Source organism: Streptomyces sp. NPDC058525 (assembly GCF_042719495.1).
Taxonomy (GTDB): Bacteria; Actinomycetota; Actinomycetes; order Streptomycetales; family Streptomycetaceae; genus Streptomyces.
In genome coordinates this window covers 1-41,004 of sequence record NZ_JBHXNP010000085.1, presented here as the reverse complement: position 1 = coordinate 41,004, position 41,004 = coordinate 1, and the positions used below count along the sequence as shown (strand labels likewise).

The following is a 41,004-nucleotide window of genomic DNA, read 5'->3' as shown; positions in this document are numbered from 1 at the left end:
GTGCCGGACGGGGTCGAGCCGCGTGTGTTTGCGTGCGTTCGCGTGCGTTTGGCGGCCGCGATCCGGGGCATGCTCCGGGGTGCGGTCAGGTCACCGCTTGAAGATGTCCTTCATCTTCTCCTTGGCCTGGCGCGCATCGCCCTTCGCGCCTTCGGCCCGGCCTTCGGCGGTCAGCCGCTCGTTGCCCACCAGACGGCCGGCCGCTTCCTTGAGCTTGCCCTTCGCCTGCTCGGCCTTGGCCTTGCCCTTCTCGTCCTGCGACACAGCTGATCACTCCCTCGGGTACGGGGAACTGCCTTGCGCTCCGCTTCTGACCCGGATCGCGGCCGCCAAACGCACGCGAACGCACGCAAACACACGCGGCTCGACCCCGTCCGGCACCGGCATCGGCATCGGCTCAGGCGGGCGGGATGCCGAACGGCATCGTGGCCAGGTAGTGACTCCCCAGGGCCTCGCGGTGGTCCGGGTTCCCGAGGTGCTCCTCCCGGTGGAACTCGGGAGCGGCCTTGATCTGGTCCTTCGTACGGTCTACGTAGACCTTCTCGGCCACGTGGTCGACCCGGGACACCAGGCCGGCCGGCACCAGGACCTCCTTGCCGAGGATCCACACTCCGGTGTCGACGACCAGATAGGCGTCGGTGACCTCGTCGGAGTGCTTGTCGACCTTGCCGATGCCGCCGTCGAGCGCTTCCACGCCGTAGCCGGTCAGGTCGGCCGCCAGGTAGTCGACGCCGACACGGTAGGCCCACACGTTCTCCGCCATGCGAAACAACTCCTTCGATCGGAACCATGGCCCCTCCGCCCCTGATCGCGGGCGCGGAGGGATCTCCGTCGAGGGCGCGCCTGCCCGGACATCCGCCGTTCCACTCCCCGGCCGGCGGGCCGTCGGACCGCTCCGAGAAAGTTTTCGCTCCGACCGTTTGAACCGGCGGAGAGCGGTCATACGCGGGTCACGGGAGCCCGCGGCGGTGAGCGGCGCGGGCTCCCGAACGGGCCCGAGCCGCGTGGTGGCACCCCCCCGCCACCACGCGGCCGGCGCTCCTGCCCGCAGGGACGTCCCGGTGATCGGACGCCCGCGTACGGGGGACGGCCGTGGGCGAGCAGACGGTGTCTGTCAATGCCGGACATCCACAAAGGAGCGGCCGCGTTCTGCGTGACGGCCTGTCACGAGCCGTCGGCGCGCCCGTGGATACGATCTTGGACGACGGACGGCTGGAGCACGACTTCCGCGTCGGCAGCCAGGCCCCGGCCGCGTTGGTGACGGACATCGGGAGCGGCGGCGGCCGTCCGACGTCATCCCGGACGAGGAAGCCGGTGCGCCGCGCTCGCGCGCGCGCTGACCCGCGCACGCTCGCTGACCCGCGCACGCTCGCTGACCCGCGCACGCGCGCACGCTCCTCGTCCGACTCGCCCGAGCGGAACGGACGTATCGTGACCCTTCGTCAGATCGGGCCCAAGCAGCGCGGATTCCTCATCGTCAACTCCCACCCGGACGGAGCCGCGCACACCGTCCACCGCATGTGGGAGGGCATCGAGGCCCGCACCGACGGCCGCCGGCCGACCGCGCTCATCCTCGGCCACTCCGCCGGCTACGGACTCGCCACCCTCGTGGCCGGCCTGCGCCGGCACGGCATCCGCGGCATCGGCGTCGCCTTCGAGGCCGCCGACAACGGTCGCCGCACCGCGACGGCGGGCTGGTACCGCACCGCGGCCACCGCCCGGCTCGCCGCCGACCACGGCCACGACTTCCGGTTCGTGAACACCGACGCCTTCTCCGCGGACGCCAAGACGCACGTCCTCGACCTGCTGGAAGAGCACTACGGACCGGTCGACCACCTCATCTACAGCCTGGCCGCCCCGCGCCGCACCGACCCGGCGACCGGCACCGTCCACCACTCGGTGATCAAACCCCTCGGCGCCGCCTACGAGGCGCCCGCGCTCGACTTCTCCGCCGACGACCCCAAGGTCACCCGGTTCCGGATCGAACCCGGCACCGAGGAGGAGACGCGGGCGACCGTCGCGGTGATGGGCGGCGACGACTGGGACCTCTGGGTCCGCGCCCTCGCCGCCCGCCGGCTCCTCGCCGACGGGTTCACCACCGCGGCCCTCACCTATGTCGGCTCCGAGGTCACCGCCCCCGTCTACCGGCACGGCACCATCGGCGCGGCCAAGGAACACCTGGAGCGGACCGCCCATGACCTGAACGCCTCGCCCCTGCTCAAGGAGAAGGACGGCCGCGCGTTCACGGTCGTGGCCGGCGCGGCCGTCACCCAGGCGTCCAGCGCGATCCCCTCGATCGCCCTCTACACCGCCTTCCTCCGCACCGTGCTCGGAGCGGACGGATTCCGGTCCACCGCGGAGCAGGCCGTCGACCTGTGGGACCAGCTGGAAGGCCGCAGCCCGCTGGTCCTCGACGAGGCCGGGCGCATCCGCCTGGACGGCTGGGAACTCGACGGAGCCGTCCAGGACCGCGTCCGCGACCTGTGGTCGGACCCCGAGCGGGGCCTCGAAACCGCCCGCGCCGGCGCGGACTGGTTCATGACCCAGGTCCGCGAGCTCTACGGCTGGGGCATCGACGCCGTGCCCTACGACCGCCCCACCGAGCCCGACATCACCTGGCCCGCCCCGCACTAGCCCCCCACCGGCCGAGGAGCGCACCGCACCGCGCCGGGCATCGTCGACGAGATGATCGAGGCGTGGCTCTCCTTTGACGAGGGGCTCGGCGCGGGCCGGACCGGGTCGGCCGCCGGGAGTTCGCCGAGCGGTTCGCCGCCCGCTTCGACGCGTACGTCATGTACGGCGACAGACACCGAACCGCCGGGGCTGTGGACGGTCATCTTGGCGGACGGCGAGCGCCTGCGTGCGGCCATGGACGAGGCGGACGACGACCGGTACGTGCTCTACGCGGCGACCGCGCCCGTTCCGGGTCTGCCCGGGATCCGCGTGGGCGGCGCAGCGTGTGCGCGTAATTGGTGCGACAGTGCGCGGAATTGGTGCAAGCATGGTGCACGTCTTCGTCGCCAGGAAGGACGTCACCATGGAACAGCTTCCCCCGCACCCGGACTCCGAGCGGTACTCCGTGACCCTGTGCCCCCCGGCCGTCACCGTCGTCTCCGAGCTGACCGCCGCGACCGGCGTCAGCAAGTCCGACGTGATCAACCGGGCCGTGCTCCTGCTCGGGTTCATCGAGCGCGAACGCGCCAAGGGCAATGACCTGATGATCCGCGACACCGCCGGTGAACTGGAGCGCATCCACATCATCTGACGGCTGCGGAAGAGGGCGCGGGCCTGCTATCCGTCTTCGTCGTCGGCGGGTGGCAGCTCGTCGACGATGTGGATCGCGGCCTCCTCCGCCGAGGCCGCGCCTCCGTCGATCCCGACGTCACGGGCCAGTACGGAGAAATGGCTCTGCGGAGCCGATCCGTCCACCGCCGTCAGGCGGCCCGCCCGGTCCGGCCCCGCCAGCAGGGCGTCGCCGACCTCATCGGAGTCCTCGTCCAGCGCGGACAGCGCGGACACCTCCGGCCGCTCCCGCGCGAGCCGCTCGTCCAGGCTCTCCCCGGTGCGCGCCTCCGCGGCCGTCGTACCCCTGTCCTCGACCGCGAGGGGGCGGTCGAGCGGCACGTAGGCGGTGTCGAGGGTGTCGTCGAGGCCCGGCTCGTCGAGGGTGTTCTCCATGTCGGGCTGTGCCTCGGCGGACTCGTCCGTCTCCTGCGGCTGGTACACGTCATCGCCGTAGGCTTCGTCGGCGCTGCTCATCGGGTACTCCGATCAGTCGGGCACGGAAGCGTCCAGAGCGGTACCTCCTCGTACACGGGGCACCTGCCCGTCGCGGGACCTCCCAACCGTCCCGTCGGGGTTGTTACGCGGAGCCCTGCCGCTCGCCCTCGCTGCCGTGCTCGCCGAAGGCGACCGGCACGGCTACGCGCTGGTGCAGGAACTGGCCGCCCGCGGGTTCGGCGCCGTCCGCGGCGGCGCGCTGTACCCCGTGCTCGGCCGGATGGAGGCCGACGGGGCGGTGGAGGCCCGGTGGGAACCAGGCGAAGGCGGGCCGGGCCGCAAGGTCTACCGGCTCACCGGCGAGGGCCGGGCCCGGCTGCGGCAGGAAGCCGCCAGCTGGGGGCAGTTCTCCCAGGCCATGGCCCAACTCCTGGCACACAGCGGGGAGGCACCTGGCGGGGAGGGACCTGGCGTGGAGGAGACCCCATGAGCGGCGACGCCGTCACCAGGTGGAACGCACGGGCCCGACTGGCCCTGGCCGCGCACTCCGTGGGCGGCGCCACCGCGGACACCGTGCTCGACGAGGTCGCGCAGCACTGCGCGGACAGCGGCGAGAGTCCCCATGACGCCTTCGGCTCACCGGAGGAGTTCGCCGCCACCGTGGTCACCGAGCGCGTCCCGCCCGAGGAACGCCTGCGGCGCATGGGAGACGGCCCGACCTTCGGCCAGGCGCTCCGCACCGCCGCCGCCCCCGTCGGCTTGGCCGCCCTGGCCGCAGGCGCCTGCATATGGATCGCGGACGGACCCGTGTTCCCCGTGACCCCGGCCGGTCTGGCCGGAACCTCGCTCATCGCGATGGCCCTGGCCGGAGGCGGTCTCGTGGCCACGGCCCGGAACCGTCGACGGCGCGCACTGGGGTGGGGAGCCGTCGCGGCGGCGACGGTGGCCGCCGCGACGGCCCTCACCGCCCTCCCCGGACAGCCGCTCGGCCATCTCCCCGCCCCCCTGCTGTGCGTACTGGGCCTCGCGCTGCTCTGGGCGGCGATACGGACCACACCGACCGCAGAACCCGAAGGAGCGATCATGGATTCCGGAACCGCCCCCCTGAGCACCGGCGAGCGCGAGCCCTGGCTGGACCGGCTGCCCCGGCTGCTCGAAGAACGCCACGCGATACCCCGCGCACGCGCCGCGGAACTGGCAGAGGAGGCCGCCGGCCACCTCGAAGCCACCGGAAGCACCCCCGAAGACGAATTCGGCCCCGTCGAGCTTTACGCGCTGCGCCTGGCCGAACAGGAGGCCCCCCGCGCGCCGTGGTGGAAGCGCGGCGCCGTCCAGGAGTCCCTGTTCGCGGTGCTGCTCACCGCCTACCTCGTGGTCACCCTCGTCTCCGGCGGCCCGTCCTGGCAGATCGCGCTGGCAGGCGGCGCCCTCGCCGTGAACCTGGCCCTCCTCGCCACCCGCCTGCCGCGCGGGCGCCGCGGCGTTCCGCCCGGGCGGTAGCCGGCTCCGCACCGGGCGCGGCGGGCAGCACGGATGGCCCCGTACGCTGTTTCCATGAGGTCACACCCTCGCCGGCCCCTTCGGCCGGGAGCGTCCTCTCGGCCAGGAGCGGGCGGTCACGGCGAGGTCCTGTTCAGGCTGGCCCAGTGTGCGCCCTTCGCGATAGCGCTCGGCGTACTGGCCATCGAGCTCTCACCCGCGCACGACCTGGTCACCGGGCCCGTCATCTCCACCACGCCGGCGCTGGCCGCGCTCACGATGGGCCCGGTGGGCACGCTGTCCGCCGCCGCCCTCGCCGTGGCCGTGAACATCACCTCCGCGACCTACAACCAGTCGTGGGGAACCCAGACCCAGCTGATCATCGGCAACTTCCTCGGGCTGCTCGTGGTGTCCGTGGCCAGCGTCATCCTGAGCAACGCGGTGCGCACGCGCAGGCAGATCGAGCTCGACCAGGTCCGCCGGATCGCGGTGGCGGCGCAGGAGGTCGTCCTGCGGCCCGTCCCCGAGCTCCTGGGCCCCGTACGGGCGGCCAGCCTGTGCCTCGCGGCCGAGACCGGGGCGCAGATAGGCGGCGACCTGTACGAGGCCGTGCAGACCCGCTACGGCGTCCGCCTGATCGTGGGCGACGTCCGGGGCAAGGGGCTGTCCGCGATCCGCGCGGTCGCGGTGGCACTGGGAGCGTTCCGGGAGGCCGTCCACTACGAGGAGGACGTCCAGGAGGTCATGAACCACTGCGCGGCCGCGCTGCGCCGAGAGGCCGGCGTACCGGGCACCTACACCCAGGCGGAACTGCCCGAAGTCCTGATCGAGGGATTCACCACCGCGCTCATCGCCCAGGTGCCGGACGAACCGGTGGTACACCTCGTCAACCGCGGCCATCCGCCTCCCCTGGTGCTGCGCCAGGGCAAGGTCCAGACCCTGATGCCCTCCTCGCCGATGCCGCCGCTCGGCCTCGAAGACCTCGCCGACGGCCTTCTCCCCGAGCCCGAGAGCCACCCGCTCCTGCCCGGTGACCGGCTGCTGCTCTACACCGACGGCGTGATCGAAGCCCGCAACGGTGACAACGATTTCCTCCCGTTGCCGGAGACCATGGAGCAGATAGCCGCCGACACCACCCCGCAGGAGTTCCTGGAGGAACTGCACAAGGCACTGATCCGCCACACCGGGGGCCGCCTCACGGACGACGTGGCGATGATCCTCATCGACCGGCTCGTATGAGGACGCGGACGACGAGACCCGACGAGGCCCGACGGGAGCAGCACGTGAACGACACGTACTGGCACGAGCCCGGCCGCACCGTCGGGCGTCCCGCTGGACGAGCCGCCGCGCGTGGCCGGGCTCGGCGTCGGCGTCCACGGCACGACACGTGCCTGCCGCAAGGAGCTGGGCGCGTCCCCGCGCAGCCTTCGCGACTCCGGACCCTGACGTCAGTCGCGCCCGGCGCCCCGGTACAGGTCCAGCTCGCCGTCGAGCTCCACGGCGAGTACGGTCGCCTGCTCGTCCACGTCGGACGGCGCGGGCGCGTCGATCCACAGGACGCCCGGCACCTCGTGGAGGCCGCCGGTCACCCGGTGCCCGAGCACGCTGCCGCTCCCGACCACCGTGACCCGCCGTACCCCGGTGCGCAGCCCCCGCAGCGACACGGCCTCCCGCGGCGGGTCGAAGCAGAACAGGTACAGGGTGCGGCCGTCGGCCGAGAGCGTGCTCGGCCCGTAGTGGTGTCCGGCCGGGAGACCCGCCACGGTGGTGTGAACGGCCGCGGAGTGCTTGGCGATCCAGTCGCCCAGGCCCTCCAGCCGCCGCACCTGCTCGGCCGGGATCGTGCCGTCCTCGCGCGGCCCGACCGCGAGCAGCAGGTTGCCGCCCATCGCGATCGTCTCCGAGAAGTAACGCACCAGCCGGTGGACCGACTTCTGGTCCCGGTCCTGCGGCTGGAACCCCCAGGACTCGGCGACGGTCAGGCACAGCTCCCACGGCCCGGCCGGCCGGGTCACCGGTACTCCCTGCTCGGGGGTCGCGTAGTCGCAGTAACTCGGCATCCGCGCGTTGAGGACGGTGTCGGGGTTGCCGGCCAGGATCAGCTCGGACAGCGCGCGCAGGCTCCACTGCTCCTCCTGCTTCATGTACCGCTCGTGGGAGCCGGTCACCAAAACTGGTCTGCTCTCACCACGGCGGACGGCGAACGGCGGGCGGCGGACGGGGCCGCGGGCGGCGGGGCGCGATGGCCGAGCGGGATCTTGTCGGCCGTGTCGGCGCGAGGGGTGGCTCGTTGCCAGGGCATGAAGAAGATCATCACTGCCGCCGCGCTGGTCCTCGCCTCCGTGGGCCTCGCCGCGCCGGCGCACGCCGACAACGACTCCAACTTCGACGGCGGCGTCAACGCCGCCAACAACTGGAACTTCACCGCCGCCGCCGTATGCCTCCAGGAGGTCGCCGTCGTACCCGTCCTCGGCGACTGGACGGGCGACCACGTCAACAACTGCTCCAACGGCAACGTCATCGACCACTCGGGTAAGTAGCCCGTCCGGCGCACCCCGTCCGCGGGGTGCGCCGTCCCTGCCGTCGCGCGGTGCCCGACGGCCGCCGTACGCCCTGCGCACTCGCCGCCCCACGCCTCGGGCACGCCCTGCGCGAAGCCCACGCGAAGCGGACGCCGCGGATCACCGCCATCCCGTTCTTCGCGCTCGACGCCTGCGTCGCCGTTGCGTCGCCGTCGGCTCCCTCCGCGCCCTGACCAGCAGCGCCCGCTCCAGCGGCTGAATGGGGGTGTCGAAACGATACAGCTGCGGGCATTGGAGTGAACCGCCGTTCCCAGTGGTGCCCCTGGGGGGTTGGACCGGCCGACGCGCACATCGAGCTGCGCTTCGTTTCAGAGAGATCCTTAGGGGAGTCATGCGTATTCGTTCTGCTGTCACCGCGTCCGTCCTGGCCGCCGGCATCCTGCTGGGTGGGGCCGGTGCCGCCCTGGCCAACGACGGGGTCGACATCGACTACTTCTCCGGTGGTCGCGCGGGCTTCTCGGCGGACTGTTCCTCGTTCGCCGCGGTGCCCGCCAGCCGCCCGGCCTTCACCGGCCCGGTCTACTCCTCGACCTGCGACACGGACGGCGAGCTGGAGTGGGCGAAGGGGCACCACCTGGGCGCCTGACCCGGGCGGCTCACACCGCAGGGGCGGACCGACAGCGACGTCGGCCGCCCCTGCGGCGTTTCCATATCTGTGCCGGCGGTCTGAGAGTTTAATGGGTTCCGTGGGGAGATTTTCTGCCGCGACGCGCACGGGAGAAATACTCTGACGTACGCGATCCACCGCACCGTGCTACTGTCGATCTCGGTTGCAGTTTTGGTACCCAAGAAGTCAAGCGCTTCCCGGCCCCCGGGCCGGACGGACGCGCTTCATATTTCCGGTCATTTTCCGGCGGGGCATCATCGCGGCGACACGGTGTCCGCGCAGTGCGGATGCTGCTGTACTGCCCCAAGGAGACATGGCATGGCAACAGGTACTGTGAAGTGGTTCAACGCGGCCAAGGGATTCGGCTTCATCGAGCAGGACGGTGGCGGCGCTGACGTGTTCGCCCACTTCTCGAACATCGCCTCCCAGGGATTCCGCGAGCTGCAAGAAGGCCAGAAGGTCACCTTCGACATCGCGCAGGGTCAGAAGGGCCCGACGGCCGAGAACATCGTTCTCGCCTGACGCTGACGCGTAATTCGTAGCTGGGGCCCGCATCCCTTGGGGTGCGGGCCCCAGCTGCACGCATTTCCCGCAGTGGGTTTCACCTGCGGGGATGAGATTTTCAGGGATACCGCCTCTTCGTAGCCGTTCCCATCGAAGCGTTTGCGCCGACACGGAATTCCCGTGGGCCATATTCGCTGTCGCATTCAATTCGGTTCGTTCTTGTGATTGCCCGCGCTGTTCTTCCGCTGCGGGAATTCCTTGATACGTGCCGTATCAAGGAAGGTTCTGAATGAACCCCGCACGTACGAACGACCGCTCCTCCCGCACCCGGGGCCGCACGGGCGGCCCCGCATACGCCTCGGGCTCGGGCTACGGCTCCGGCTCGGGCTCCGGTTCGGGCCGAGGCAGCCGCTTCGGTTCATCCGCCCCCAGCCGCTCGGGCGGCTACGGCCGCCGGCCCGCCGCCGTGCAGGGCGAGTTCGCCCTGCCGAAGACCATCACCCCCGGGCTGCCCGCCGTCGAGGCCTTCGCCGATCTCGACATGCCCGCGGAGCTGCTGGCCGCGCTCGGGAGCCAGGGGCTGTCCGTGCCGTTCCCGATCCAGGGCGCGACCCTCCCGAACTCCCTCGTCGGCCGCGACGTCCTCGGCCGCGGCCGGACCGGCTCCGGCAAGACCCTCGCCTTCGGCCTGGCGCTCCTGGCCCGTACCGCCGGACGGCGCGCCGAACCGCGCCAGCCCCTGGCACTGATCCTGGTCCCCACCCGGGAACTCGCCCAGCAGGTCAACGACGCCCTCGCCCCCTACGCCCGCGCCGTAAAACTGCGCCTGACCACCGTCGTCGGCGGGATGTCGATCGGCAAGCAGGCGGGTGCGCTGCGCGGTGGCTCCGAAGTCGTCGTCGCCACCCCCGGACGCCTCAAGGACCTCATCGACCGCGGCGACTGCCGGCTCGACCAGGTGGCCATCACCGTCCTCGACGAGGCCGACCAGATGGCCGACATGGGCTTCATGCCGCAGGTCACGGCGCTCCTGGACCAGGTACGCCCCGAAGGCCAGCGGATGCTGTTCTCCGCGACCCTGGACCGCAACGTCGACCTCCTGGTCCGCCGCTACCTGACCGACCCCGTCGTCCACTCCGTCGACCCCTCCCAGGGCGCGGTCACCACGATGGAACACCACGTTCTGCACGTCCAGGGCACGGACAAGCAGGCGACCACCATCGAGATCGCCGCCCGCGAGGGCCGGGTGATCATGTTCCTCGACACCAAGCACGCCGTGGACCGCCTCACCCAGGACCTCCTCGACAGCGGGGTCCGCGCCGCCGCCCTGCACGGCGGCAAGTCCCAGCCCCAGCGCACCCGCACCCTGGCCCGGTTCAAGACCGGACACGTCACCGTGCTCGTCGCCACGAACGTCGCCGCCCGCGGCATCCACGTAGACAACCTCGACCTCGTCGTCAACGTCGACCCGCCCACCGACCACAAGGACTACCTCCACCGCGGCGGCCGCACCGCCCGCGCCGGCGAGTCCGGCAGCGTCGTCACCCTGGTCGTCCCCAAGCAGCGCCGCGACATGACCCGCCTCATGGCCGCCGCCGGCATCGTCCCCCAGACCACCCAGGTCCGCTCCGGCGACGAAGCGCTCCACCGCATCACCGGCGCACGCACCCCCTCGGGCATCCCCGTCACCATCACCGCGCCGGTGTCCGAGCGGCCCAAGCGCAGCGCCTCCTCCCGCGGCCGGCGCAGCCCCGCCTCGGCGGCCAGGCGCGGGGGCGCACGGCACACCTCCGTCGACGCGGCGGCCTGAGCACACCGGCCGGCCCTTGCACGCTGAACCGCCCCACCGCGGGCGGACCATTCACCTCTTCTCCCTGTGAGGCACCATGCGCTGCGTCATCGCCCGCTTCCCGTTCGACCTGACCAAGAGCGGCGTCCTGGAAGCGATGAAGGGCGTCAAGCCCGAGGAGGTCGTCGGTGAGTCCGTGATCATCGGCCGCCGCGTCTACCCCGTCAAGCAGGTCGGCCAGGTCATCACCCGCCAGGACCGCCGCGATTTCAGCGCCGGCGAAGTGGTCCGAGCCATGACCCAGCTGGGCTTCACCTGCCGCGGCCTGCCGCAGGCCGCAGCGCCCGCACGCGTCCTCAGCCCCGTCCAGCACGCCTCCGCGATGCTCGGCACCCCCGCGTCCGTCTGACCGTACGACCACGGGACGCGCGGGCCGATGCCCGGACACCGAGGAAGGCCCGACCGGCGCGCGCCGGTCGGGCCGACGCGGTTTCGGAGCCGGCGGATGGTGTAGTAGTTCCCAGGAAACGGGCCTGCCGCGTCGAGGTTGCCGTGCAGATCCGCCTTCAGGTGCCGGGCGGTGCGCTTCATCCAGAACACCATCCACGTCACCAGGCCGACGGCCAGGATCGACAGGCTGCCGCCGATGAGCGAGCCGGATTTGCCCGCACCATTACCTGATCGGGCCGCACTCTTGGTACGAAGGGTGACGGGTGCGGTCAGGATGTCGGCCGCGTCCCGGTCCGGAGCCGTTCGGCGAAGGTGCGTGCTGCGGTCAGGTCCGCGGGGTTCGGGCGTTGTTTGTTGATGCCGCCGATGAGTTTGAACGGGGCCCAAGTGTCGTACGCCCGGCACAGGAAGCTTCCCTCCACCTCGAAGCCCTTGCCTTCGAGGAGCCGGACCAGGGGGCGGGTGAACGGGCGCGGCGGCAGTTCGGGGAGCCCGCTGGTGGCGAAGACGAACGTCCGGCCCCGTCCGGCGGGCAGTGCCGCGACGCAGTCGGTCAGGCGGGGGTGGAGCCTGCCGTAGAACACGCCCGAGCCGAATCCCACGAGGTCCGCGCCGGCCAGTTCCGCCGGATCGGCCTCCTCGGGGGAGACGACCTTCGCGCCGAGTACCTGGGCCATGGCGTCGGCGACGCGACGGGTATTGCCGTGCGACACGGAGGCGCACACGATGACGGCCTTCATCTTGGTGGTCCCTTCTCTCGCTGCGCAGTGAGGACAGCGCGGCGGTGCGGGATGTGACACCACGTGGGAGTGACAGCGGTCACACGGCGTACGGGGCGTGCTCGGTCCCTTCTCCGGGCCGCGCCTACTTGGGGGTTCCCTCCGCGGAGAGCACCGGCGGGTTCAGGCAGTTGCATCCCACGACGTCGGCGGGGCCCTGTTCCGGTACCTCGAACGTCGCGGTCACGATGCGCCGCACATCGGTGCTCAGCCACCACTTGCGGCCGCCGCCCAGCAGCTGGTCGGTGTCGCGGCTCGCGGCGTCCTCGCTGCCGTACTTGAACGAGGTGGTCGGGCCCGACTTGCCCTCGCGGTGGTCGGTGCGGACGAACGAGCACGTGACGAGCGCCTTCCCGTCCGACAGTCGCAGCACCGGCAGCTCGGGCCCCGTCACCTCGAAGGCGTACCGCTGGCGGAGGTCGCCCTTCCACACCTTCTTCCCGTCCTCGGCGTTGTAGGAGTCCACGACCTCGCTCGTCAGCTCGCCCGGTACGAAGGCCTCGCTCTCAGGCTCCCCGTAGGGTGCCGTGAAACTGAGGTACTCCGCGTACTGGCCGCACACGCGCCGGTCGGATGCGGCGGTGGGGGAGAGCGTCGCGGCGCCGGCGGGCTCCCGGGCCGGCGCGGCGATCGGCCGGTCGCGGACCTCGAAGCCGTACGTGCCGTACCCGCGGTCCTCGAACTGCTCCGGCGGAAGCTGCGGAGCGGGCCGGTCGGTCGCCCACGTCCGGGCCGCGGCCTTCCAGGCGGCGCCGGGCTCCGCCTGGACGAAGTAGTACATCCCGGCCGCCCGGTCCTTCTCCGCCTTGTCCGTCATACGGAAGAGCACGGCGAACGAACGGGGGTATCCGGGCTGGTCGCGCTCGGCGGGGATCAGGTACTCGCGCCGGTACATGGCCGTTTCCGCGGTGCGCACGAGGGTGTCCGGCCACCGCTTCAGCTTGACCTGCGCCACGCTCTCCTGGAGCAGGGCCCCGGTCAGCACGGCCGACAGGGCGTTCTCGTTCCGTGCGGACGCGGCCTGCCGGAACCCTCGCGTGACGACCTCCTCGGCCTGGTCCCAACCGATCACGGTCGGGACCGGCGGGGCGAGAGAAGCAGCCCCGGCCTTCTCCTCGCCCTTCCTCTCGACCTTCGCCGGGGAACACGCCGCCAGCACCACGCACCCGGCGACCGCCGCGACCACCGCCGTCCGTACGCGCCACCGATCAGACAGGCTCCCGATCACCACTGCACATCCCCCACGAAAAAACCGCACCAAGAACAGACGCCGATCACATCACGCCATCGAATGTCCGGATACGGCGCCCCCGGCCCTTCGGATCCGGCCCGCGCGTATCCCGTAGGGCGAGCACCAGCGCGAGCAGCCCGGTGCCGCCCACCGCGGCGCCGAAGAGCAGCGCGCTCGCCGTCAGGGTGAAGTAGACGAGGCCGCCGACGGCCCGGGGCGTGTCGGGGGACATCAGGCGGGCGAGCCCGGGGCCCAGCGAGGAGGTGAATCCGCCGATCCGAGCACGCCCGCGGCCATGCCGGCCATGGGCGCCACGCTGTTGGTGAGCGCGGCCCGGCCCGCACGACACGGATGCTCCAGCTCCATGACGGCCGTACCCGCGGCGCTGGTCGCCTCACCGGTTGCCAGGCCTTGCAGCACCCGGGCGACGAGCAGGTCGCCCACTCCGTCGGCCGTGGCGATGAGGGCCATGGCCGAGGCCTCGACGGCGAGGGAGCCGATGAGGACCGGCGCGGCGCGGTTCATGAGTTCCTTCCGCACGTCGACTTCGCCGATCTCGCCGACGTGGGCTCAGGCGAGGTGGGCGGGCACGGGGTGGAGGCGGTAGGAGGCGCCGTCGGTGCGGACGATGCCTGCCGTGGGCGGGGGGAAGTGACTGCCGAGCAGGAGGGTGTCGGTCCCGCTGAGTGCGGCGAGGAGCTCGCGGCGCGTGGCGTTCGCCTGGGCGGGGTCGATGTCGACGCAGCTGTGGATGTCCGGTCGGGCGAGCTGCACGGGGTGGTGGATGCAGTCGCCCGTGATCAGGGCCGTGCTGCCCTTGCTGCTCAGCCGGACGGCGACCTGGCCGGGGGTGTGGCCGGGGGTCGGGACGAGGGTGATGCCGGCGGCGATCTCCAGCCCGTCGGCGGGGACGTCCACCAGGTCGAGGAGGCCGTGGTCGTCGATGGGGTGGATGGAATCGCGGAACATCTGCGTGCGGGGCCCGTCCAGGTCCGCGGATGCCCAGTGGTCCCACTCGGTGCGGTGGGCGAGGTACCGGGCGTTGGGGAAGGTGGGGACCCAGGAGCCCTCGTGGGAGCGGGTGTTCCAGCCGACGTGATCGGTGTGCAGGTGCGTGAGGATCACGAGGTCGATCGACTCGGGGGAGAAGCCCGCCGCTTCCAGGCGCGCGAGGTAGTCCGTACGGAGGTGGTGCCAGGCGGGGTTGGCGCGCTCCTTCCCGTTGCCGATGCCCGTGTCGACGAGGACGCGCAGTCCGCCCGCCTCGATCGCGAAGGTGTGGCTCGCCAGGCGGATGACCTGGTCCGCTCCGGCGAAGTCGGGCTGGAGCCAGGCGGATTCGGCCACGACCTCGGGTGTTGCCCGGGGCAGCAGCCAGGGGCCGGTCTGCGCGGGAAGGGCCGTCTCGTCGATGCGGCGGACGGTGATGTCGCCCAGGGTCCACGTGGGGGTGAGGCCGGGTGCTGCGGGAGTGAGGGCGTGCGAGGTCATGGGTGGCTCTCCGGTGGGGAGGGGGCGGGGGAGCGCGTGCCAGGGCGGCCGACGAGTCGGCTCTTCCTTAACGCTGAGATGTTGCGTTAAAGCTAACCGGATCTCTCGGCTAACGCAACGATTGTGCGTTAAGGCTCCGACTTCGCCACCCTCGGAGCTTTAAGGCTCAATGTTTGCGTTAGTGGCGGAGCTGGCCTACGGTGGCGCTTAACGCAAATATTCAGCCTTTGGGTGGTGTCCTCCTCGGAGGGCCGAAGCGGCGCGAAGGCGCTGCCGCCCGGAAAGGACCGTCCCGTGTCTGTTCCCGCGTTCTCGCCCGAAGGGGCCGCGGAGTCGGCGCTTCGTGCCGGCCTCTCCCTCGACAGTGATCGCCACGCAGTGGTGGCCGAGACGGCGCACCACATCATCACCGTCATCAGCCGGCTGCGCGCGCTCGACCTGGCGGAGGTCCCGCCGGCCTTCGCCTACCGCGCCGACTCGCAGGCACGGTGAAGGAGATGAAGCCCTACGAGCTGTCCCTGGCCGAGGCGTCCGCCGCCCTCGCGGACGGAAGCCTCTCGCCGGTGGAGCTGACCGATTCGGTCCTGGACCGGATCGACGCCGTCGATGCGCGGGTCAACGCCTATGTCACCGTGGCCGCCGACGCGGCGCGGGCCCAGGCCGCCCAGGCGGAGCGGGACATCGCCGCAGGCCGTCGCCGTGGCCCGCTCCACGGAGTGCCGATGGCTTTGAAGGACCTCATCGACACCGCGGGCGTGAAGACCACGTCCAGCTCCGCGGTCCGTGCCGCCCGCGTGCCCGGCGAGGACAGCATCGTGGCCGCGCGGCTCAAGGCGGCCGGCGCCGTCCTGCTCGGCAAGGTCCACACCCACGAGTTCGCCTACGGTCTGACGACCCCGCAGACCCGCAACCCCTGGAACCTGGACCACGTGCCCGGCGGCTCCAGCGGCGGTTCGGCGGCGGCGGTTGCCGCCGGAATGGCGACCTTCTCCGTCGGTACGGACACCGGCGGCTCCATCCGGGTGCCCTCCGCGCTGAGCGGCGTGGTCGGCCTCAAGCCCACCTACGGCCTCGTACCCCGGCACGGTGTCGCCTCGCTGTCCTGGTCGCTGGACCACATCGGCCCCCTCACCCGGACCGTGCACGACGCCCGTCTCGTCCTGGACGCCCTCGTCGGGCACCACCCCGGCGACCCCGCCGGCCTCGACCTCCCCTACGAGGCGCGGCTCTCCCGCCCTGGGCCCGGCCTCGAAGGGGTGCGCGTCGGTGTTCCCGTCAACCACTACTTCGACCGCGTCGACCCTCAGGTGGAAGCGGTGGTGCGCAAGGCCATCGACGACATGGCGGCCCTCGGGGCGCGGCTGGTGGACGTGGAGATCCCGATGGCCGAGTACGTCCAGGCCGTCCAGTGGGGCCTGATGGTTCCGGAGGCGACCGCCTACCACGAGCAGCACCTGCACACCACGGCCGACCTGTACGGGCCGGACGTCCGGGTGCTGCTCGAAGCGGGCGCCCTGGTCCCCGCGACCGACTACCTGCGTGCCCAGCGGGCCCGCACCCTCATGCGCGACGAGTGGAGCCGCCTCCTTCGCGACGTGGACGTCATCGCCGCTCCGGCGGTCCCGGCCACCGCGGCCAGGTCGGACCAGGAAGCCTTCCACTGGCCCGACGGGGCCACCGAGAGCGTCCCGGACGCCTACGTGCGCCTCGCGGCCCCCGCCAACATCACCGGGCTGCCCGCCCTGTCCGTGCCGGCCGGCGTCGACGCGCGCGGTCTGCCGATCGGCCTGCAGCTGATCGGCCGCCCGCTGGGCGAGGCCGCCGTCCTGCACGTCGCCGAGGCGTACGAGCAGTTGAGGGGCCCGGCTCCGATGACTGAGCAGCAGGTCGCCTGACGCGTCCAGCCTGAAGCGAATTCTTAGCGTTAGGGTGGCGGTATGAGCTCACAGCCCCGCCCCCGTCCAGGAGGGCGAAGCGCCCGCGTCCAGCAATCGGTCCACGACGCCGTGCGCGACCTGGAAGCCGAACGCGGCCGTGCGGCCCTGACCGTTCCGCTCGTCGCCAAGCGTGCGGGGGTGACGCCCTCGACGATCTACCGGCGCTGGGGCGACATCAAGGAACTGCTCTCCGACGTGGCGGTGGAGCGGCTCCGTCCGGAGGCGCCCCCGGACGACCTGGGAAGCCTGCGTGCCGACCTCGAAGCGTGGGCGGTGCAGTTCCTGGAGGAGATGTCCTCGACGGCGGGCCGGGACTACGTCCGCGACGCCCTCGGCGGGGACCCGGACGGCAGCAACGCCGGCCAGTGTTCCGCCTACGCGGTCGAGCAGGTCGAGATCATCTTGGCCCACGCGGTGGGGCGTGGGGAGCCGGTGCCGGCCGTTGACGTGGTCGTCGACCACGTCGTGGCGCCGATGATGTACCGCATCCTCTTCCGGCCCGGCCTGCTGGACGCCGACAGCGCCCGTGCCCTCGTCGACACGGCCCTGACCCGGCTGATGCCCCGGGGATGAGGCACGTGCCGCTCAGTCCATGTCGAGGTAGTACACACCTGCCTTGGCATCGGCGAAGAGGGTGAACTGGACCTGCGGGGGCGCGGTGCTGCTGTCCGCCTCCATCTCCACCGGCTCGGCGCCGACGAGCACGAACTCGCCGTAGCCGTCCAGATTCCCCGGCTCGTCGGCCACTCCGATGTGGATGGGGGTGTCGTCGGGAACCCCGGCGAGGGCGGAGCGCAGCCGTCCCGCTGTCCAGACCTGCGGCGCGTGCTCGAACGTATCAGCCATGCGCTGAGGCTAGTGGTGCAGAACGGACAGAACGGGGTACGCCACGCCGACGGCCGCGGCCGGCCTGCGGCCGTCGCCGTCTCTGTCCGGGATTGGCCGTTGAAGTTCTCGGGACGCCGCCTCTAGCCTTATTGCGACCTACTCGCAACTGCGCAGGGCACGCGTTCGAGTTGGCGGTCCTGTGCCGACCGAAGGAGGACACCGAGATGGCGCACACCGGTTGGGCCGAGCCCGAGGAACCGCAGGGCCTGAAGTCCCACACCCCGGCCGTGGACGCTCCGTTCGAGTGGCGCGAGGACCACGAGGACGAGCCCACCGAGAGCTGACCGAGAGCTGACCGCGTGGCGGGGGGCGACGGAGCGACATCGTCCCCCGCCATGCGCGGCCCGGGGGCACGGCCTCCGGACGCCTGCCACCCGATCGACGAAGAGGAGTGTGGGCTCCGTGGCAGCACCCGGCCGAGCAGCGCAACCGATCGACGTCGAGACGGCCGAGACGGACGAGACGGACGAGACGGACGAGACGGCCGAGACGGACGACGTCCAGGCGGTCGACATCGAGACGCTCGCCGGGCCCGCGCCCGGTTCCCGGCTCGACCTCGTCGACCGGGTCACGCGAGACCGGCCGCGCGTCGAGACCGTTCCCACCTGCGTCTCCTACAGCGCCCGGCTGTCCCCGCGCCCGGAGTTCGCCCGCTGGTCGGTCGAAGCGGTCACCGGAGGCGCCGCCCTCGCGGACCACGAACAGGCGCGGAAAGCCGCCATCGGCGAGGCCGTCGAACGATTCTGCGGCAACGTCGTCCCCGACACCCTGCCGGTCGCCTCGTACGCGCAGCTCGTACGAGCCGGCCGCCCGGCCGTCGACCCGCGGGAGTTCGCCCTGTACTCCCGGTCCCAGTACGCCCACCGGGGCTTTCCCTTCGTACCGATGACGCGCGAGCTGCCGATCGCATGGGTGACCGGGCACGACCCGGACGACGAGGGCGACGAGGTCCTGGTCCCGGCGTCCCTCGCCTACGTGAACTACTTCCGCGGCGCCCGCGCCGCCGAGCCCCCGACCAACTACCCGGTGCTCGCGGGCACGGCCGCCGGTACGAGCCGCGAGCAGGCGCAGCGTTCCGCCCTGGAAGAGGTACTGGAACGCGATGCCGTGACGCTGTGGTGGACCAGCGGTGCACCCGCCGCGCGGCTCGACCCCGACCCCGCCCCCCACGGCCCGCTGGCCGCCGCGCTCGGCGAGGCCGACGCCGCCGGCCTGACGGTCACCTTCCTGCGCATCCCGTCCACGGTCGGCGCCCTGGTCGCGGGGGTGTTCATCGAGGACCGTGCACGGGGTCTCGTCGCTTTCGGCAGCGCCTGCCGCGCGGCCGCCCCAACGGCGGCGGCCAAGGCGTTCACCGAGGCCCTCGGCATGCACGAGAGCGGCCTGGAACTGCTGGAGCACGACAGCGGCTTCTGGCGGGCCGTCCGCGCAGGCCGGGCGGACCATCGGCCGTACCGGCCGCTGCGCCGCGACCGTGCGTACCTGAAGGACTTCCGGCCCGACTGGCACGACGTCAACGACGTACGCCTCCACCTCCAGGTCCACCTCGACCCGGCCATGCAGGACGCCGGACTCGACCGGCTGCGCGCACCCGGAACGCCCCGCCCGGAAGCCGCGCCCGACGCCCCCGGGCCGGCCGACGCCCCCGGGCCGGCCGACGCCCCCGGGCCGGCCGACGACCTGGCACCGGCCGCCCTGCGCCGGCGTCTCGCGGAAGCGGGGATGCGCACCATCGCCGTGGACCTGACCACACCGCACGTCCGCGCCGCCGGCCTGCACGTCGCCCGCGTCATCGTGCCCGGCCTCTACTGCAACGCACCCGCCGCCTTCCCCTTCCTCGGCGGCCGCCGGCTCTACGAGGAGCCGGCCGCCCGCGGCTGGCTGCCGGGGCCGCTCACCGAGGAGGACCTGGTCCGCCGTCCGCTGCCGTTCTCATGACGGCTGACGACGGCTGGTGACGGCGGACGACGGTTTCGAGCCAACTGAACGACACCCCTTACGGCACAAGAGAGCGGAGTGAGCGCATGCGTCTCGGGCTGGCCCTGGGCTACGGCGGAGAACCCATCGAGCAGGTGCTCCCGATCGTCGAACGGGCCGAACGGATCGGCGTCGACTCGGTGTGGAGCGTAGAGGAGTACGGGCCGGACGCCGTGAGCGTGCTCGGCTACCTCGCGGCCAAGACCGAACGGATCAAACTCGGCACGGCCATCATGCAGATCCCGGCCCGCACCCCGGCCGCCACCGCCATGACCGCCATGACCCTCGACGTGCTGTCCGCGGGCCGCTTCCACCTCGGGCTCGGCCTGTCCGTGCCGTGGATCGTCGAGGGCTGGCACGGCCAGCCGTACGACAAGCCGCTGCGCCGCACCCGCGAGTACGTGGACATCGTCCGCCAGGCCGTCGCCCACGGCGGGCGCGTCGAGCACGACGGCGCCCTCTACCAGGTGCCCTACCGGGGCCCCGGCTCCAGCGGACAGGCCCGCCCAGTGAAGGCGGACATGACACCGCTGCGCCCCCACATCCCGCTGTACCTGGGCGCGATCGGACCCCAGAACGTGGCGCTGGCCGGAGAGATCGCGGACGGCTGGCTGGCCGGCCTCTACGCGCCCGAGCACGAGGCCGTTCTGACCCGTCCCCTCGACGAAGGCATCGCCCGGTCCGGCCGCACGCCCGAGGACGTCAGGATCTGCCCGATCCTGTACGTCGCCCGCGCCGACACCGTCGCAGAGGGCCGCGACCAACTGCGGCCGCTCTTCGCCCACTTGATCGGAGCCGTCGGGGCGGGAGCCCGCAACACGTACTTCGACGTGGCCTGCCACATGGGGTACGAAGGCGCCGCGCGCACCATCCGCGAACGGTTCGCCGCCGGCCACAAGGCCGAGGCGGTGACGGCGGTCCCCGACACGCTGCTCGACGAAGTGGCGCTGACGGGGCCCCTCCCGGCCATCATCGACAGGATCCTGGCCTGGAAGGACTCGCGCGTGGACACCCTCATCCTGCTCGACCGCGACATCGAGCTGCTGGAAGCCGCCCAGGCCGCTCTGTGACCGAACCCGCCCGCCCGACCGTGCGCCGGGCCTGGGCCCTGACCTACCCGTTGCTGATCGCCGGACTGACGCAGATCGTCGTCAACGTCGTCGACACGGCCATGCTCGCCCGCCTGTCCACCGAGGCCCTGAGCGCCTTCGCGCTCGCCGCCCCCGTCTACCTGGTCGCCCTGATCGTCGTACGCGGCTGGGCGACCGCCGTCCAGGTCCAGGTCGCCCAGCGGCACGGCGCGGGGCGGCCGGACGAGGTGGCCGCGGCCGTACGGGTCGGGCTGGCCGTCTCGGCCGGCGCCGGCGTGGCCGTCGGGGTGCTGCTGTACGCCACGGCCGCGCCGGTCCTGGTGCTGCTGGGCGCCCCGGACGAACTGGTCGGGCCCGGAGCGGCGTACCTGCGCGTGATGGGCTTCGCGGTGCCGTTCGCCGCCGTCTCGTTCACCCTCCAGGGGGCCTGCGCGGGCATCGGGGCCACCCGGGTCTCGATGTACACCGCCCTGCTCGTCAACCTGGTCAACCTGCCGCTCGGCCTGCTGCTGATCTTCCGGACGGGCCTCGGTGTCACCGGTGCGGCCCTGGCCACCGTGGCCGCCACGGCCGCCGGGACCGGCTACGCGGCCTGCTACAGCCGAACCCGTCTGCCGCGGTCCGGGAAGAGCGCGGACACGGCGGCCGTCACCGGGCAGCTGTGGCGCATCGGGTGGCCGGAGATGAGCACCTCGGGCATCGGCTACCTCAACGAGGCGCTGCTGGCCGGGTTCGCCGCGCGCATGGGCACGCACGACCTGGCGGCCTACCGCATCGTCGACAACCTGATCCTCGTCGTCTTCACCTTCCTCGGCTCGGCCGCCGCGGCCGTCATGATCCTGGCCGGACAGGAACTGGGCCGCGGGAACGCGGCGGGCGCGGCGGGCTGGCACCGTACCGGGCTCAGACTGATGCTGATCATGGTCGCCGTGCCCTCCGCGGTCGCGCTGGCCTTCGGCCGCCCGCTGATCGCCCTGGTCACGGACGACCCCCAGGTCGTCGACCGGGCCTGGGCCGCGACCCCGCTGGCGCTGCTCAGCCTGGCCCCCTTCGTCGTGGCCATGTCCCACGCCGCCCTGCTGCGCGCCGCGGGCGACACCCGGGCGGTCATGTTCGCCTCGGTGACCAGCGACTACCTGCTGCTCATCCCGTTGGGATGGCTCCTCGGCGTCCACCTCGGACTCGGACTGCCGGGGATCTACCTCGCCTGGATCTGCTTCGGCCTGCTGTACGCGGCCCTGCTCCAGCTGCGCTACCGGCGCCGCTTCACGCGTGCCGAAGGTCCGTTCCCCGCCCCGGCGGCGGCGCCGGCGGAGGGGTGAGCGGTACCGCGGAGCACTCGCCTGCGCGGCCTGATGCACGGCCGCGTACCTTATTGCACAGGACTTGCAATTGCGGTCTCGGTGCGAAAGGGGCTGTCGGTGGCGTGGAGCACGGGCGGGCACGCGCGGATCGGCGGCGCCGTCCGCAGGGTGTCCGGTGCGGAACTGCTGCGCCATGCCGACGGCGTGGCCCGGGTGTACGCGGACGCGTTCGGCACGGGGCCCTGGTCGCAGGACCGGGCCGCCGCGGCCCGCTACGCGGAGCGCCTCGCCGCCGACGTCGCACGTCCGGGGTTCGTGGCCGCCCTGGCCCTGGACGGGGACGCCGTACGGGGCTTCGCGACCGGCCGGCGAACCCCCGGAGTCTTCCCCTCAGGCGGGTGCCACCCCCAGGTGTCGGCAGGCCTCGGCGCCGAGCGCACGAAGCTGTGGCTGTGCGGCGCCCGGGAGGTCGACGAGCTCGCCGTCCACGGCCCGGCCCGCGGCAGGGGCCTGGGCGCGGCCCTGCTCGACGCGGTGAGCGCCGACGCGCCCGACGGCCGCTGCTGGCTGCTGACCTCCGTACGGGCCGAGGCGGCCATGTCCTTCTACCGCCGCCTCGGTTGGGCCCAGGCCACCCACCCCGCACCCGGCGGAGCCGGCTACGCGGCCTTCCTCGGCCCCCGGCACCCGGCCCGTACGGCCGTGCCCCTGCCCCTCTGATCCCCGGCCGCCCGACCCGGCCGCCTGACCCGGCCGCCTGACCCGGCCACCTGACCCGGCCGCCTGACCCGGCCGCCTGACCCGACCACCCGATCCGACCGCCCGAATCCGACGGACCGCCCTGACCGACCGGAGCACCGAGCCTTGCGTACCGCCGACATCCGCAGCAGATTCCTCGACCACTTCGCCGCGCGCGGCCACACCGTCGTCCCCAGCGCACCCCTGCCCACCCCGGACCCGACCCTGCTCTTCGCTGAACGCGGCCGCGCTGGTCAAGCAGCTCCTCGGCGGGCGCGGCGGCGGCTCCCCGGAGCCGGCCCAGGGCGGCGGCCTGCCCGCCGACCGTGTCGCCGGCGCCCTGGCGGAACTGCCCCGGCTCATCGGCAGCCGCTGACCTGCGACCGGAGGGCGTGGCCGGACACCACGCCCTCCGGAGCGGCCGCGCAGGGCGCCCGGCTTCAGACCGCCCGCGGCAGCGGCCGCTGGGGCGGACCGGTGTACGCACCGAGCGGCCTGATCAGGGCGTTGTGCCCGAGCTGCTCGGTGATGTGCGCCGTCCAGCCGGTGATCCTGCTCATGACGAACAGCGGTGTGAACATGGGGACGTCGAAGCCCATCAGGTGATAGGCCAGCGCGGCCGGGTAGTCGAGGTTCGGGTGGATGCCCTTGCGGTCGGTCATCGCGTCCCGCAGGGCCGTGTGCAGTGCCGCCAGGGTGGTGGCCTCCGGATCTCCCGCGCGGGCGACGAGCCGGTCGGTGGCCTCCTGCATGATCGGGACCCTGGAGTCGCCGCGCTTGTAGACGCGGTGCCCGAAGCCCATGATCTTGCGCTTCTCCGCCAGGGCCCGGTCCAGCCACTCGTCGGCCCGGCCGGGCTCGCCGATCTCTCGCAGCATGTGCATCACCGCCTCGTTGGCCCCGCCGTGCAGCGGCCCCTTCAGCGCGCCGATCGCCGCCGTCACGGCGCTGTAGAGGTCGGAGAGGGTGGACGTGACCACGCGGGCGGTGAACGTCGAGGCGTTGAAGCTGTGCTCGGCGTAGAGGATCATCGAGATCTCGAAGCAGCGCACCACCTCCGGAGCGGGCACCTCCCCGAAGCACATGTGGAAGAAGTTCTCCACGTACCCCAGCTCCGGATCCGGCCGTACGGGATCCCGCCCGAGCCGGCGCCGGTGATCGGCCGCGACGACCACCGGCAGCCTGGCCAGCAGCCCGAGCGACTTCGTCAGGTGCCCGGCCGTGCCCTGCTCGTCCTCGGTGGGGTCCTCGGCCCCGAAGAAGCTGACGGCGGTGCGCAGGACGTCCATGGGATGGCAGGTCCGGGGGAGTCCGGCGAGGAGTTCGGCGGTGGTGCGGTCGAGCGGGCGCAGGGCGCGTTCGCGGGCCCGGAAGCGTTCCAGCTGTCCGGGGTCGGGGAGTTCCCCGTACCAGAGGAGGTGGGCGACCTCCTCGAAGGAGCAGCGTGCGGCGAGGTCCTGGACCGGATAGCCGCGGTAGGTCAGGGAGTTGGTCTCCTCGATCACCGTGGAGATCGCCGTGGTGTCGACGACGACACCGGCGAGGCCGCGGTGGATCTCAGGGGTGGTGGCGGTCATGGCGCACTCCGGTGGGGTCAGCTGCCGGGAGGCAGGGTGAAGTCGAAGACGCTCCCGTCGAAGGCCGAGTACGCGTCGTACCCGAGGAGTTCGTAGAGCCGGGAGCGGGTCTGCATGCGGGGGAGGAGCGCTTCTTGGGTGCCCTCGGCCGCGAGCGTGCGCAGGCCGTCCTCGACCGCGCCCATGGCGAGGCGGAAGAGGGTCACGGGGTAGATCACGATGTTGTAGCCGAGGTCCTCGAGCGTGCGGGCCGACAGCAGCGGGCCCTTCCCGAACTCGGTCATGTTCGCGAGCAGCGGCACGTCGACCGCCTTGCGGAAGGCGTCGAACTCGGCTTCGCCGGCCAGGGCCTCGGGAAAGACCGCGTCCGCGCCCGCGTCGACGTACGCCTTGGCCCGGTCGATCGCCGCTCCGAGCCCTTCCACGGCGCGGGCGTCGGTACGGGCCATCAGCAGGAAGCCGTCGTCCGTGCGGGCCTCGACCGCCGCCCGTACGCGTCGGACCATCGCCTCCCGCGGGACGAGGGTCTTGCCGTCGAGGTGGCCGCAGCGCTTGGGGTTGACCTGGTCTTCCAGGTGGAGGCCGGCGAGACCGGCGTCCTCCATCAGCTGGACCGTGCGGGCCGCGTTCAGCGGCTCGCCGAAGCCCGTGTCGGCGTCGACCAGGGCGGGCAGGTCCGTGTTCCGGGTGATCTGCCGGGCGCGGGACGCGACCTCGGTCGAGGTGGTCAGGCCGATGTCGGGCAGTCCGAGGTCCGCCGCGAGCACCGCCCCCGACAGGTACACCCCGTCGAAGCCCGCGTCCTGGATCATCCGTGCCGAGTACGGGTTGACGGCGCCGGGCATCCGCAGGAGCCGTCCGGACGCCAGCTGCTCCCGGAACGCCCGGCGCCGTCCCGTCGCCGTGGTGCGGGTGTGCAGCATCAGAACAGTCCCTTCGGCAGGGTCGCGTCGTACGCGGCCGTGCGGTCCGTGTCGACCACCGGGAACAGCCCGTCGAGTCCGGCGGTGGCGAGGCCGGCGAGCCGGTGGGCGGTGTCGAGGAACCGCTCCTGGGCCTCGGCCGTGACGAGGTCCTCGGCCAGCGTGCGGAACTTGCCGACGTAGGCGGCCCGGTCGAAGGGCCGGGCACCGGCGGGGTGCGCGTCCGCGACGCCGAGCTCGTCCTCGATGACCCCGCCGTCGTCCAGGGTGATCACCAGACGGCCGCCGAAGGCCCGGCGCTCCGGGTCGGGGTCGTGGTAGCGGCGCGTCCACGCGGGGTCCTCGACGGTCGAGATCTTCCGCCACAGGGCGACGGTCTGCGGCCGCTGAGCGCGCTCGGGGGCGTAGGAGCGCTCGTGGTGCCACGTGCCGTCCTCCAGCGCGACGGCGAGGATGTAGGGGATCGAGTGGTCGAGGGTCTCCCGGCTGGCCGTCGGGTCGTACTTCTGCGGGTCGCCGGAGCCGGAGCCGATCACGTGGTGGGTGTGGTGGCTGGTGTGCAGGACGACCTCACGGATCCCGGCCGTCGGCCCGGTCTTCTCCCGCATCCTGCGGGCCAGGTCGATGATCGCCTGGGCCTGGTACTCGGCCGAGTACTCCTTCGTGTAGGTGTCGAGGATCGCGCGGGGCGGCTCTCCGGGGGCGGGCAGCGAGACCGAGTACACGGCCTGCGGGCCGTTCAGCATCCACGCCAGGAAGCCGTCCTCGCCCTCGTAGACCGGGGAGGGGGAGCCCTCGCCGCGCATGGCCCGGTCCACGGCCTCGACGGCCGCCTTGCCCGCGAACGCCGGGGCGTACGCCTTCCAGCTGGAGATCTCGCCCTTGCGGGACTGCCGGGTCGAGGTGGTCGTATGCACGGCCTGCTGCACGGCCTGGTACACGGTCGCGGTGTCCAGTCCGAGCATCGCGCCCAGCCCGCACGCGGTGGCGGCGCCGAGGTGGGCGACGTGGTCGATGCGGTGCTCGTGCAGGCAGATCCCGCGGACCAGGGCGACGTGGACCTCGTAGGCGGCGATGATGCCGCGGATCAGGTCGGCGCCCGAGCGGCCCGCGTGCTGGGCGACGGCCAGCAGCGGCGGGATGTTGTCCCCCGGATGCGCGTAGTCGGCCGCGAGGAACGTGTCGTGGAAGTCCAGCTCGCGCACCGCCGTCCCGTTGGCCCAGGCCGCCCACTCGGGCGATACGCGTGCCCCGGCGGGCAGACCGAACACCGAGGCGCCGGGAGCGCGGTGGTGCGGCGCGGCCTGGGCCCGGGCCACGGCCACCGGGCGGCGCAGCAGGGAAGCCACGGCGACCGCGGCGTTGTCGACGATCCGGTTGACGGCCATGTCGGCCACGGCCGGAGCGGCATCGGCGGCGCGGATGCCGGTGGCCGCCTCGGCCAGCTTCCAGGCGAGCTGATCCTCGCGGGGCAGCCGGTCGGCGCTGGGGTGGACGCGTACCTCGTGCTCGATCACGGAACTCCTCAGGTGCGGAAAACGGAGGTGTCGATGCCGTCACCCTTTCCCGTTTCCGGAGCCGGATCGACAGCTCCAACCTGTGGAATCCGCACCGGTGAAACGTGCGAACCTGCGAATCCTGCGAATTCGGCGAGTGTTATCTTCGCAACGGAAGCCATGGGAAACGGGGTGCTCTCGGCAGATGGGCCGTACCGCCGGACGCAAGATCTACGCCCACGCGAAGCTGCGCAAGCTGCGGCGCGAGCGCGGGATGAACCAGGTGGAGCTGGCCCGGGCCCTCGACCTCTCCACCAGCTACCTCAACCAGATCGAGCACAGCCGGCGCCCGCTCACCGCCCCCGTCCTGCTGAAGATCGCCGAGGTGTTCGGGGTCGACCCCGAGTTCTTCTCCGAGGCCGACGAGGAGCGCCTGGCGACCGACCTGCGAACGGCTCTGGCCGACGAAGCGGGCGGGGTCTCGGTGGCACCCGAGGAGATCGCGGACATGGCGAGGGACCATCCGGACATCGCACGGGCACTGGTCTCCCTCCACCACCGCTACCGCGACGCGGCCGAACGCGCCGCGGCCCTCGCCCCGCCCGGCGACTCGACGGTCGTGGTGCGGGCCGAACCGCACGACGAGGTGCGGGACTTCTTCTACGCGCACCACAACCACTTCGACGCGCTCGACACCGAGGCCCAGTCCGCGGCGGCCGCCCTCGGCGCCACCTCCGTGTCCCGCACCGCGGACCGCCTCGCGGACGCCCTCGCCGCCCGCCACGCGGTGACCGTGTACGACGCCGCCGCGGACCGGTCCGCGGACGCCCGGCGCTTCGACCGCGACCGCGGCCTGCTCTTCCTCTCGCCCTGGCTCACCGACGCACAGCGCGCCTTCCAGCTCGCCACCCAGCTCGCGCTCCTGGAACACCGGCCGCTGATCGACTCCCTCGTGGCGGGGACGCACTTCGACTCCGCCGAGTCCGCCGGGCTGGCCAGGGTCGGCCTCGCGAACTACTTCGCCGGCGCGCTCCTCATGCCGTACGACTCCTTCCGGGCGGCGGCCGAGGAACTGCGCTACGACATCGAGCTGCTCCAGGCCCGCTTCGGCGTCGGCTTCGAGACCGTCTGCCACCGGCTGAGCACCCTCCAGCGCACCGGACAGCGCGGCGTGCCCTTCTCGTTCCTCCGGGCCGACCGCGCCGGGAACATCTCCAAACGGCAGTCCGCAACCGACTTCCACTTCTCCCGCCTCGGCGGCACCTGCCCGCTGTGGACCGTCTACGAGGCCTTCTCGGCGCCCGGGCGGATCCTGACCCAGGTGGCGGAGATGCCCGACGGGAAGAAGTACTTCTGGATCGCCCGCACCGTCACCCGCGGCGGCTACGGACACCGGGCGCACCGGGCCGAATTCGCCGTCGCCCTCGGCTGCGAACTGCGCCACGCGTCCCGGCTGGTGTACGCGCAGGGGCTCGCCGTGGCGGATCCGGCGGCCGCGACACCGATCGGCCTCGGCTGCCGCATCTGCGAACGCCGCGACTGTGCCCAGCGGGCCAGGCCGCCGGCCGGAGGCAGGCTGGCGGTGGACCCGGACCGGCAGACCTACGTCCCCTACCCGGTTTCCGGCAGCGAGTGACCTTCGCAAGGTTGGCAAAACGGCCGTAGAAGATTCGCAGAACTTGGCACTCATCCCTTCTTGAGGGCACTGAGTGCCACTGCCAGAGTCTGTGGTGCGGCCCGCCGGACCCGGCGGCCGAGGCAGCGGAACGGGCCCGATTCACGCCCTGATTACGGACAACCCGCCCCCCCTGCCCCGGCCGCCCGGCAACATTGCTCAGCTCGGCCCACGGGCGGGGTCGGCGGCCGCGATCTCCTACTCAGGCACAGGGTGCCAATGCACTGGGCGATGGTTCAGAGCATTCGCAGACCCAGCGATCACGGAAACGGTGACGGTCATGGCAGAGGCGAACACGACGGCGGCGGCCCAGCAGCTGGAGGAGCGGTGGGCCACCGATCCGCGGTGGGCCGGTATCGAGCGGACGTACAGCGCCGAGGACGTGGTGCGGCTGTCCGGCAGCGTCCGTGAGGAGCACACGCTGGCCCGTCGGGGTGCCGAGCGGCTCTGGCGGCAGCTGCACGAGCGGGACTACATCCACGCGCTGGGCGCGCTGACCGGAGGTCAGGCCGTCCAGCAGGTCCGGGCGGGTCTGCAGGCGATCTACCTGTCGGGCTGGCAGGTCGCGGCCGACGCGAACCAGGCCGGGCACACCTACCCCGACCAGAGCCTCTACCCCGTCAACTCCGTGCCCCAGGTGGTGCGCCGGATCAACAACGCGCTGCTGCGCGCCGACCAGATCGCGACGGCCGAGGGCGGTACGGACACCACGGACTGGCTCGCGCCGATCGTGGCGGACGCGGAGGCCGGGTTCGGCGGCCCGCTGAACGCGTTCGAGCTGACGAAGGCGATGATCGCGGCGGGCGCGGCCGGCATCCACTACGAGGACCAGCTGGCCTCGGAGAAGAAGTGCGGGCACCTCGGCGGGAAGGTGCTGGTGCCGACCTCGCAGCACATCCGGACCCTGAACGCGGCCCGTCTCGCGGCGGACATCGCGGACGTGCCGACGCTGGTGATCGCCCGTACCGACGCGCTGGCCGCGAACCTGCTGACCAGCGACGTGGACGAGCGCGACGCCCGGTTCGCGACGGGGGAGCGCACGGCGGAGGGCTTCTACCGCGTCCAGAACGGCATGGCTCCGGTCATCGCCCGCGGTCTGGCCTACGCCCCGTACGCCGACCTGATCTGGGTCGAGACGGGGACTCCGGACCTCGCGCAGGCCCGGGAGTTCGCCGAGGCCATCCACGCGCAGTACCCGGACCAGATGCTCGCCTACAACTGCTCGCCCTCCTTCAACTGGAAGGCAGCGCTGGACGACGACCAGATCGCCAAGTTCCAGCGGGAGCTGGGTGCGATGGGCTACCGCTTCCAGTTCATCACGCTGGCCGGCTTCCACTCCCTCAACCACGGCATGTTCGACCTCGCCCGCGGCTACGCGGAGCACGGCATGACCGCGTACGTGGACCTCCAGGAGCGAGAGTTCGCCGCGCAGGAGCACGGCTTCACGGCCGTCAAGCACCAGCGCGAGGTCGGCACCGGCTACTTCGACCTCGTCTCCACCGCCGTCAACCCCGCCTCCTCCACCACCGCGCTCGCCGGCTCCACGGAGGAAGAGCAGTTCCACTAGGCAGCGCCGCCCGAGCCGCTGCGCGGGAGCCGGACCATCGTCCGCATCCGGCTCCCGCGGGGCTCCCCGCCCTGCCACCCTCCCCGCACCCCTCCCTGCACCCCTCCCGCCCCGCCTCCGCCTCCGCCTCCATCAGGAGACCGCATGTCCACCACCGCAACCACGCACCCGGTCCTGGTCCTCGCGGCACCGGGCGAACGCCATGACGAGATCCTCACCCCGGACGCGCTCGCGTTCATCGGCCGGCTCGACGCCGCCTTCGAACCCCGCCGTCTGGAGATCCTCAAGGAGCGGCGCCGCCGGAAGGACCGCCTGGTCGCGGGCACACCGCTGGACTTCTCCGTCGCCACGTCCGCCGTCCGGGCCGACCCCGACTGGCGCGTCGCACCGCCCGCCCCGGGTCTCCTCGACCGCCGGGTGGAGATCACCGGGCCGCCGGACCGCCGGATGACCGTCAACGCCCTGAACTCGGGGGCCCGCGTGTGGATGGCCGACTTCGAGGACGCCACCGCACCCACCTGGGACAACGTCATCGGCGGCCAGCTGAACCTGCTCGACGCCATCGAACGGCGCATCGACTTCACCACCCCCGAGGGCAAGGAGTACCGCCTCCGCGAGCAGGTCGCGACCATCATGGTCCGCCCGCGCGGCTGGCACCTCACCGAGGAGCACCTGGAGATCGACGGACGGCCCGTCTCCGCTTCCCTCGTGGACTTCGGCCTGTACCTCTTCCACTGCGCCCAGCGGCAGATCGACGCCGGGTACGGCCCGTACTTCTACCTCCCCAAGCTGGAGAACGCCTACGAGGCCCGCCTCTGGAACGACGTCTTCCTCCTCGCCCAGGAGCTCCTCGGCCTACCCCGGGGCACGATCCGCGCCACCGTCCTCATCGAGACCATCACGGCCGCGTTCGAGATGGAGGAGATCCTCCACGCACTGCGCGAGCACAGCGCGGGCCTCAACGCGGGCCGCTGGGACTACCTCTTCAGCCTCATCAAGACCTTCGGACACCGTACGGACTTCCAGCTGCCGGACCGTGCCGCGGTCACCATGACCGCCCCCTTCATGCGGGCCTACACCGAACTCCTCGTCCGTACCTGCCACAAGCGCGGCGCCCACGCCATCGGAGGCATGGCCGCCCACGTCCCCAGCCGCGACGCGGAGGCCAACAGCGCCGCGCTCGCCAAGGTCCGACTCGACAAGGAGCGCGAGGCCGAGGACGGCTTCGACGGATCCTGGGTCGCCCACCCCGGGCTCGTCCCCGTCTGCCGCGACGTCTTCGACGGGGTCCTCGGGAACCACCCGAACCAGCTGGACCGGACCCGTGAGGACGTCGAGGTCGCCGCGGCGGACCTGCTGTCCGTCCGCCGCATCGCCGCCCCGCCCACCCACGAGGGCATCCGCTCCAACGTGGCCGTGGCCCTGCGCTACTTCGACGCCTGGCTGCGCGGCAGCGGAGCCGTCGCCCTGAACGGGCTGATGGAGGACGCCGCGACCGCCGAGATCGCACGTGTGCAGATCTGGCAGTGGCTCCGCCACGACCGAGTGGAGCGGGGTACCGTCATCGACCTGCTCGACGCCGAATGCGCGGCGCTGGACGCCGAGGACTCGCAGGCGCTCGTACTGGAAGCCCGGGAGGTCTTCGTGGACAGCGCACTGTCCGTGCAGCTCCCCGCCTTCTTCACCTGCGACGCCTACACCCGCCACCTCGTCCGCCGCGCCCCCGCGCAGGTGAACGCGTGAGCGCCGTCGCGGGAGCGGCCCGCATCCGGCGCGTCGGGGTGGTCGGCGGCGGCCAGATGGGCGCCGGCATCGCCGAAGTGTGCGCCCGCGCCGGCCTCGACACCGTCGTCGCCGAGTCGGACGCCACCGCCGCCCGCTCGGCCCGGGAGCGGGTCGCCGTCTCCCTGGAGCGGGCCGTCCAGCGGGGCAAGCTGGACCGGATCTCCGCAGAAGACGCCCTGGCCCGGCTCGTGTTCACCGGGGACCTGGAGGACCTGGCCGACCGGCAGCTCGTCATCGAGGCCGTCACGGAGAACCCGGACGCGAAGACGGAGGTCTTCACCGCCCTCGACAAGATCGTCGAGGACCCGCAGGCCATCCTCGCCACGAACACCTCCGCCATCCCCGTCATGCGGCTGGGCATGGCCACCGGCCGCGCCGACCGGGTCGTGGGCCTGCACTTCTTCAACCCCGTGCCCGTGCTCCCGCTCGTGGAGGTCGTCTCCTCGCTGCACACCTCGGCCGACACCCTGGCCGCCGTCGAAGGCTTCGCCCGCGACGCGCTGGGCAAGACCACGGTCCGCTCCCAGGACCGGGCCGGCTTCGTCGTCAACGCGCTGCTGATCCCGTACCTGTTGTCGGCGATCCGGATGGCCGGGTCCGGGTTCGCGAGCGCCGCCGATGTCGACGCCGGCATGGAACTGGGCTGCGCCCACCCCATGGGCCCGCTCAAACTCGCCGACCTGATCGGCCTGGACACGGTCGCGGCCATCGCGGAATCGCTGTACGCCGAATTCAAGGAACCGCTGTACGCCCCGCCCCCGCTGCTCCGGCGGATGGTGCAGGCGGGGCTGCTGGGCCGCAAGAGCGGCCGCGGGTTCCACACGTACGGCCGGGGCTGAGGGCCCCGGCACGGTCTCCGGGCTGAGGGTGCGCCGGAGGCACGCAGGAACGGTGGGGGTGCGGCGAGTGGTGTCGCCGCGCCCCCACCGCGTCTGCTTTAGAACGAGGTCCAGGTGAAGGCGACCTGGTCACCGGCGTTCAGCTTGAACTGGCAGCCGCCGACGGGCGTCGGGGTGCCGTTGACGGAGATGCTCCAGTAGGCGGAGCCGCCCCCGCTGACGTTCTTGATCGTGTCGACGGAGAAGTCGTCGAACGAGGCGTACCAGGTGCCGTCCCAGGTGAAGTTCTTCTTCTTGGCGGCGTCGTCCAGCGCGGCGGTGGGCGTGGGCACGGCGCTCGGGTTGGCCGAACCGTTCGTGCCGTCGCACTTGTGCGTGCCGCCGGTGGCGGTGGTGACGTCGTGGCCCTTGGTCTTTATCTTGCCCTTGAACAGCAGCCCGCTCGGACCCTGCACCGTGAGGCTGACCTTGACCGGGGCGTTGGAGTGGGGCACCGGCTCGGCGTGGGCGACGGCCGGCGCGGTGGCGAGCGCGAGCCCCAGGGCGGCCGTCGTGACGAGGGTGCGACGGACGAGGTTCGGGCGCATGGAATGCCTTTCGAGCGGGGAGGGCGCACAGCACGCCCCTGCTCCGCACGACATCCCCCGGCAGCGCCGCTCCCTCCGCGGCGGCGGGGACGGGGCCGTCGGTGATCCGGCGACTCAAGGCTCCGCGCTGTAGACCGTGACAGTGGAAGCGGTACGAGCCGCACGCCGGGCGCCCCGGCTCGCGACGCGGATGCGCCCCACACGGTTGCAGGTCAGCGCCGGATTCCCACCGGCTTCCCCCAGGTCATACGGCCATTCAGTTGTCGTTGTCGCCCGGTGCGACCGGGCAGATGAATCGTACGGTCGTAACAACGTGCTGACCAGTGGCGACTTTCCGGCTCCACGGCGTGCGAGCGCGGACGGGGCGCCCCCTCGTCAGCCGGCGTTGTGCATACGGGCCGGGCTGCACTCCACGATTTCCCGCGCCGCGCGCAGCCTGCTGGGGTGGTCCCCGAGCAGCCGGGTGGTGATCAGGATCGCGTAGAGGATGCCGACGCCCTCGTCCTTCAGGTGCTGTTGGACGGAGTCCATGTCGGCGCCGGCGTCCAGCAGCCTCCGACATGCGTCGATCCGATCGCCGATCTGTTCGGCGCGCTCGGGCGTCAGTCCGTGAACGTTGGCGAGGAGTTCTTCCACGGTGGGGCTTGGCATGTCCGGATCTTCTCAGCGCTGCCGCGTCGCTCGCATCCGGTTTGGCGTTGGCGCGATGTCGGGTTGGATGGGGCCGTGGCAAGACGACCCAAGCCGAAGAAGAAGCGCCCGGCCCTCGGCATACCGAGCGAGATCATCCTGCTGACGGGACAGGGCGTGTGGCCGTACACGTTCCTCGCCGACGACGGCCTGGGCGGCTGCGGCAAGGTCGCGATGCCGTCCGAAGCGGCCGTCGAGGAGGTCCAGGCGGCGCTCTTCACACCCCTGGCGGACCTCGCTCGCACCCACCACGGGATCGAACTCGGTGCCGCATGGTCCTCGCTGACCCACGACTCGTGGGTGGGCCGTGTCCGGCGCGTCGCCGGCCCCCCGAGCTCCGGTGCTGTGACGGATGACGGATGACGGATGACGGATGACGGTTGCCGGGCCTGATGCCGTGCCGGCAGAACTGTTCGGTGGACCTTTCCGAGGGGCTGGCCGACCCGTAGCGGCCGGTCGGGGCTGGTTGGTCAGACGGTGTCCGTCGGTAGCCAGGAGCCGTGTAGGCCTAGTGGGACTCGGACCGGGATGCGGGCGCGGGCCATGGGGCCCGCGGCGGGGTCCTGGGCCGGGATGACGAGGAACCACGCGGAGCCGTTGGTGCGGTCGGTGGCGAAGGTCAGCCAGTAGCCGTCCTCCTCCGAGTCCTGCCCCGGCGCCGGTGCGAAGACCGGCTCGCCGACGGACAGGTCGCCGGCATCCCAGACGCGGTAGGTGCCCGTCTCGGTGTCGTGGAAGCGTACGGCGTCGTACTCGCCGGGCAGCAGGTCCGTCCGGCCGGTCTCGGTGGCCAGCGCGGCGTAGCGGTGGCGCCGGCCGATGCGGCGGTCGTCGATGCGCGGGAACTCCACCCGGGCGTCGTCCAGCGGGGTCCGGGCCATGCTGCCCGCCACCGGGTCGATGCGCGCCCGTACGAGTCCACCCGTCGCGGGGGCGGCGCCGGGCTCCGGCTCCCCGCCGACGGTCAGCCGGCTCCACTGCACGTAGTCCAGGACCACCGGGGCGTCCGGGCCGGGTCCGTCGTCGTACGCGTTCACCGTGTGCCAGAGCCAGAACGCCTCGTCGGCGGCCCAGCGCGGCGGTCCGCCGTCGCGCGGGACGAGGACCACGCGGGTCCCGCGCTCGGGCCGCCAGGCGAGGAACGAGCCGCCCGCCATGGCCCCCGCCAAGTCGAAGAAGGCGGGTGCGAGGACGATGACCGCGTAGCGCTCGGTCAGGGCCATGTCGTGGATCATCATCGGCTCGTCCACGCCGTCGACCGGCGTGGGCCCCCGGGTGACCGCGCCGTCGCGGCCGATGACCGACCAGGTCAGGTACGGCGCCTCCAGGCCGTAGCAGAAGACGACCATCTCGCCGGTGACCGGATCGATCTTGGGGTGCGCGGTGATGCCCATCGGCAGGGCGCCGTCGAAGTCCTCACGGCCGAGCGTCTCCAGGCCGGCGCCGACGCGGAAGGGGCACGCGGACTCGGCGAGCGCCAGCAGCCGGCCGCCGTGCCGTACGACGTTGATGTCCGGCATGTCCCTGAAGGTGCCCGCGAGTTCGGGCCCGACCTGCTCGGCGTCCGGCATGATCATCGACTCCAGGCCGCCCCACAGGGCCCGGCCGGCCCGCTCCTCGGCGCGCAGCGCGGGGGTGCGCACGAAGCGGTTGCGGTAGCGGGCGCGGCCCTGCGAGAGCCAGACCCCGTGCAGCATGCCGTCCCCGTCGATGGGGTACAGGTACGAGCCGATCGGGGTGAATCGGGGATTGGGCCCGTTGCGCAGGTACAGCCCGTCCAGCGCCGACGGGATCTCGCCGGTCACCTCGAGGTCGGCGACGTCGACCTCCTCGCTCACCGGCGCGAACGATCCCAGCAGGTGGGGAACCCGGGTGGGGTCGAAGCGCGGCGGCGTGTGCGTGTTCACGGGACCTCCCGAGGCGTGCCGGCTTCGGTCATACCGGCACTTCCCAGTGAAACGCGCCGGCCGGGCCCCTGCCAGCCGTCGGCCACCCGAGGCCCGGCGGACCCGGCCCGGCAGGGGGCCGAGGCCGGGAAGGGGCCGGGGCCGGGAAGGGGCCGAGGCCGGGGCGGCCGGATCGGGATGCGGCCCCCGTGGCATTCGCCTGATGCGCCCGATGGCCCGGGTCAGGCGGGCTCGGTCAGGTTCGGGACTACGGTGCGGAGCTGTTCGGCGGTCAGGGCGCCGGCCCTGACCAGGGTGGGTGTGGGGCCGGTGACGTCCACGATCGACGAGGGGACGAGGGCGGCGGTCGGGCCGCCGTCGAGGTAGACCGCGACGGTGTCGCCCAGCATGCGCCGGGCGGCGTCGCAGTCCTGCGGGGCCGGGTGTCCCGTGAGGTTGGCGCTGGAGACGGCCATCGGACCGGTGTCGTCGAGGAGTTCGAGGGTGAGGGGGTGGTGGGGCATGCGGACGGCGACCGTGCCGTGGGTGTCTCCGAGGTCCCACTTCAGCGTCGGCTGGTGCCGGGCGACGAGGGTGAGAGCGCCGGGCCAGAAGGCTTCGACGAGCTTCCAGGCGATGTCCGGGAGGTCGGTGACGAGGTCGTCCAAGGCGTCCGGGGAGCCGACGAGGACGGGTGAGGGCATGTGGCGGCCCCGTCCCTTGGCGTCGAGCAGAGCGGCGACCGCGCGCGGATCGAACGCGTCGGCGCCGATGCCGTAGACGGTGTCGGTGGGCAGCACCACGAGCCCGCCGGATCGCACGGCCGCTGCGGCCGCGCGCAGTCCGGCCGTGCGTTCGGATGTCATCGAGCAGTCGTACCGCTCCGCCACGGCTTCGTCCTTCGGTTTCGGTGGTTCTCGGTTCCGGTCCCCGTCCGGGTCCTCGGGGCATCGTACGCAGAGGTAGCGAGCCGCCGAGCACCTTCGGCCGGGCACCCTCGCCGGACCGGGGCGGCTCCGGTGCCGAGTTCAGCCGAATGGGTGATCGGGCGGACGGTGCGACGGGCTGCGGATCATGCGGGGAGGGTCATCAGGAGCAGGGGGTTCGTGGTGGGCTGTGGGGATCCGCCGGCCGGTTCGAGGGTGAGTCCGACGGCGTCGGCGTCGGCGGTGTCCCCGTTGATCAGGACGCTGCCGTCCTGGTGGATGAACCCGGCCGGGCGCATGGTGCCGTCGTGGGACAGCCACAGCTGGTAGGTCTTGCCCGCGGCCGGGGCGGGCAGGCCGGCGGCGGTGAAGACGGCCTTGTTCTGCCGGTCGGAGGCGACGACGGTGGTGAAGGCCCCGTTGCCGGCCCGGCCGTGGACGGTGCGGGCGTCCGGGGCGGCCAGGACGGTGCTGACGGCGTCGAGTTGCCGCTCGCTCTGCCGGGCCCGCTGCTCGAGCTGCCGGTTCTCCTGGTGCTGCCAGGCGGCCAGCCCGGCGAACGACGCGGCGGCGACCAGGCTCGCGGCCAGGGCCACGGGCAGGGCCTTGCGCCGCAGCACACCGCGGAGGGCGGTCGGGGCGGCCGCGGGGACGCGGGGCGGGAGCTGGCGCACGTGGTCGATGTCCGCCATCGTCCGCGGCTTCATCGCGGCGGGCGGGGCCTGGGCCGTGGCGGCCGCCAGTCGGGCGGCCGTGGCCTGGAAGTCCGCCACGTCGTGCCGGCACGCCTCGCACGCGGTCAGGTGCGCGGCGAACTCTTCGCGCTCGCCCGGGTCGAGGGCGTTCAGCGCGTACGCGGCTGCGAGGACATGGATGTCGGACGCGTGGTGATTCATGCGGTCACCCCCATGCAGTCGCGAAGCCGGATCAGCCCGTCGCGCATGCGTGTCTTGATGGTGGGAAGCGGCGTGCGAAGCGTTTGGGCGACTTCACGGTAGGTCAGCCCCCGGTAGTAGGCGAGGGTCACGGCCTGACGCTGGAGCTCGGTCAGGCCGCGCAGACAGCGCCGTACCTGTTCGCTCTCCAGCCGGGTCTCGACCTGCTCGGCGACCTGGTCGAACGCCGTCTGGTGTTCGCGGGCGGCCTGGGCCTGGTCGCGGTCGGCGGCCGCTTGGGCGGAGCGGACGCGGTCCACGGCCCGGCGGTGGGCGATCGTCGCCGCCCACGTGTGCACGCTGCCGGCGTCGGGCCGGTAGCGGGCGGCCTGCCGCCACAGGTCGATCATGACCTCCTGGGCGACCTCCTCCGACTGGGCCCGGTCGCGCACGACTTTGATGATGATGCCGAAGACCATCGGTGCGAGGGCGTCGTACAGGGCGGAGAAGGCCTGCTTGTCGCCGTGTGCCACTTTCTGCATGACCTCGGCGAGACCGGTGTGGCCGGTGTGGCCCGTGCCGCCGAACGGGAGCGGTTGGTTCACCGGCCGGGCTCCGGCTGTGGCGACCAGGCGAAGGGGCGTCGGCCGGCGTCGGCCGTCCGGGAGTGGGGTGTCCATCGCATAGTGGTCCTTGTCGGTAGGGCGTGGGCTGGACCGCCACCGCGGGGCGGTCCGGCCCCAGAGCCGTTCGGGGTGCCTGAGTCTTCTTCGTAGCGGACGTACGTGCGGATGGGCGGGCATTCGGCTACGGGTTCACCCGCGTCGGGCCTCAAGGCGTGGGCCAGGTGATCACCGCGATGACCTGTTTGCCGCGGGGCGAGGGGTCGACGAAGATCTCCGCCCCCAGGGCACGGATGATCTCCAGCCCCCGGCCCCCGCAGGACAGCGGCCCGTGGCCGGCGCGGTGCCGGGGCAGTGCGGGGGAGGCGTCGCCGACGGCGATGCTCGCCCGGCCCGCCTCCATGCCGAGGGTGAGCCGATAGGGCGGTCTGCCGTGCCGGACGGCGTTGGAGGCCAGTTCGGAGACGATCAACAGGATGTCGTCGGCGGTGCCGTACGGGCAGTGGCCGTCGTGGGTCGCGACCATCCGTGCGGCCAGCTCGCGGGCCGCTCGGGCGGCCTGCGGCCCCGGGGGCAGCACGTGGTGCACCGTTGACGGCCGCGTGGGATGCGTGGTTGCGGTGTCCATGGCGTTCCTCGCCGTGGGGCCCTCGGGTGAGGGCGAAGCAGAAGGGGGACGGTGTCCAGCCCGGCTCTACCACCTGTGGTGGCAGTTCCAGTGGGCGGAACCCATTGGAGCGTCACCACTGATTCGGTACGAAAGGTGTGAAGGATTGCCAAAGGACTTGGCCCTTGGCGGCATCGGGCAACAGCGGATGTGACTCGTTCGGGTGTCGGGCCAATCCGCCGGGCGGCGGTCACCGAAGCCAGGGTGTGAGCAGCTTCCGCAACACCATCGCCCGCACCGCCGCCGGCGGGGCGGCCGGACTTCTGGCCGGGTTCACCGCGCTCGCCGTGGCCGAGCTGGTCGCCGGCGTGGTGCGGCCGGCCGCAGGGCCGGTCACCGTCGTGGGCGGCGCGGTCATCGACCGGACCCCGGCCGCGGTGAAGGACTTCGCGATCCGGGCGTTCGGGGAGAACGACAAGCTCGTCCTCCAGCTCGGCATCCTCGCGCTGCTCGCCCTGTTCGCGCTCTTCCTGGGCGTCCTGGCGCTGCGCTACCGGCGGGTGGGGGCGGCCGGGGTCCTGGTGTTCGGGGCCGTCGGCGCCGCCGCGGCCCTGAGCCGGCCCGACTCCGCGGGCCCCGCCGACGCGTTGCCCTCCCTGGCCGGTGCGGTGGCGGGTGCTGCCGTGCTGTACCTCCTGGCGGGCCGGGCCACCCGCGCCGGCTCCCCGGCGGGTGAGGAGGGCGCGGACGGGGACGGAAGCGGCGGGGACGGGGGCGGGGGCGGGTGGAACCGGCGGGGGTTCCTGACCGCGGCGGCCGTGACCGCCGCGGCCGCCACCGGAGCCGGGGCGCTGGGCCGCACGCTGTCCGGCCGGCGGGGCCGAGGCGCCATCGCCTCCCGCAGCGGCCTCACCCTGCCCGCCCCTGCCTCTCCCGCACCGGCCGTTCCCTCTGGAGCGGAGCTGAAAGTGCCGGGGATCGGCGCGTTCACCACACCGAACCGGGACTTCTACCGCGTCGACACCGCCCTCGTCGTGCCCCGGGTCGACGCCGGTGCCTGGCGGCTGCGCATCCACGGCAAGGGCGTCACGCGGCCCCGTACCTACACCTTCGAGCAGCTCCTGGCCCGCCCGCTGATCGAACGCCACATCACGCTGACCTGCGTCTCCAACGAGGTGGGCGGCCCCTACCTCGGCAACGCCCGCTGGCTCGGCGTTCCGCTGGCCGGCCTGCTCGCGGAATGCGGGGTCAAGCCGCCGTCGAAGGGCGGGCAGGCCGATCAGCTGGTGGCGCGCTCCGTGGACGGCATGACCCTGGGCTCCCCGGTCGAGGACGTCATGGACGGCCGGGACGCGATGCTCGCCGTCGGGATGAACGGCGAACCGCTGCCCTTCGACCACGGGTTCCCCGTCCGCATGCTTGTCCCCGGCCTCTACGGCTACGTCTCCGCCTGCAAGTGGATCGAGGACATCGAGCTGACGACCTTCGACGCGTACGACCCGTACTGGGTCAAGCGCAAGTGGGCCCGTCGGGCGCCGATCAAGACGCAGTCCCGCATCGACACCCCCAAGCCCTTCGCCCGCCCCGCCACCGACGGCGGCACCGTCATGGTCGCCGGCGTCGCCTGGGCCCAGCGCCGCGGCATCACCCGCGTCGAGGTCCGTATCGACGACGGCCCCTGGCAGGACGCCGACCTGGCGGCCCAGGACACCGTCGACACCTGGCGCCAGTGGTCCTACCGCTGGCAGGCCACCCCGGGCGGCCACACGATCACCGTCCGCGCCACCGACGGCACCGGTCAGACGCAGACCGATCAGCGCACCCGGACCGTCCCCGACGGGGCCAGCGGCCACCACAGCGTCTTCGTCACCGTCGCCTGAGACCACGCCCCGCGAACCGAACCAACCGAGCCAACCGAACCAACCGAACCAACCGAAACACGCGAACCCAGCGAATCACGCGAACCAACCGCACCATCCCAAGGAGAAACCGATCATGAACAGCATCAAGATCCGTCGTACCGGGATCGCCGTCGCCGCAGCCGTCCTGCTGCCCTTCTCGCTGGCCGCCTGCTCCGACTCCTCCGGCGACACCAAGGCCGCCGCCCCCACCGCGGCCGCCGGAGACGCGGCCAACACCGGCGAAGCCCCGGCCGCCGGCTCGACGACGGGTGACGAGCCGTTCGGCCCGGCCTGTTCCGGAGTCCCGAAGCAGGGCGCGGGCTCCTTCGACGGCATGGCCAAGGACCCGGTCGCCACCGCCGCCTCCAACAACCCGGCCCTGTCGACCCTGGTCGCCGCGGTCAAGCAGGCCGGGCTCGTGGACACCCTGAACAACGCGCAGGACATCACCGTCTTCGCCCCGACCAACGACGCCTTCGC

Annotated in this window: 45 protein-coding genes, 3 pseudogenes and 1 riboswitch; of the genes and pseudogenes, 26 read left to right on the top strand and 22 right to left on the bottom strand. The window is 72.4% G+C overall.

The features are described 5' to 3' along the window. Positions 1 to 90 precede the first annotated feature (90 nt). Complete coding sequence (locus ACFWP3_RS31240; RefSeq protein ID WP_384227699.1) at positions 91 to 264, bottom strand: CsbD family protein; 174 nt, start codon at positions 262 to 264, stop codon at positions 91 to 93. Positions 265 to 397: 133 nt separating this feature from the next. Beyond that, positions 398 to 763: a PRC-barrel domain containing protein gene (locus ACFWP3_RS31235; protein ID WP_384227697.1), complete on the bottom strand. Its 366-nt coding sequence runs from the start codon at positions 761 to 763 to the stop codon at positions 398 to 400. Between the two features lie 668 nt (positions 764 to 1,431). Between ACFWP3_RS31235 and ACFWP3_RS31230 the strand changes: the two genes are divergently transcribed. Next, positions 1,432 to 2,634: an enoyl-[acyl-carrier-protein] reductase FabV gene (locus tag ACFWP3_RS31230; protein WP_384227694.1), complete on the top strand. Its 1,203-nt coding sequence runs from the start codon at positions 1,432 to 1,434 to the stop codon at positions 2,632 to 2,634. Here ACFWP3_RS31230 and ACFWP3_RS31225 read toward each other — a convergent pair. Continuing rightward, on the bottom strand, positions 2,631 to 2,870 hold the full coding sequence (locus tag ACFWP3_RS31225) for a hypothetical protein (RefSeq protein ID WP_384227693.1): 240 nt from the start codon (positions 2,868 to 2,870) through the stop codon (positions 2,631 to 2,633). The genes ACFWP3_RS31230 and ACFWP3_RS31225 overlap by 4 nt on opposite strands. 167 nt (positions 2,871 to 3,037) lie before the next feature. Between ACFWP3_RS31225 and ACFWP3_RS31220 the strand changes: the two genes are divergently transcribed. Beyond that, positions 3,038 to 3,265, top strand: a complete 228-nt coding sequence (locus tag ACFWP3_RS31220; protein ID WP_384227690.1) for a hypothetical protein — start codon at positions 3,038 to 3,040, stop codon at positions 3,263 to 3,265. A 26-nt stretch (positions 3,266 to 3,291) separates the two neighbouring features. On the opposite strand, the gene ACFWP3_RS31215 is transcribed toward ACFWP3_RS31220, so the two are convergent. After that, positions 3,292 to 3,759 carry a DUF5709 domain-containing protein gene (locus tag ACFWP3_RS31215; protein WP_384227688.1) on the bottom strand — a complete coding sequence of 156 codons (468 nt, stop codon included), beginning with the start codon at positions 3,757 to 3,759 and terminating at the stop codon, positions 3,292 to 3,294. A 100-nt stretch (positions 3,760 to 3,859) separates the two neighbouring features. Here ACFWP3_RS31215 and ACFWP3_RS31210 point away from each other — a divergent pair, with 100 nt between their 5' ends. From ACFWP3_RS31210 to ACFWP3_RS31200, 3 genes are read left to right on the top strand one after another with little or no spacing between them, the layout of a single operon-like run. Next, complete coding sequence (locus ACFWP3_RS31210) at positions 3,860 to 4,210, top strand: PadR family transcriptional regulator (RefSeq protein ID WP_384227685.1); 351 nt, start codon at positions 3,860 to 3,862, stop codon at positions 4,208 to 4,210. After that, positions 4,207 to 5,220, top strand: coding sequence for a hypothetical protein (locus ACFWP3_RS31205; RefSeq protein WP_384227682.1), 1,014 nt, complete (start codon positions 4,207 to 4,209; stop codon positions 5,218 to 5,220). The genes ACFWP3_RS31210 and ACFWP3_RS31205 overlap by 4 nt, the downstream gene beginning before the upstream one ends. A gap of 54 nt (positions 5,221 to 5,274) precedes the next feature. Next, a complete protein-coding gene (locus ACFWP3_RS31200; protein WP_384227680.1) occupies positions 5,275 to 6,438 on the top strand; it encodes a PP2C family protein-serine/threonine phosphatase in 1,164 nt (387 codons plus the stop codon). A 209-nt stretch (positions 6,439 to 6,647) separates the two neighbouring features. Here ACFWP3_RS31200 and ACFWP3_RS31195 read toward each other — a convergent pair. Beyond that, a pseudogene (locus ACFWP3_RS31195) lies at positions 6,648 to 7,337 on the bottom strand (alpha-L-fucosidase); the annotation flags it as partial. A 162-nt stretch (positions 7,338 to 7,499) separates the two neighbouring features. Here ACFWP3_RS31195 and ACFWP3_RS31190 point away from each other — a divergent pair. The 6 genes from ACFWP3_RS31190 to ACFWP3_RS31165 all read left to right on the top strand — a co-directional run bounded on the left by ACFWP3_RS31190 (position 7,500) and on the right by ACFWP3_RS31165 (position 11,090). Further along, positions 7,500 to 7,739 carry a hypothetical protein gene (locus ACFWP3_RS31190; protein WP_384227677.1) on the top strand — a complete coding sequence of 80 codons (240 nt, stop codon included), beginning with the start codon at positions 7,500 to 7,502 and terminating at the stop codon, positions 7,737 to 7,739. Between the two features lie 50 nt (positions 7,740 to 7,789). Further along, positions 7,790 to 7,954 (top strand): hypothetical protein, encoded by a 165-nt coding sequence (locus ACFWP3_RS31185; RefSeq protein WP_384227675.1) that lies wholly within the window; start codon positions 7,790 to 7,792, stop codon positions 7,952 to 7,954. 158 nt (positions 7,955 to 8,112) lie between these two features. Next, positions 8,113 to 8,367, top strand: coding sequence for a hypothetical protein (locus ACFWP3_RS31180; RefSeq protein WP_384227672.1), 255 nt, complete (start codon positions 8,113 to 8,115; stop codon positions 8,365 to 8,367). Positions 8,368 to 8,706: 339 nt separating this feature from the next. After that, positions 8,707 to 8,910: a cold-shock protein gene (locus ACFWP3_RS31175; RefSeq protein WP_384227670.1), complete on the top strand. Its 204-nt coding sequence runs from the start codon at positions 8,707 to 8,709 to the stop codon at positions 8,908 to 8,910. Positions 8,911 to 9,181: 271 nt separating this feature from the next. After that, a complete protein-coding gene (locus ACFWP3_RS31170; RefSeq protein WP_384227668.1) occupies positions 9,182 to 10,702 on the top strand; it encodes a DEAD/DEAH box helicase in 1,521 nt (506 codons plus the stop codon). Between the two features lie 76 nt (positions 10,703 to 10,778). Further along, on the top strand, positions 10,779 to 11,090 hold the full coding sequence (locus ACFWP3_RS31165) for an SCO5918 family protein (protein ID WP_384227666.1): 312 nt from the start codon (positions 10,779 to 10,781) through the stop codon (positions 11,088 to 11,090). Positions 11,091 to 11,215: 125 nt separating this feature from the next. Here the strand turns inward: ACFWP3_RS31165 and ACFWP3_RS31160 are convergent. The 6 genes and pseudogenes from ACFWP3_RS31160 to ACFWP3_RS31135 form a co-directional block, all read right to left on the bottom strand. Continuing rightward, a pseudogene (locus tag ACFWP3_RS31160) lies at positions 11,216 to 11,518 on the bottom strand (FTR1 family protein); the annotation flags it as partial. Continuing rightward, entirely contained in the window at positions 11,401 to 11,871 is a 471-nt protein-coding gene (locus ACFWP3_RS31155) for a flavodoxin family protein (protein ID WP_384227664.1), read from the bottom strand. The pseudogene ACFWP3_RS31160 and the gene ACFWP3_RS31155, both read right to left, overlap by 118 nt. Before the next feature lie 124 nt (positions 11,872 to 11,995). After that, positions 11,996 to 13,138, bottom strand: a complete 1,143-nt coding sequence (locus ACFWP3_RS31150; protein ID WP_384227662.1) for a hypothetical protein — start codon at positions 13,136 to 13,138, stop codon at positions 11,996 to 11,998. Between the two features lie 46 nt (positions 13,139 to 13,184). Beyond that, the gene (locus ACFWP3_RS31145; protein ID WP_384227660.1) at positions 13,185 to 13,373 is read right to left on the bottom strand and encodes a hypothetical protein; all 189 of its coding nucleotides are present in this window, start codon (positions 13,371 to 13,373) and stop codon (positions 13,185 to 13,187) included. Further along, positions 13,373 to 13,666 (bottom strand): hypothetical protein, encoded by a 294-nt coding sequence (locus ACFWP3_RS31140; protein ID WP_384227658.1) that lies wholly within the window; start codon positions 13,664 to 13,666, stop codon positions 13,373 to 13,375. Before ACFWP3_RS31140 ends, ACFWP3_RS31145 begins: the two co-directional genes overlap by 1 nt. 45 nt (positions 13,667 to 13,711) lie before the next feature. Then, on the bottom strand, positions 13,712 to 14,632 hold the full coding sequence (locus ACFWP3_RS31135; protein ID WP_384227655.1) for an MBL fold metallo-hydrolase: 921 nt from the start codon (positions 14,630 to 14,632) through the stop codon (positions 13,712 to 13,714). Between the two features lie 294 nt (positions 14,633 to 14,926). Here ACFWP3_RS31135 and ACFWP3_RS31130 point away from each other — a divergent pair, with 294 nt between their 5' ends. The 3 genes from ACFWP3_RS31130 to ACFWP3_RS31120 are packed head-to-tail and all read left to right on the top strand — an operon-like array spanning position 14,927 to position 17,142. Beyond that, a complete protein-coding gene (locus ACFWP3_RS31130; RefSeq protein WP_384227652.1) occupies positions 14,927 to 15,124 on the top strand; it encodes a hypothetical protein in 198 nt (65 codons plus the stop codon). 5 nt (positions 15,125 to 15,129) lie between these two features. Continuing rightward, positions 15,130 to 16,527 carry an amidase gene (locus tag ACFWP3_RS31125; protein ID WP_384227650.1) on the top strand — a complete coding sequence of 466 codons (1,398 nt, stop codon included), beginning with the start codon at positions 15,130 to 15,132 and terminating at the stop codon, positions 16,525 to 16,527. Between the two features lie 42 nt (positions 16,528 to 16,569). After that, positions 16,570 to 17,142 carry a TetR/AcrR family transcriptional regulator gene (locus ACFWP3_RS31120; protein ID WP_384227647.1) on the top strand — a complete coding sequence of 191 codons (573 nt, stop codon included), beginning with the start codon at positions 16,570 to 16,572 and terminating at the stop codon, positions 17,140 to 17,142. 12 nt (positions 17,143 to 17,154) lie between these two features. Here the strand turns inward: ACFWP3_RS31120 and ACFWP3_RS31115 are convergent, their stop codons facing one another. Beyond that, entirely contained in the window at positions 17,155 to 17,415 is a 261-nt protein-coding gene (locus tag ACFWP3_RS31115; RefSeq protein ID WP_384227645.1) for a DUF6225 family protein, read from the bottom strand. Positions 17,416 to 17,859: 444 nt separating this feature from the next. Between ACFWP3_RS31115 and ACFWP3_RS31110 the strand changes: the two genes are divergently transcribed. The 5 genes and pseudogenes from ACFWP3_RS31110 to ACFWP3_RS31090 form a co-directional block, all read left to right on the top strand. Beyond that, complete coding sequence (locus ACFWP3_RS31110; protein WP_384227643.1) at positions 17,860 to 19,395, top strand: YcaO-like family protein; 1,536 nt, start codon at positions 17,860 to 17,862, stop codon at positions 19,393 to 19,395. A gap of 86 nt (positions 19,396 to 19,481) precedes the next feature. Then, positions 19,482 to 20,504 (top strand): LLM class F420-dependent oxidoreductase, encoded by a 1,023-nt coding sequence (locus ACFWP3_RS31105; RefSeq protein WP_384227641.1) that lies wholly within the window; start codon positions 19,482 to 19,484, stop codon positions 20,502 to 20,504. Continuing rightward, a complete protein-coding gene (locus ACFWP3_RS31100) occupies positions 20,501 to 21,847 on the top strand; it encodes an MATE family efflux transporter (RefSeq protein WP_384227639.1) in 1,347 nt (448 codons plus the stop codon). The genes ACFWP3_RS31105 and ACFWP3_RS31100 overlap by 4 nt, the downstream gene beginning before the upstream one ends. A gap of 99 nt (positions 21,848 to 21,946) precedes the next feature. Continuing rightward, positions 21,947 to 22,549, top strand: coding sequence for a GNAT family N-acetyltransferase (locus ACFWP3_RS31095; RefSeq protein ID WP_384227636.1), 603 nt, complete (start codon positions 21,947 to 21,949; stop codon positions 22,547 to 22,549). Positions 22,550 to 22,693: 144 nt separating this feature from the next. Continuing rightward, positions 22,694 to 22,813 (top strand): annotated as a pseudogene (locus tag ACFWP3_RS31090) (alanine--tRNA ligase-related protein); the annotation flags it as partial. Between the two features lie 194 nt (positions 22,814 to 23,007). Here the strand turns inward: ACFWP3_RS31090 and ACFWP3_RS31085 are convergent. The 3 genes from ACFWP3_RS31085 to ACFWP3_RS31075 are packed head-to-tail and all read right to left on the bottom strand — an operon-like array spanning position 23,008 to position 26,584. After that, positions 23,008 to 24,144, bottom strand: a complete 1,137-nt coding sequence (locus ACFWP3_RS31085) for a bifunctional 2-methylcitrate synthase/citrate synthase (RefSeq protein ID WP_384227634.1) — start codon at positions 24,142 to 24,144, stop codon at positions 23,008 to 23,010. 17 nt (positions 24,145 to 24,161) lie between these two features. Continuing rightward, a complete protein-coding gene (gene prpB, locus ACFWP3_RS31080; protein ID WP_384227631.1) occupies positions 24,162 to 25,067 on the bottom strand; it encodes a methylisocitrate lyase in 906 nt (301 codons plus the stop codon). Next, positions 25,067 to 26,584, bottom strand: a complete 1,518-nt coding sequence (locus tag ACFWP3_RS31075) for an MmgE/PrpD family protein (protein WP_384227629.1) — start codon at positions 26,582 to 26,584, stop codon at positions 25,067 to 25,069. The genes prpB and ACFWP3_RS31075 overlap by 1 nt, the downstream gene beginning before the upstream one ends. Positions 26,585 to 26,768: 184 nt before the next feature. Between ACFWP3_RS31075 and ACFWP3_RS31070 the strand changes: the two genes are divergently transcribed. From ACFWP3_RS31070 to ACFWP3_RS31055, 4 genes are all read left to right on the top strand, one after another. After that, positions 26,769 to 28,199: a short-chain fatty acyl-CoA regulator family protein gene (locus ACFWP3_RS31070; protein ID WP_384227627.1), complete on the top strand. Its 1,431-nt coding sequence runs from the start codon at positions 26,769 to 26,771 to the stop codon at positions 28,197 to 28,199. A gap of 319 nt (positions 28,200 to 28,518) precedes the next feature. Continuing rightward, positions 28,519 to 29,805 (top strand): isocitrate lyase, encoded by a 1,287-nt coding sequence (aceA, locus tag ACFWP3_RS31065; RefSeq protein ID WP_384227625.1) that lies wholly within the window; start codon positions 28,519 to 28,521, stop codon positions 29,803 to 29,805. Between the two features lie 144 nt (positions 29,806 to 29,949). After that, positions 29,950 to 31,548 (top strand): malate synthase A, encoded by a 1,599-nt coding sequence (gene aceB, locus ACFWP3_RS31060; RefSeq protein WP_384227623.1) that lies wholly within the window; start codon positions 29,950 to 29,952, stop codon positions 31,546 to 31,548. Beyond that, the gene (locus ACFWP3_RS31055) at positions 31,545 to 32,429 is read left to right on the top strand and encodes a 3-hydroxybutyryl-CoA dehydrogenase (RefSeq protein WP_384227620.1); all 885 of its coding nucleotides are present in this window, start codon (positions 31,545 to 31,547) and stop codon (positions 32,427 to 32,429) included. Before aceB ends, ACFWP3_RS31055 begins: the two co-directional genes overlap by 4 nt. Positions 32,430 to 32,527: 98 nt before the next feature. On the opposite strand, the gene ACFWP3_RS31050 is transcribed toward ACFWP3_RS31055, so the two are convergent. Both ACFWP3_RS31050 and ACFWP3_RS31045 read right to left on the bottom strand, forming a co-directional pair. Then, the gene (locus tag ACFWP3_RS31050) at positions 32,528 to 33,016 is read right to left on the bottom strand and encodes a DUF4430 domain-containing protein (RefSeq protein WP_384227618.1); all 489 of its coding nucleotides are present in this window, start codon (positions 33,014 to 33,016) and stop codon (positions 32,528 to 32,530) included. Between the two features lie 146 nt (positions 33,017 to 33,162). Beyond that, a riboswitch (cobalamin riboswitch) is annotated at positions 33,163 to 33,312 on the bottom strand. Positions 33,313 to 33,391: 79 nt separating this feature from the next. Next, the gene (locus tag ACFWP3_RS31045) at positions 33,392 to 33,667 is read right to left on the bottom strand and encodes a hypothetical protein (RefSeq protein WP_384227616.1); all 276 of its coding nucleotides are present in this window, start codon (positions 33,665 to 33,667) and stop codon (positions 33,392 to 33,394) included. Between the two features lie 75 nt (positions 33,668 to 33,742). On the opposite strand from ACFWP3_RS31045, the gene ACFWP3_RS31040 reads away from it, so the two are divergent. Further along, complete coding sequence (locus tag ACFWP3_RS31040) at positions 33,743 to 34,069, top strand: hypothetical protein (protein ID WP_384227614.1); 327 nt, start codon at positions 33,743 to 33,745, stop codon at positions 34,067 to 34,069. A 107-nt stretch (positions 34,070 to 34,176) separates the two neighbouring features. On the opposite strand, the gene ACFWP3_RS31035 is transcribed toward ACFWP3_RS31040, so the two are convergent. The 5 genes from ACFWP3_RS31035 to ACFWP3_RS31015 all read right to left on the bottom strand — a co-directional run bounded on the left by ACFWP3_RS31035 (position 34,177) and on the right by ACFWP3_RS31015 (position 38,644). Continuing rightward, entirely contained in the window at positions 34,177 to 35,613 is a 1,437-nt protein-coding gene (locus ACFWP3_RS31035; RefSeq protein WP_384227611.1) for a carotenoid oxygenase family protein, read from the bottom strand. Positions 35,614 to 35,834: 221 nt separating this feature from the next. Continuing rightward, positions 35,835 to 36,482, bottom strand: a complete 648-nt coding sequence (locus ACFWP3_RS31030; RefSeq protein WP_384227609.1) for an L-threonylcarbamoyladenylate synthase — start codon at positions 36,480 to 36,482, stop codon at positions 35,835 to 35,837. A gap of 182 nt (positions 36,483 to 36,664) precedes the next feature. Next, on the bottom strand, positions 36,665 to 37,414 hold the full coding sequence (locus ACFWP3_RS31025) for an anti-sigma factor (RefSeq protein WP_384227606.1): 750 nt from the start codon (positions 37,412 to 37,414) through the stop codon (positions 36,665 to 36,667). After that, positions 37,411 to 37,998: an ECF RNA polymerase sigma factor SigK gene (gene sigK, locus ACFWP3_RS31020; protein ID WP_384227604.1), complete on the bottom strand. Its 588-nt coding sequence runs from the start codon at positions 37,996 to 37,998 to the stop codon at positions 37,411 to 37,413. The genes ACFWP3_RS31025 and sigK overlap by 4 nt, the downstream gene beginning before the upstream one ends. Positions 37,999 to 38,224: 226 nt before the next feature. Continuing rightward, positions 38,225 to 38,644, bottom strand: coding sequence for an ATP-binding protein (locus ACFWP3_RS31015; RefSeq protein ID WP_384227601.1), 420 nt, complete (start codon positions 38,642 to 38,644; stop codon positions 38,225 to 38,227). Positions 38,645 to 38,889: 245 nt separating this feature from the next. Between ACFWP3_RS31015 and ACFWP3_RS31010 the strand changes: the two genes are divergently transcribed. Together ACFWP3_RS31010 and ACFWP3_RS31005 are read left to right on the top strand one after the other, a co-directional pair. Next, positions 38,890 to 40,503: a molybdopterin-dependent oxidoreductase gene (locus tag ACFWP3_RS31010; protein ID WP_384227599.1), complete on the top strand. Its 1,614-nt coding sequence runs from the start codon at positions 38,890 to 38,892 to the stop codon at positions 40,501 to 40,503. A gap of 115 nt (positions 40,504 to 40,618) precedes the next feature. Then, the coding region (locus tag ACFWP3_RS31005; RefSeq protein ID WP_384227596.1) for a fasciclin domain-containing protein at positions 40,619 to 41,004 on the top strand (386 nt) is incomplete at its 3' end.

Bases quoted from the DNA above. Each gene is read 5' to 3' on its own strand.
- ACFWP3_RS31050 (WP_384227618.1), bottom strand. From the start codon at position 33,016: ATGCGCCCGAACCTCGTCCGTCGCACCCTCGTCACGACGGCCGCCCTG.
- aceA (WP_384227625.1), top strand. From the start codon at position 28,519: ATGGCAGAGGCGAACACGACGGCGGCGGCCCAGCAGCTGGAGGAGCGG.
- ACFWP3_RS31165 (WP_384227666.1), top strand. From the start codon at position 10,779: ATGCGCTGCGTCATCGCCCGCTTCCCGTTCGACCTGACCAAGAGCGGC.
- ACFWP3_RS31215 (WP_384227688.1), bottom strand. From the start codon at position 3,759: ATGAGCAGCGCCGACGAAGCCTACGGCGATGACGTGTACCAGCCGCAG.
- ACFWP3_RS31025 (WP_384227606.1), bottom strand. From the start codon at position 37,414: ATGAATCACCACGCGTCCGACATCCATGTCCTCGCAGCCGCGTACGCG.
- ACFWP3_RS31125 (WP_384227650.1), top strand. From the start codon at position 15,130: ATGAAGCCCTACGAGCTGTCCCTGGCCGAGGCGTCCGCCGCCCTCGCG.
- ACFWP3_RS31135 (WP_384227655.1), bottom strand. From the start codon at position 14,632: ATGACCTCGCACGCCCTCACTCCCGCAGCACCCGGCCTCACCCCCACG.
- ACFWP3_RS31045 (WP_384227616.1), bottom strand. From the start codon at position 33,667: ATGCCAAGCCCCACCGTGGAAGAACTCCTCGCCAACGTTCACGGACTG.
- ACFWP3_RS31175 (WP_384227670.1), top strand. From the start codon at position 8,707: ATGGCAACAGGTACTGTGAAGTGGTTCAACGCGGCCAAGGGATTCGGC.
- ACFWP3_RS31145 (WP_384227660.1), bottom strand. From the start codon at position 13,373: ATGTCCCCCGACACGCCCCGGGCCGTCGGCGGCCTCGTCTACTTCACC.
- ACFWP3_RS31115 (WP_384227645.1), bottom strand. From the start codon at position 17,415: ATGGCTGATACGTTCGAGCACGCGCCGCAGGTCTGGACAGCGGGACGG.
- ACFWP3_RS31220 (WP_384227690.1), top strand. From the start codon at position 3,038: ATGGAACAGCTTCCCCCGCACCCGGACTCCGAGCGGTACTCCGTGACC.
- ACFWP3_RS31170 (WP_384227668.1), top strand. From the start codon at position 9,182: ATGAACCCCGCACGTACGAACGACCGCTCCTCCCGCACCCGGGGCCGC.
- ACFWP3_RS31190 (WP_384227677.1), top strand. From the start codon at position 7,500: ATGAAGAAGATCATCACTGCCGCCGCGCTGGTCCTCGCCTCCGTGGGC.
- aceB (WP_384227623.1), top strand. From the start codon at position 29,950: ATGTCCACCACCGCAACCACGCACCCGGTCCTGGTCCTCGCGGCACCG.
- ACFWP3_RS31205 (WP_384227682.1), top strand. From the start codon at position 4,207: ATGAGCGGCGACGCCGTCACCAGGTGGAACGCACGGGCCCGACTGGCC.
- ACFWP3_RS31105 (WP_384227641.1), top strand. From the start codon at position 19,482: ATGCGTCTCGGGCTGGCCCTGGGCTACGGCGGAGAACCCATCGAGCAG.
- ACFWP3_RS31235 (WP_384227697.1), bottom strand. From the start codon at position 763: ATGGCGGAGAACGTGTGGGCCTACCGTGTCGGCGTCGACTACCTGGCG.
- ACFWP3_RS31120 (WP_384227647.1), top strand. From the start codon at position 16,570: ATGAGCTCACAGCCCCGCCCCCGTCCAGGAGGGCGAAGCGCCCGCGTC.
- ACFWP3_RS31225 (WP_384227693.1), bottom strand. From the start codon at position 2,870: ATGGCCGCACGCAGGCGCTCGCCGTCCGCCAAGATGACCGTCCACAGC.
- ACFWP3_RS31180 (WP_384227672.1), top strand. From the start codon at position 8,113: ATGCGTATTCGTTCTGCTGTCACCGCGTCCGTCCTGGCCGCCGGCATC.
- ACFWP3_RS31140 (WP_384227658.1), bottom strand. From the start codon at position 13,666: ATGAACCGCGCCGCGCCGGTCCTCATCGGCTCCCTCGCCGTCGAGGCC.
- ACFWP3_RS31200 (WP_384227680.1), top strand. From the start codon at position 5,275: ATGAGGTCACACCCTCGCCGGCCCCTTCGGCCGGGAGCGTCCTCTCGG.
- ACFWP3_RS31070 (WP_384227627.1), top strand. From the start codon at position 26,769: ATGGGCCGTACCGCCGGACGCAAGATCTACGCCCACGCGAAGCTGCGC.
- ACFWP3_RS31085 (WP_384227634.1), bottom strand. From the start codon at position 24,144: ATGACCGCCACCACCCCTGAGATCCACCGCGGCCTCGCCGGTGTCGTC.
- ACFWP3_RS31155 (WP_384227664.1), bottom strand. From the start codon at position 11,871: ATGAAGGCCGTCATCGTGTGCGCCTCCGTGTCGCACGGCAATACCCGT.
- prpB (WP_384227631.1), bottom strand. From the start codon at position 25,067: ATGCTGCACACCCGCACCACGGCGACGGGACGGCGCCGGGCGTTCCGG.
- ACFWP3_RS31015 (WP_384227601.1), bottom strand. From the start codon at position 38,644: ATGGACACCGCAACCACGCATCCCACGCGGCCGTCAACGGTGCACCAC.